At 68.0% G+C, this 57,671-nt stretch carries 47 protein-coding genes, 1 tRNA gene and 1 pseudogene (1 of these 49 running past the window's edge); 21 read left to right on the forward strand and 28 right to left on the reverse strand.

Features of this window, described 5'->3' with window-relative positions:
• Positions 1-163: 163 nt before the first annotated feature.
• From AC1DP3_RS09430 to AC1DP3_RS09455, 6 genes are all read right to left on the reverse strand, one after another.
• Complete coding sequence (locus AC1DP3_RS09430) at positions 164-1,093, reverse strand: carbohydrate ABC transporter permease (RefSeq protein WP_477292908.1); 930 nt, start codon at positions 1,091-1,093, stop codon at positions 164-166.
• A 64-nt stretch (positions 1,094-1,157) separates the two neighbouring features.
• Complete coding sequence (locus tag AC1DP3_RS09435; RefSeq protein WP_477292909.1) at positions 1,158-2,522, reverse strand: ABC transporter substrate-binding protein; 1,365 nt, start codon at positions 2,520-2,522, stop codon at positions 1,158-1,160.
• 197 nt (positions 2,523-2,719) lie between these two features.
• On the reverse strand, positions 2,720-3,733 hold the full coding sequence (locus tag AC1DP3_RS09440; protein ID WP_477292910.1) for a LacI family DNA-binding transcriptional regulator: 1,014 nt from the start codon (positions 3,731-3,733) through the stop codon (positions 2,720-2,722).
• Positions 3,734-3,829: 96 nt separating this feature from the next.
• The gene (locus tag AC1DP3_RS09445) at positions 3,830-7,681 is read right to left on the reverse strand and encodes a bifunctional proline dehydrogenase/L-glutamate gamma-semialdehyde dehydrogenase (protein WP_477292911.1); all 3,852 of its coding nucleotides are present in this window, start codon (positions 7,679-7,681) and stop codon (positions 3,830-3,832) included.
• Positions 7,682-7,815: 134 nt separating this feature from the next.
• Positions 7,816-8,328 carry a hypothetical protein gene (locus tag AC1DP3_RS09450; protein ID WP_477292912.1) on the reverse strand — a complete coding sequence of 171 codons (513 nt, stop codon included), beginning with the start codon at positions 8,326-8,328 and terminating at the stop codon, positions 7,816-7,818.
• 114 nt (positions 8,329-8,442) lie between these two features.
• A complete protein-coding gene (locus AC1DP3_RS09455) occupies positions 8,443-9,003 on the reverse strand; it encodes an acyl-CoA thioesterase (protein WP_477292913.1) in 561 nt (186 codons plus the stop codon).
• Positions 9,004-9,208: 205 nt separating this feature from the next.
• Between AC1DP3_RS09455 and AC1DP3_RS09460 the strand changes: the two genes are divergently transcribed.
• Positions 9,209-9,715: an N-acetyltransferase family protein gene (locus AC1DP3_RS09460; protein ID WP_477292914.1), complete on the forward strand. Its 507-nt coding sequence runs from the start codon at positions 9,209-9,211 to the stop codon at positions 9,713-9,715.
• Positions 9,716-9,788: 73 nt separating this feature from the next.
• On the opposite strand, the gene AC1DP3_RS09465 is transcribed toward AC1DP3_RS09460, so the two are convergent.
• The 4 genes from AC1DP3_RS09465 to AC1DP3_RS09480 all read right to left on the reverse strand — a co-directional run bounded on the left by AC1DP3_RS09465 (position 9,789) and on the right by AC1DP3_RS09480 (position 14,957).
• Complete coding sequence (locus tag AC1DP3_RS09465) at positions 9,789-10,658, reverse strand: hypothetical protein (protein WP_477292915.1); 870 nt, start codon at positions 10,656-10,658, stop codon at positions 9,789-9,791.
• Positions 10,655-11,356, reverse strand: coding sequence for a response regulator (locus AC1DP3_RS09470; RefSeq protein WP_477292916.1), 702 nt, complete (start codon positions 11,354-11,356; stop codon positions 10,655-10,657). Before AC1DP3_RS09470 ends, AC1DP3_RS09465 begins: the two co-directional genes overlap by 4 nt.
• Entirely contained in the window at positions 11,344-12,645 is a 1,302-nt protein-coding gene (locus tag AC1DP3_RS09475; RefSeq protein ID WP_477292917.1) for a sensor histidine kinase, read from the reverse strand. Before AC1DP3_RS09475 ends, AC1DP3_RS09470 begins: the two co-directional genes overlap by 13 nt.
• Positions 12,646-12,746: 101 nt before the next feature.
• Positions 12,747-14,957 (reverse strand): PEP/pyruvate-binding domain-containing protein, encoded by a 2,211-nt coding sequence (locus tag AC1DP3_RS09480; RefSeq protein WP_477292918.1) that lies wholly within the window; start codon positions 14,955-14,957, stop codon positions 12,747-12,749.
• 406 nt (positions 14,958-15,363) lie between these two features.
• Between AC1DP3_RS09480 and cofD the strand changes: the two genes are divergently transcribed.
• On the forward strand, positions 15,364-16,347 hold the full coding sequence (gene cofD, locus AC1DP3_RS09485) for a 2-phospho-L-lactate transferase (RefSeq protein ID WP_477292919.1): 984 nt from the start codon (positions 15,364-15,366) through the stop codon (positions 16,345-16,347).
• 158 nt (positions 16,348-16,505) lie between these two features.
• On the opposite strand, the gene rhaS is transcribed toward cofD, so the two are convergent.
• Genes rhaS through AC1DP3_RS09505 form a run of 4 tightly spaced genes read right to left on the reverse strand, consistent with a single transcriptional unit; the run spans position 16,506 to position 21,232 of the window.
• Positions 16,506-17,552, reverse strand: a complete 1,047-nt coding sequence (gene rhaS, locus AC1DP3_RS09490) for a rhamnose ABC transporter substrate-binding protein (RefSeq protein ID WP_477292920.1) — start codon at positions 17,550-17,552, stop codon at positions 16,506-16,508.
• A gap of 49 nt (positions 17,553-17,601) precedes the next feature.
• Positions 17,602-18,675: an ABC transporter permease gene (locus AC1DP3_RS09495; RefSeq protein WP_477292921.1), complete on the reverse strand. Its 1,074-nt coding sequence runs from the start codon at positions 18,673-18,675 to the stop codon at positions 17,602-17,604.
• On the reverse strand, positions 18,672-19,709 hold the full coding sequence (locus tag AC1DP3_RS09500) for an ABC transporter permease (protein ID WP_477292922.1): 1,038 nt from the start codon (positions 19,707-19,709) through the stop codon (positions 18,672-18,674). The genes AC1DP3_RS09495 and AC1DP3_RS09500 overlap by 4 nt, the downstream gene beginning before the upstream one ends.
• Positions 19,706-21,232, reverse strand: a complete 1,527-nt coding sequence (locus tag AC1DP3_RS09505; RefSeq protein ID WP_477292923.1) for a sugar ABC transporter ATP-binding protein — start codon at positions 21,230-21,232, stop codon at positions 19,706-19,708. Before AC1DP3_RS09505 ends, AC1DP3_RS09500 begins: the two co-directional genes overlap by 4 nt.
• Before the next feature lie 142 nt (positions 21,233-21,374).
• Here AC1DP3_RS09505 and AC1DP3_RS09510 point away from each other — a divergent pair, with 142 nt between their 5' ends.
• The gene (locus tag AC1DP3_RS09510; RefSeq protein ID WP_477292924.1) at positions 21,375-22,382 is read left to right on the forward strand and encodes a LacI family DNA-binding transcriptional regulator; all 1,008 of its coding nucleotides are present in this window, start codon (positions 21,375-21,377) and stop codon (positions 22,380-22,382) included.
• Between the two features lie 64 nt (positions 22,383-22,446).
• Positions 22,447-22,537, forward strand: a tRNA-Ser gene (locus AC1DP3_RS09515).
• 169 nt (positions 22,538-22,706) lie between these two features.
• Here AC1DP3_RS09515 and AC1DP3_RS09520 read toward each other — a convergent pair.
• Positions 22,707-22,859, reverse strand: a pseudogene (locus tag AC1DP3_RS09520) (helix-turn-helix domain-containing protein); the annotation flags it as partial.
• Between the two features lie 91 nt (positions 22,860-22,950).
• A complete protein-coding gene (locus AC1DP3_RS09525; RefSeq protein ID WP_477292925.1) occupies positions 22,951-23,862 on the reverse strand; it encodes a LacI family DNA-binding transcriptional regulator in 912 nt (303 codons plus the stop codon).
• A 186-nt stretch (positions 23,863-24,048) separates the two neighbouring features.
• Between AC1DP3_RS09525 and AC1DP3_RS09530 the strand changes: the two genes are divergently transcribed.
• Both AC1DP3_RS09530 and AC1DP3_RS09535 read left to right on the forward strand, forming a co-directional pair.
• A complete protein-coding gene (locus AC1DP3_RS09530) occupies positions 24,049-25,389 on the forward strand; it encodes an MFS transporter (protein WP_477292926.1) in 1,341 nt (446 codons plus the stop codon).
• Between the two features lie 53 nt (positions 25,390-25,442).
• Complete coding sequence (locus AC1DP3_RS09535) at positions 25,443-30,530, forward strand: family 78 glycoside hydrolase catalytic domain (protein ID WP_477292927.1); 5,088 nt, start codon at positions 25,443-25,445, stop codon at positions 30,528-30,530.
• Positions 30,531-30,892: 362 nt separating this feature from the next.
• Here AC1DP3_RS09535 and AC1DP3_RS09540 read toward each other — a convergent pair whose 3' ends face one another.
• Positions 30,893-32,110 (reverse strand): AI-2E family transporter, encoded by a 1,218-nt coding sequence (locus AC1DP3_RS09540; RefSeq protein ID WP_477292928.1) that lies wholly within the window; start codon positions 32,108-32,110, stop codon positions 30,893-30,895.
• Between the two features lie 113 nt (positions 32,111-32,223).
• Positions 32,224-32,778, reverse strand: a complete 555-nt coding sequence (locus AC1DP3_RS09545) for a TetR/AcrR family transcriptional regulator (RefSeq protein WP_477292929.1) — start codon at positions 32,776-32,778, stop codon at positions 32,224-32,226.
• An 81-nt stretch (positions 32,779-32,859) separates the two neighbouring features.
• Here AC1DP3_RS09545 and AC1DP3_RS09550 point away from each other — a divergent pair, with 81 nt between their 5' ends.
• Positions 32,860-33,693 carry an alpha/beta fold hydrolase gene (locus tag AC1DP3_RS09550; protein ID WP_477292930.1) on the forward strand — a complete coding sequence of 278 codons (834 nt, stop codon included), beginning with the start codon at positions 32,860-32,862 and terminating at the stop codon, positions 33,691-33,693.
• 123 nt (positions 33,694-33,816) lie between these two features.
• Here the strand turns inward: AC1DP3_RS09550 and AC1DP3_RS09555 are convergent, their stop codons facing one another.
• The 3 genes from AC1DP3_RS09555 to AC1DP3_RS09565 all read right to left on the reverse strand — a co-directional run bounded on the left by AC1DP3_RS09555 (position 33,817) and on the right by AC1DP3_RS09565 (position 36,320).
• Positions 33,817-34,710 carry an aminoglycoside phosphotransferase family protein gene (locus tag AC1DP3_RS09555; RefSeq protein WP_477292931.1) on the reverse strand — a complete coding sequence of 298 codons (894 nt, stop codon included), beginning with the start codon at positions 34,708-34,710 and terminating at the stop codon, positions 33,817-33,819.
• 260 nt (positions 34,711-34,970) lie between these two features.
• Positions 34,971-35,501: a hypothetical protein gene (locus tag AC1DP3_RS09560; RefSeq protein ID WP_477292932.1), complete on the reverse strand. Its 531-nt coding sequence runs from the start codon at positions 35,499-35,501 to the stop codon at positions 34,971-34,973.
• Positions 35,502-35,702: 201 nt separating this feature from the next.
• Complete coding sequence (locus AC1DP3_RS09565; RefSeq protein WP_477292933.1) at positions 35,703-36,320, reverse strand: alpha/beta fold hydrolase; 618 nt, start codon at positions 36,318-36,320, stop codon at positions 35,703-35,705.
• A gap of 178 nt (positions 36,321-36,498) precedes the next feature.
• Here AC1DP3_RS09565 and AC1DP3_RS09570 point away from each other — a divergent pair, with 178 nt between their 5' ends.
• From AC1DP3_RS09570 to AC1DP3_RS09585, 4 genes are all read left to right on the forward strand, one after another.
• Positions 36,499-36,948 carry a MarR family winged helix-turn-helix transcriptional regulator gene (locus tag AC1DP3_RS09570; RefSeq protein WP_477292934.1) on the forward strand — a complete coding sequence of 150 codons (450 nt, stop codon included), beginning with the start codon at positions 36,499-36,501 and terminating at the stop codon, positions 36,946-36,948.
• A gap of 116 nt (positions 36,949-37,064) precedes the next feature.
• A complete protein-coding gene (locus AC1DP3_RS09575) occupies positions 37,065-37,658 on the forward strand; it encodes a TetR/AcrR family transcriptional regulator (RefSeq protein WP_477292935.1) in 594 nt (197 codons plus the stop codon).
• Between the two features lie 131 nt (positions 37,659-37,789).
• A complete protein-coding gene (locus AC1DP3_RS09580; RefSeq protein WP_477292936.1) occupies positions 37,790-40,240 on the forward strand; it encodes a PEP/pyruvate-binding domain-containing protein in 2,451 nt (816 codons plus the stop codon).
• Positions 40,227-40,655, forward strand: a complete 429-nt coding sequence (locus tag AC1DP3_RS09585; protein WP_477292937.1) for a hypothetical protein — start codon at positions 40,227-40,229, stop codon at positions 40,653-40,655. The genes AC1DP3_RS09580 and AC1DP3_RS09585 overlap by 14 nt, the downstream gene beginning before the upstream one ends.
• Positions 40,656-40,674: 19 nt before the next feature.
• On the opposite strand, the gene AC1DP3_RS09590 is transcribed toward AC1DP3_RS09585, so the two are convergent.
• Positions 40,675-41,535: an LLM class F420-dependent oxidoreductase gene (locus tag AC1DP3_RS09590; protein ID WP_477292938.1), complete on the reverse strand. Its 861-nt coding sequence runs from the start codon at positions 41,533-41,535 to the stop codon at positions 40,675-40,677.
• Between the two features lie 198 nt (positions 41,536-41,733).
• On the opposite strand from AC1DP3_RS09590, the gene AC1DP3_RS09595 reads away from it, so the two are divergent.
• Both AC1DP3_RS09595 and AC1DP3_RS09600 read left to right on the forward strand, forming a co-directional pair.
• A complete protein-coding gene (locus AC1DP3_RS09595; protein ID WP_477292939.1) occupies positions 41,734-44,028 on the forward strand; it encodes a beta-galactosidase in 2,295 nt (764 codons plus the stop codon).
• 13 nt (positions 44,029-44,041) lie between these two features.
• On the forward strand, positions 44,042-44,644 hold the full coding sequence (locus tag AC1DP3_RS09600) for a DUF998 domain-containing protein (protein WP_477293263.1): 603 nt from the start codon (positions 44,042-44,044) through the stop codon (positions 44,642-44,644).
• A 42-nt stretch (positions 44,645-44,686) separates the two neighbouring features.
• Here AC1DP3_RS09600 and AC1DP3_RS09605 read toward each other — a convergent pair whose 3' ends face one another.
• A complete protein-coding gene (locus AC1DP3_RS09605) occupies positions 44,687-44,932 on the reverse strand; it encodes a hypothetical protein (RefSeq protein ID WP_477292940.1) in 246 nt (81 codons plus the stop codon).
• A 190-nt stretch (positions 44,933-45,122) separates the two neighbouring features.
• Here AC1DP3_RS09605 and AC1DP3_RS09610 point away from each other — a divergent pair, with 190 nt between their 5' ends.
• From AC1DP3_RS09610 to AC1DP3_RS09625, 4 genes are all read left to right on the forward strand, one after another.
• Complete coding sequence (locus tag AC1DP3_RS09610; RefSeq protein ID WP_477292941.1) at positions 45,123-45,437, forward strand: DUF7882 family protein; 315 nt, start codon at positions 45,123-45,125, stop codon at positions 45,435-45,437.
• 145 nt (positions 45,438-45,582) lie between these two features.
• Positions 45,583-46,425 (forward strand): polyphosphate kinase 2, encoded by an 843-nt coding sequence (gene ppk2 / locus AC1DP3_RS09615; protein WP_477292942.1) that lies wholly within the window; start codon positions 45,583-45,585, stop codon positions 46,423-46,425.
• 134 nt (positions 46,426-46,559) lie between these two features.
• Positions 46,560-47,696 carry an L-dopachrome tautomerase-related protein gene (locus AC1DP3_RS09620; RefSeq protein ID WP_477292943.1) on the forward strand — a complete coding sequence of 379 codons (1,137 nt, stop codon included), beginning with the start codon at positions 46,560-46,562 and terminating at the stop codon, positions 47,694-47,696.
• A gap of 180 nt (positions 47,697-47,876) precedes the next feature.
• Entirely contained in the window at positions 47,877-48,668 is a 792-nt protein-coding gene (locus AC1DP3_RS09625) for a DUF2382 domain-containing protein (protein WP_477292944.1), read from the forward strand.
• Positions 48,669-48,786: 118 nt separating this feature from the next.
• Here AC1DP3_RS09625 and AC1DP3_RS09630 read toward each other — a convergent pair whose 3' ends face one another.
• The gene (locus AC1DP3_RS09630) at positions 48,787-48,999 is read right to left on the reverse strand and encodes a hypothetical protein (RefSeq protein WP_477292945.1); all 213 of its coding nucleotides are present in this window, start codon (positions 48,997-48,999) and stop codon (positions 48,787-48,789) included.
• A 270-nt stretch (positions 49,000-49,269) separates the two neighbouring features.
• Between AC1DP3_RS09630 and AC1DP3_RS09635 the strand changes: the two genes are divergently transcribed.
• From AC1DP3_RS09635 to AC1DP3_RS09650, 4 genes are all read left to right on the forward strand, one after another.
• Positions 49,270-49,539 carry a hypothetical protein gene (locus AC1DP3_RS09635; RefSeq protein ID WP_477292946.1) on the forward strand — a complete coding sequence of 90 codons (270 nt, stop codon included), beginning with the start codon at positions 49,270-49,272 and terminating at the stop codon, positions 49,537-49,539.
• A 147-nt stretch (positions 49,540-49,686) separates the two neighbouring features.
• Positions 49,687-50,268 carry an NADPH-dependent FMN reductase gene (locus AC1DP3_RS09640; RefSeq protein WP_477292947.1) on the forward strand — a complete coding sequence of 194 codons (582 nt, stop codon included), beginning with the start codon at positions 49,687-49,689 and terminating at the stop codon, positions 50,266-50,268.
• Positions 50,269-50,668: 400 nt separating this feature from the next.
• Positions 50,669-53,599, forward strand: coding sequence for a helix-turn-helix transcriptional regulator (locus AC1DP3_RS09645; RefSeq protein ID WP_477292948.1), 2,931 nt, complete (start codon positions 50,669-50,671; stop codon positions 53,597-53,599).
• A 129-nt stretch (positions 53,600-53,728) separates the two neighbouring features.
• A complete protein-coding gene (locus tag AC1DP3_RS09650; RefSeq protein WP_477292949.1) occupies positions 53,729-53,857 on the forward strand; it encodes a hypothetical protein in 129 nt (42 codons plus the stop codon).
• A 40-nt stretch (positions 53,858-53,897) separates the two neighbouring features.
• Here the strand turns inward: AC1DP3_RS09650 and AC1DP3_RS09655 are convergent, their stop codons facing one another.
• The 4 genes from AC1DP3_RS09655 to AC1DP3_RS09670 form a co-directional block, all read right to left on the reverse strand.
• Positions 53,898-54,260 (reverse strand): DUF7882 family protein, encoded by a 363-nt coding sequence (locus AC1DP3_RS09655; RefSeq protein ID WP_477292950.1) that lies wholly within the window; start codon positions 54,258-54,260, stop codon positions 53,898-53,900.
• Between the two features lie 156 nt (positions 54,261-54,416).
• A complete protein-coding gene (locus AC1DP3_RS09660; protein ID WP_477292951.1) occupies positions 54,417-55,061 on the reverse strand; it encodes a response regulator in 645 nt (214 codons plus the stop codon).
• The gene (locus AC1DP3_RS09665; RefSeq protein ID WP_477292952.1) at positions 55,058-56,734 is read right to left on the reverse strand and encodes a GAF domain-containing sensor histidine kinase; all 1,677 of its coding nucleotides are present in this window, start codon (positions 56,732-56,734) and stop codon (positions 55,058-55,060) included. Before AC1DP3_RS09665 ends, AC1DP3_RS09660 begins: the two co-directional genes overlap by 4 nt.
• A gap of 510 nt (positions 56,735-57,244) precedes the next feature.
• Positions 57,245-57,671 carry the end of a helix-turn-helix transcriptional regulator gene (locus AC1DP3_RS09670; RefSeq protein ID WP_477292953.1) on the reverse strand. It continues 446 nt past the right edge of the window, so only the last 427 of its 873 coding nucleotides appear in the window; its start codon lies off the right edge, out of view; it ends in the stop codon at positions 57,245-57,247.

A 57,671-nucleotide genomic window follows, 5' to 3' on the forward strand; every position in this document is an offset into this window, starting at 1 on the left:
TCCTTCGAGGAGTTGACCAGGATCCAGTAGAAGGGGATCAGGAAGTAGACGAGCAGCGCCCCGAGCACGATATGGGTGCCGAGATGACTCTTGCGGGGTGCCTTGCGCGCTCCCTCGAGCGTGGCAGGAGCGTCCTGCCGGACCTTGGTGGTGGTGGGGGCGGTCATCCGAGGAACCCTCCGCGCTTGCGCGTCGCGAACATGAAGATGTAGACGCAGATGAAGACGACGATGCCCAGCGCGAACGAGATCGCGGACCCGTAGTTGAAGTTCGCGAGCGCGAAGGCCTGCTGATACGCGTACATGTTCGGCGTGAAGTCGGGCCCGATCGAACCGGCGGCGAGGAACTTGAGCATCGTCGGCTCGTTGAAGAACTGCAGCGTCCCGATGAGCGCGAACACGAGGATGAGCACCAGCGCACTGCTGATCATGGGCACCTTGATGCGCCACGCGATCTGCCAGCTGTTCGCGCCGTCGATGCGGGCTGCCTCATAGATGCTGGGGTCGATGCCGCGCAGGGCCGCGTACAAGATGATCATGTAGTACCCGGCCCACTGCCACGTGACGACGTTGAGGAGTCCGAAGAAGATCAGCTGCTGGCTGAGGAAGTCCGGTGCCGTAAGCCCGAACATGCCGAAGAGGTCGCCGAGCGGGCCGAAGTTCTTGCTGTACAGGAACCCCCACATGAGCGCGCCGATGACGGCGGGAATCGCGTACGGGAGGAAGACCATCAGGCGAGCGAACCGCGTGAACCAGGTCGTCACCGCATCGAGGACGAGCGCGATCCCCAGTGAGATGAGCATCTGGAGCGGGATGAGCACAATCGAGAACTTGATCACGAACCAGACGCCGCTGAGGAAGTGCTCGTCGGTGAAGGCCTTCAGGTAGTTGTCGAACCAGACGAACTGCGTGCCGCCGATGAGGGCCTTCTTGTACAGCGAGAGGTAGAAGGCGTAGGCGAGCGGCGCGATCAGGAAGATGGCGAAGACGACCCCGAACGGGGCGATGAAGAGCCAGCCGATCGCGGAGCGTCGGCGACGTGCGCGGACGACGGCGGCGCGCGGTTTCGGCGGCGCGAGTGTCGAAGTGGTCATATGCGAATCCTTGCCTGGTGCGGGCCGGGCCGACCCCCGAGGGGGTCGGCCCGGGTTCCGGTGCCTACTCGGTGACGGTGAAGCCCTGCTCGGTGGCGTAGTCGACGAGCTTCTTCTGAAGGTCGTCGGCCGCCTGCGAGCCGGTCTTCTCACCGTTGTTCATGGCAGCGAGCTCTTCCGTGAAGGAGGCGTAGTAGAACGAGCCGAATGGGCTGTAGGTGAAGCCCTCATAGGCATCCGCCGCCGGCACGTAGACCTCTTTGTTCGCCTGCTGCCCATTGAAGAAGGGGACCTCTGCGTTCACGAACTCATCCGAGGTGAGCACGTTGTTGTTGAGCGGGAAGATGATCTGGTTCTGCCAGCCGTCCGCGAGCGATGCGTCGTCGGCGTAGATGCCGAAGGCGACCTTGGCGGCGAGCTCGGGCTGGGTCGATTGCGACGTGACCGAGAACGCGGATCCGCCCCAGTTGACCGAGACCGGGTTCGCGGTGTCCCACTGGGGCAGCGGTGCGACGGCGAACTTGCCGGCATCCTCGCCCTCGCCGACGCCCGCGCCGGTGAGGTATCCCGGAGCCCACGCGGCCGACACGTAGGTGGCATAGTCGCCGCCGACGACGCCCGAGATGTACTCCGGCGTGAACTGGTCCTGGGTGCCGACGAGCCCGTTCTTCACCATGTCCGCCCAGTAGTCGAGCACCTCCTTGGAAGCGTCGTCGTTCACCTTGATGCCGATGTCCTCGGGCTTGGCCGGGTCGTAGGTGAAGGGCTGCGCGCCGTTCTGGATCGTGAGCGCCATGTAGACGGCGGGCACGTTCGCGCCCACATCGCCGAAGAGCGGTCCACCGGCGTCCTTGACGGCCTGTGCGGCGGCCTCGTACTCCGCCCAGGTGGTGGGCGGGGTCACGCCGTACTGCTCGAAGACGTCGGTGCGGTAGATCATGCCCATGGGGCCGCCGTCGACCGGGGCGCCGTAGACCGCGTCGCCGACCGAGACGTCCTTCCACGCACCGGCGCTGAAGTTGCCCTTCACGTCGTCGTAGCCGTAGTCCGAGATGTCCACGAGCGCCTGCTGCACGACGTAATTGGGGATGCGGTCGGCCTCGAGCATGATGACGTCGGGCGCCCCAGTCCCGGCCGAGATGGCGGTCTGGAACTTGTCGTACTCGTCGTTGCCCTGGCCGACGTTGGTCCAGCAGGCCTGGACGTCGTCGCTGCCTTCGTTGAAGTTGTCGACGACCTTGTCCATGTTGGGGTACCAGCCCCACACCGAGACGACGGGGAGGTCGGTCTTGGTGATGGTGTTGGTGCAGCTCGTGGTGTCGGCGGCGTCGCCAGTGGCACCGTCGTCGCCGCCGTCGGCTGAGCAGCCTGCGAGCAGGCCGGTGATCGCGAAGGCCGATGCTGCGGCCAGTGCGAGCTTCTTGTTCACTGTGGTGGGTTCCCTTCGGAGTGGGGGTAGGACATCTTTGTCGGTGCACACCCGAGGAGCGCTCGTGTCGGGAGGTGCCGGCGGCGCGCTCTGCGCCGCAGCGAATCCTCTTCGACTCGTCACCCCGGGATCCCGGCGGACTTACAACGTTGTAAAGTAAACGTTGTAGATGATCATGCCGACCGGTTCGGCCGGTGTCAAGTGGAAGGAGCGGTCGACTCCCGATCGACGATGCGGAAGTCGGCGAAGATCTCGCGCGAGGGTCCGGTGGCTCGCTGTTCCACCCGGTCGAGCAGCAGCTCGACAGCAGTGTCAGCGATCTGCTCGCGTCCGGGATCGATCGTCGTGAGGCTCGGCAGCGAGTACTGGGCCTCATCCAGATCGTCGAAGCCGACGACCGCCACGTCGGCGGGCACTCGCAGTCCGGCCTCCTGGAGCACACGCATCGCGCCGAGGGCGAGGGTGTCGTTCAGCCCGAACACGGCGTCGAAGCGCACACCGCTCGCGAGCAGCTCGCGCATGCTGGTGGCTCCGTTCGCACGGTGCCAGAGCTCGGTGTAGGCGATGAGCGCGGGATCGAACTCGATGCCGGCGGCGTCCAGGGCCTCGCGGTACCCGCGCAGCCGGAGTCCGGCCGAGCCGATGACCTCGCCGTCATGGGCGCCCACAATGGCGATTCTTCGCCGCCCCTGGGCGATGAGGTGCTCGGTCGCCGCGCGCCCCGCCTCGACGTTCTTCATGGTCACGTGGTCGGCCGGCGAACCGAAGATGCGCTCACCGAGCAGGACCAGCGGGTACTCGACCGCCGTCAGATGCACATCATCCTGACCCATGCCGAGAGGACTGAAGATGAGTCCGTCGCTGAGCTTGCGACGCGGGCTGCGGAGCACGTCGAGCTCTCGCGCGCGGTCCCCGCCGGTGTGCTCGATCGTGACGGTGTGGCCGCGCTTCTCGGCGGCCGCGATCACCGCGTCCGCGAGTTCCGCGAAGTAGCTGAGGCTGAGCTCGGGAAGGGCCAGCGCTATCGACCCCGACCGACCCGAACGCAGGTTTCGCGCCGTGAGGTTCGGCGTGTAGCCGAGCTCGGCGATCGCCTGCTCGACCTTCTCCCGCGTCGTCGGCCGGATATGCGGGTAGTCGTTGATGACGTTCGATACGGTCTTGATCGACACACCGGCGAGGCGAGCGACGTCATGCACTGTAGCCGCCATGGGCCTCCCTCTGTCCCGAAACACTCTAGCGGGGTGTACAACGTTGTAGACAGCGCGAGCCCGAACGATTCGCCCAGCAATCGAGCGATCCTCCCGTCAGATGACCTCGTCCGACCAGTCGTCGAGGTTTCCGAAGCGGTGCGCAGTGATCGTGACCGACTGCTCCCGCAGGAAGGGCAGCAGTTCCAGCCGGCCGGAGGTGGTCACATCACCGTCGTACACGGCGAGATCGGGGTCGCCGTCGATCCGTTCGGCGAGCGCGCGGTGCAGCGCGGCGACCGACTCCGTCTCGCCGACGAGCCGTGCACGCGTCGGACGAGGCGATGCCGCATCGGTCGACGTGGAGGAGTCGGTGGGACCGGAGGCCGACATCCGCTCGAGCCATTGCTCGTCGGTCTCGACGAACACCGGAACGCCCTGGTCTGCCAGCACTCGCCGCACCGGCGCGGGGAGCCCGGCGGGCGCGCTGATCGCCAGGGTCGAGCCGGAGCGCACCCCGGCGAGCGCGACCCGCAGCAGCCAATGCCATGGGGCGTCGGCCGTAGCGCGCACAGCGGTATGCGGGACGGGTCGGTAGCGGAACAGGTTTCTCTCGACGCCGAGCTTCGAGACGTCCTTGACCTGCCCGTACTCGCGGTCCCAGGCGATCGCGTCCGACAATGCCGCACGGCGCAGCCACTCGAAGGCCACGTAGTCGAGCGAGGGCTGCGCCCCCTCGATGACGTCGGCGATGCGCGAGTCCAGCCCACGCAGATGCAGGGTCGTCGAGCCCTGCACGCCTGCGCTCGGTCGCCAGGATCCGAGGCCGATGAGGTAGTTGGGGCCACCCGCCTTCGCGCCGGCGCCGACGGACGACCGCTTCCACCCTCCGAACGGCTGCCGCTGCACGATCGCTCCGGTGATGCCGCGATTGACGTAGAGGTTGCCGGCCTCGACCCTGTCGAGCCACACCGCGAGATCGTGGGGGTTCTGAGTGTGGAGCCCCGCAGTCAGGCCGTACTCCACAGCGTTCTGCAGCTCGATCGCGTGACTCAGCGAGGTCGCGTGCATGACCCCGAGGACCGGGCCGAAGAACTCCTCCCGGTGGAAGCGCGATCCGGGTCGCACGCCGGTCCGGATGCCGGGACTCCACAGCCGTCCAGCGGTCTCGGGCTCGTCATCCAGGCGCTGTGGCTGGACGAGCCATTCCTCGCCGTCGTCGAGGGTCGTCAGCGCCCACTCCAGCTTGCCGCGGGGTGCCTCGATGAGGGGTCCGACCTCCGCGAGAGGGTCGGTCGGCGGACCGATGCGCAGCGACGTCGTGGCGTCGATGAGCTGGCGCGCGAACCGCCTGGACCGGCCGGTCGATCCCACCAGGATCGCGAGCGACGCCGCCGAGCACTTCTGCCCGGCATGGCCGAAGGCGCTTCTCACCAGATCCGCCACCGCCAGGTCGAGGTCGGCGGATGGCATGACGATGATGGCGTTCTTGCCGCTCGTCTCGGCGAGCAGCGGCAGCTCTGGACGCCAGGAGCGGAAGAGCGCCGCCGTATCCCACGACCCGGTCAGAATCACTCGGTCGACGTCGGGATGCGACACGAGCTGTTCGCCGAGCGCGCCCTCGTGCACACTCACGAGGGCGAGGAGGTCGCGCGGCACCCCGGCATCCCACAGCGCCTCCGCGAGCACGGCCCCACACCGCCGGGCCTGATGCGCCGGCTTGAAGACGACACCCGAGCCCGCGGCGAGCGCGGCGAGCACTCCCCCGGCCGGGATCGCAAGCGGGAAGTTCCAGGGAGGCGTCACGACCGTGACACGCGAGGGCACGAAGACAGCTCCGCTCACCCGGTCGAGCTCGCGCGCGGTCGCCGCGTAGTAGTTCGCGAAGTCGACCGCCTCGCTCACCTCCACGTCGGCCTCGGCGAGCACCTTCCCGGTCTCCGATGCCGCGACCTCGATGAGCTCGGCGCGCCGCGCCTCGAGCTGGCGAGCGGCGGCGACGAGCACGGCGGAACGATCGGCCGCGGGCATCGCGCCCCACAGGGCGGCGGCATCCCGCACCCGTGCAATCGTCGCCCGGAGGGCATCCTCGTCGGTGATCTCGGCGGCGTGGATCGTCGCGTCGCCGGCGGTCGAGGTCTCGATACGAGACAGGATGCTGCGCGCCCACGCCCGATTGGCCGGCAGCGCCGGATCGGAATCGGGCGAATTGCGAAAGCCCGGCGCACCCGTCGCCCGCGCGCCCGACTCTCGACGTGCGAAGACGGCCGTCTCGACGAAGGACTGACCGCCGAAGAGCTGAGCCTCGGGACTGGGTTCGATCGGCTCGGTGTCTCCGCCGGTTTCGCGAGGGCCGCCGGGCGTGTCGGCAGAGCGCGAGCCGGTGGACTCGGACGCGTCGTCGGCCGCCGCGCTGCGCGCGATCCCGAGGACGACCTGCGTGAGGGCGGAGTCGACCTCGGGCGTGGCCCCGCGGAGGCTGCGGGAGCCCGCGCGCAGCGCCTGCGGGGAGGGCTCGGCCGAGCGATCCTGGGTGCGATTCGGCGCCGAGCCGAGATTCGGGTCGTCTGCACGTCGGACCGACGCCAGGAAGCGGTCGCGCTCGCGCTCGAAGGTGGGCCGATCGGTCGCGAGATCGGACGCGGCGGAGAGGAAGTTCTCCCCCGAGGCGTTCTCCTCCAGGCGCCGCACGAGGTAGCTGATCGCCACATCGAACTCGTCCGGGCGCACGACCGGCACGTACAGCAGCACGGGACCGACCTCTCGCGCGACCGCCGCCACCTGGCCCTGCGCCATGCCCAGCAGCATTTCGAACTCGAGTCGGTCGCGCACCCCGCGCTCGCCGGCGAGGAGCCACGCGTAGGCGATGTTGAAGAGGTTGTGCCCGGCGACGCCGATACGGACTGCGGCGGTCGACGCCGGGTCCAGCGCCGCATCGAGGCAGCGGAGGTAGTTCGCGTCGGCGTCCACCTTGGCGTCGTAGGTCGCGAGCGGCCAGCCGTGCATGAGGGCATCCACCCGCTCCATCGCGAGGTTGGCGCCCTTGACGAGCCGGATCTTGATGGGCGCGCCGCCGGCCTCGACGCGGTCACGCGCCCAGGACGTGAGTCGTTCGAGTGCGCCCAGCGCATCGGGGAGATACGCCTGCAGCACGATCCCCGACTCGAGCTGGTGCAGTCGAGGGTCCTCGAGGAGCCGCATGAAGACCGCGACGGTGAGATCGAGGTCGCGGTACTCCTCCATGTCGAGGTTGATGAAGGTCTGATCCGGCGCCACGGGCGCCTCCTCTGCGCCCGAATCCCCAGAAGCGCCCTCCCTTCCGAGAGCTGTGAGGTACAGCGGGAGCAGCCGCGCGACCACGCCGTCGACGACCTCGTCGAATGCCCACATCGACACGTGGCTCGCGATCGCCGACACCTTGACCGACACGTAGTCGACGTCGGGTCGCCGGATGAGGTCGTGGATTCCCTCGAGCCGCCGCTGGGCTTCCGCCTCCCCGAGAACGGCCTCACCGAGCAGGTTGAGGTTCAGCCGCGCGCCACCCTCGCGCAGCGCGGCGATCGCGGGTCCGAGCTTCTCCGGTCGGGCATCGACCACCAGATGGCCGACCATCTCGCGCAGCACCCTCCGTGCGATCGGCACGACCGGCGCAGGAAGCACCGGTGCGAGAGCCCCTCCGGCGTGCACCGCCCCGCGGAGGTACCAGGGGAGGAACTCCGGCACGCGCGGCGCGATGCGATGGAGAGCGGATGCCGCTGCCGACAGGCTCTCCGGCCGCATGACGCCATCGACGAAGCCGATCGTGAACGGAAGTCCGTCGGGATCCTTGAGCACGCTGGCAAGGCGCTGGGCCGACCGGTCCATCTCGCCGCCGTCGCTCTCGGCGATCCAGCGCTCGGCCATTGCGACCGCGCGATCGGCGAGTTCGGCAGGAAGCCCGGCGGGCGCCGGAAGCGGTGTCGACGGCATGCTTCCAGCATCCGCCATTCCTGGCCGACCAGGTCTCTTCAGGCTGACGTGTCCGGTATTCGCTCGTGGGACCGACATGCGCTCACGGGAAAGCGCCCCGGTTCCGAGGGAACCGGGGCGCTCGGCGGAAGGTCTCAGGCTTCGTCGGTCCGCACGCGGCGGGACGACGGAACGTCTGAGGTGTCCCCCTGTGCGGGATCGACACGGTCGTCGCGAGCGACGCGCGTGTCGTTGACCGGTGCGGCGCTCGCACGAGCACCGTCCTGTCCGTTGTTCCCGTAGGGGTCGAGTGCGTCCGCCTTCTGGAGGATCGCCTCCTCTTTGGCTCGATGCTGGTCGGCGTCGTCAGCATGCTCGTCGGCATAGCGGCGAGCATCGACCTCGGCTTGAGCGGCGCGCGCCTTCGCGCGTTCCGCCTCCGCGGCTGCGGTGGCCGCATCCGCCTGCTTCCGTGCGTGGTTCGCCTCGACCTCCTGGGCGGCGATGGCGGACTCGCGCGCTTGACGGCGCATGTCCTCCGCCTGCTCGTGCCTCCGCTGGTCTCGCTGACCCTGATTGCGGCGGTACACGAAGAAGCCGATCGCGACCACCGCGATGAGCGCGACGGCGATGACGACGATGATCCAGATGACTGCGGTGCTGTCCATGGACCCTCCTCTCGAGCGACAGCCGAACGGGTGGCGGCTGTGCTCATTCCAGGCAACCGGACAGGCGCGACCACGACAAACCCCTTGCGAGGGTTCAGGTCCTGCGCTACCGGCTCAGTCCCAGTGACTCGGCGCGTCCGCGCGAGTGGGCGGGAGGGCGGATGCCGCGGCCCAGTCATGAACCCACTCAGCGACGTCGGGGAGACCCTCCGGGCGCCCGAGTTCTGCGAACAGCTCTTCGTGCGGGACCGTGCCGCCCTTCCGCTTCAGCATCCGGGCGCGGATGATCGCGCGGGCGTAGATCTCGCCGTCGACGACGGCGCGGTGCTCGAGGTAGAGCGCCTTGTCGTCGTGGCCCATGAAGCGCGATTCGACGGTGAACTGCTGCCACAGCTCGAGCGACTTGCGGAAGGTGACCGTCTCGCTCGAGACGACGGCGTACCAGCCACGCCGCCGCATCGCATCGATGAGCCCCGAGCGGGTGAGCAGGTCCCATCGCCCCAGGTCGAACAGCGACAGGTACCGCCCGTTGTTCATGTGACGCAGCAGATCGATGTCGGTGGGCAGCGTGGTGAGCCTGATGCGCCCGACCTCGGACGGCGCCAGACTGCGCCCGAGCCTCATGCGCAGGCGTGCGCCGATGATCACCAGGAGGGTCCGCCACCACACGTTCACGAGGAGTGATGCTAGCCATCGCTGCAGGCCGGGTGTGATTCGGTTGTGGGGAACCGACATGGTCTCTCAGGGGGTGGCTCCCCTTTCCCGCTTCCGGTGTCGGGAAAACAACACGAAGGTAACGATTCGGCGACCAGCTGGGTTCGATTCCGCCGCCGAATCCCGCCGATTTCGCGGTACCGGAGCCCGAGCGTAGAGTCAGCCCATGGAAGCCGAAATCCAGACCGACATCGTCGTCCGTCCGGTGCGTGACGTCGACGCAGTGGCCCTCGGGCGCGTCCACGCCACCTGCTGGCACGAGACCTACGACCACCTCATCAGCAAGGCCGCCCTCGAGAAGGTGTCGCCACGACGCCTCGCCGAGCTCTGGACCCACTGGGCCGCCCAGGGACCGGAGTTCAAGATCTTCGCCGCGCTCGTCGACGGCGAGATCGTCGGGTTCGCAGGGTCCGGCCCCGCACGCGACAAGGACTCCCCGCGGTTCCGCGAGCTGTACTTCATCTATCTCCTCGACGCGTGGCACGGCACCGGCATCGGCCAGAAGCTGTTCGACGCCGTGGTCGAGCACGATGAGCCCCTCTACCTGTGGGTGGCCGACGACAGCCCCCGCGCGCACCGCTTCTACACGCGCAACGGCTTCACGCTCGACGGCGCCTCGCACACCGAGCCGTTCCTCGGCGAGACGCTCACCGAGGTGCGGTACGTGCGCTAGCACCTGAAGCACAGAGAAGGAGCCCTGCCGCCAGGCAGGGCTCCTTCTCTGTCCGCGCCCATCGACCGCGGGGTCAGTCCGCGGTGAGCACCGCCTTGCCGGCCGACACCTGCACGTTGACGCTGCTGTCGGCGCCGGGGGTCGAGCCGACCCGGTTGTCGAAGTTGCCGGCTGTGACGTCCGACACGACGTCGTACTCGCCCTCGGGCACCGTGACATCGAGCGACCCGGCGCTCACGTCGAGCTCGAGCGTGCGGGGCTGGACGCCCGACAGTGCGGCCTGCAGTGCACCGGCGCTCACCGAGAAGCTGGCCTCCCGGGCACCCTCGAGCTCGAGTTCTGCAGCGCCGGCGCTCACGTCGGCGGTGATGGAGTCGACGGATGCCGTCATCCGCGTGCGGCCGGCACCCATGTCGAGAGACACCTCGCCGAAGTCGCCGTCATCGACGATCAGCTCACCTGCCGCGAGGCTGAGATCGGCATCCGCCCCCTTGAGAGACTCCGGCAGCACCAGCGTGGCGTCGTCCGCGGCCCGCTCACCGAACGGCCACCCTCCGAACGGCCAGCCGCCGTCGAACCACCCCTGGGGCGAGGAGACGACGAGCTCGCCGTCCTCGTTTTTGAACGTCCACCGCTCGGCGCCGGCAGTGCCGGTGACCTCGAGCTCGGCATCCTGGATGTCGGCGAACTCGATCCGCAGCGTGCCGGCGGCCATGTCGACCTCGAGGTCCGTGACGTCGGTGACGTCGGCGGTGCGCGTAGTGGTGTCGACGGATGCCGAGACGATCGTCGTGACGAGCGCCGAGATGATCGCCCCGATGATCACGAAGGCGCCGAAGACGGCGATGAGGATCGCGATGACGCGTGCGGCACCGCTCGTCGGACGGTGACCCGGAGGGGGCGCATCGGTCCCCGCGGGAGGCGGGGTCATGGTGGTGGTCATCGGTTCGCTCCTGACTGCGGCGTGGGGCCGCCTTGTTCCTGCGGCCGGGGGCCGCCGTGTTCGAGGTGGGCGAGCGCGGCGAGCACCCGCCGGTTGCCGGACTGGTCCGGTTCGAGGTCGAGCTTCTGGAAGACGGCCGTCACGTGCTTCTCGACGCTGCCCTCCGAGACGTGGAGTGCCGCCGCGATGGCCTGGTTCGAGCGCCCCTCGGCGATGAGCGCGAGCACCGCGGATTCCCGATCCGTCAGCCGCAGCATCCGATCGTCCCGGGTCCTTCGGCTGAGCAGCTGGGCGACCACCTCCGGGTCGAGCACCGTGGCACCCGAGCCGATCCGCTCGATCGCCTCGAGGAAGTCCCCGACGTCGGCGACCCGATCCTTCAAGAGGTAGCCGAGCGCACCGCCCTTCGCCGAGATGAGGTCGGACGCATACCGCTCCTCGACGTACTGCGACAGGACGAGCAGAGGCAGGTCAGGCCGCACGGCGCGGATCGACAGTGCCGCACGGATGCCCTCATCCGTCCACGACGGCGGCAGCCGCACATCCAGGATGCAGAGCTCGGGCGATGACTGAGCGACCACGTCCTCGATGCGGACCGCATCGGCCACCGAGGCGACGACCACGTGTCCGGCGTCTTCGAGCACCCGCACCAGCCCTTCGCGCAGCAGCGCGGAGTCTTCGCAGATCAGGATGCGCACGGGATGCTCACCTCCACGCTCGTCGGGCCGCCCGCCGGGCTGTCGATCCGCGCTTGGCCGCCGGCCGCGACCACGCGGTTGACGATGCCGTCGAGGCCGCCGCCGGGGAGGACCCGCGCGCCGCCGATGCCGTTGTCCTCCACGCGCGCCCACAGCGTGCTGCCGTCCCGGAGCCGCACGACGACACGGCTCTCGGTGCCCCGCGAATGCTTCGCGGCATTGGTGAGCGCCTCCGCGATCGCGAAGTAGGCGGCAGCCTCGGTGTCGCGGCTGCAGCGTCCGTCGAGCCGCACGTCGAGGTGTACGGGGACGACCGATCGGGCCGCGAGCGCGGAGAGCGCAGCATCCAGTCCCCGATCGTCCAAGACGGAGGTGTGGATTCCGCGGGCCAGCTGGCGAAGTTCGGTGATCGCCGCCTTCGTCGAGGTGTGGGCCTCGTCGATCAGCGCCTTCGCGGCGGCGGGGTCTGTGTCGATCTTCTGCTGCGCGAGCCCCAGCGTCATGCCGACGGAGACGAGTCGCGGCTGGACGCCGTCGTGGAGGTCGCGCTCGATGCGGGTGCGCTCGACATCGGCCGCACGCACCGCCCCGGCGCGCTGTGCGCTGGAGGTGCGGGCCGCCTCGGCGAGCTGCGCTTCCTGGGAGGGCACGACGATGGCCCGGGCCAGGACGCCGTGCAGGATGGCGAGGCCGACGATCGCGGCGAGCGCGAGGACTGCCGAGAGGATGCCGACGGGCACGGCCCACGAGACGGGGACAGTCAGTCCTGTGCGGGCGATCCGCAGGCTGTCGCCCGTGGCGTAGAGCGGGGCGAACGCCATCGCGATCCCGGAGGAGAACACGCTGAGGAGCAGGACGACGATCCAGCCGAGGATCGTGGCCACCGCGAGACTCGCGATGCCGCGCCACACGGACGGGTCGATGGCCTGGCGCCAGAGTCCGAGCAGCCAGCCGCCGAAGCCCGGGCGTGGCCGCGGGCGCAGCCTGCGCGGCGGAAGGCCGAACCCGTACAGGCCGTCGACGCGAGCCGCCTCGGCCCACGCGACGCCGAACAGGACGTAGACGAAAGCGACGAGAAGCAGCAGTCCGATGCCGAGGACGGGCAGGAGCCCGAGTCCGAGCCCGAGGAACGTGAAGAGCACGGTGAACACGACCGGGCCGAGAACGCCCAGCGCCGCGAGATGCGCGGCAGCACCCAGGACGCGGACCGGCGAGGTCACGTTCATGGGTCGCGGCGGCGCGAGAGAGGGCGCCGGTCCCGGCGCCGAGAGGGGAGTGCCTGAAGTCATGCCTCCAAGCTAGGCCGGGGCGCTCGCGAGCGCGCCCGAGGCACCCGGAGTCATTTCTTCGGGTTATCCCCCAGGCGACACAGGCCGAGCGGTCCGGTTGGTCAGCGCCCGCCGAACTCGCGCACCTGCTTGTAGACCAGTCGGCCGTTCTCGAGGATCTTCAGCTCGAGGTCGAGCGAGCGCGGCTTGTCGGCGGCGGACGTGACGATGCGGCAGTTGCGGTAGTAGCCGCGGGTCGCGCGGCAGTACGCCCGCTCCACTCGGCGGGCGAGGTCGACGAGCTCCCGCATCCGTTCATCGGGAAGCACCCGTTCGGTGCGCTCCGGAGTCTCACGGGTCGGCTTGGCGTAGCGGGTCGTGGTGAGGCTCGTCGGCTCGTCGTCGGAGATGAAGGCGGCGACCGTCACCTCGGACCACGTTCCCGCATCCGGGTTGGTCACCAGGTTGTTCCCCGCCTGGACCGACAGCGAATAGCCGAACACGTGGTCGGTGTTGAGCACCCGCGTGACGACGACGGCGTTGGCTGCGACATCCGAATCCGAATCGTAGGCGGGCACGACGGCGAGCCCCATCGCGATCGTCGACTGGTCGATGCGGGCGAAGGAGCGCTCCTCGACGGCGCGCTTGTTCCACAGGCTCGCGTACACGCCCTTGATCGCGCAGCCGAGCGATTTCGGCTTGACCTTCTGGTTGAGCTCGCCGTCCGAGTCGTCGATCTCGACCAGGCACGGGCCGATCGGGCGATCCCGCTTGGACGTATCGGCGGCGTAGCTGTCGTGCAGGCCGGCGCCGTCGAAGTCGGGGATGTCCTCGGCGTTGGCGCTCGATCGCACTTTGACCTTCTTCACCCCCGGCAGCACCTCCTCGAGCTTCGCCCGCACGCGCTCGAGTGCACCGGGAGGGAAGGATGCCGCCATGAACCCCGCCCGGATCTCCTCCGTGCGCTCGGCGCGGTCCTTCGACGAGAGGCGCCCCGCCTGCTCGTCGGCCACGAACACCTCGACCAGGGCCTTCACGTCGCTGTTCGGGGGATGGTCGATGAAGTCGCGATACGCCTGCAGCGGCACCGCGAAGCCGTGCGGCACGAGGTCATACCCGCGCTGACCGCTGGGGCTGGCGGCATCCTTCATCCTTCCCAGCACCTCGCGATGGGCGAGGAACCCGAGGTTCGCCGCCTTCGATCCGTACCGCGACGCGAAGGCTCGAGCCTGACGCGTGGTGCCGGCGGCGAGCTCGTCGTACGAGCGCAGCTCGGTCTCGGCATCCCACTCCAGCGGCTGGAGCGGCCGGTCCATCCGCTCGGCGAGCTTGGCCGCGACGACCTCCTCGGTCGTCGGCTCGATGACGAAGTCGTCCTTGCGGATGATCAGGTGAATCGGCCGTCCCGCGAACGGGGCCAGGCGCGGATGATCCGGCCCCGCACTGCGGAGGACCGCATTGGGAGTGTTGCGCTCCTTCGACTTGAGGTTGACGTGGGAGTTGGTGTCCTGCACGGCGCGCGTGAAGACGCCCGCGACCACCGAGAGGTCGAGCGGCAGCTCCTCGAACACCGGGATGTCGGTCGCGCTCAGCTCGTCGTTGTCTTCGGGGAAGATCCGCAGGTGCCCCCACGCCTCCCCCGCATTGAGCGGCAGGTAATCGACCGCGCCCAGGATCCGATCGAGCGGCAGCACCTCGACCTCGAGACCCGCGAGATCCTCCGCGACTGTCGCCGTCGTCTGCTGCGCACCGGTCGGCACGAAGGCGAACCGCGGATTCGGGATGCCGATCTCGGCGCGCACGACCCGCAATGCCTCGATGATCAGACGCTCGCGGATGAGGTCCTGCGGATAGAACTGCAGGCCGAACACCGGCTCGCTCGCACCGTCGAGAAGGTAGGTGCGGATGCTCCCCGCGATGTAGCGCTTGTCCTCGGTGAAGTAGGTGAGGGCGTTGAACGCGTCGAGCGTTTCGCCGATGCCGAACACGGCCCGGCCGAAGTAGTAGTGGTACTTCGCGGCATCCGGAATCCGTCCGTCCTCCTCGAAGCCGCCGTTGACGAAGCGCACCGCGGGCGTGGCGGGGTTGCGACGGTCGATGAGGAACTTCGCCACTCGGCCATTGGCGACGAGGTCGCCCGCGAGCGTGGAGATGGACTGGAAGGTCTCGAGCGTGTCGATGCGGTCGAGAGCGAGCGGGAGCCGGGAGACCAGCTCGGCCAGATCCGAGAACCGGATGCCCTGGGGTGCCGGGGCGGCGGCCTGCCTTGAGATCGCGGTCGGGTCAGCCTGCGCTGACCCGAGGTCCGCCGCGCGAGGAAGGAAACCGGTCATCGTCGCACCTCTCCATGAGTCGGACCGAAAGCCGACGTTCCGATGCAAGCGGTGAAGACGCCTCCACGTCAACGTCCGGGCACCGCCGGCAGCACACCGGGCGAGCTGAGGCGGGGCCGGAGACACGTACCGAACGGCGGGGATCCTTTGCGACACGCGGGGGCCCGGCCGGCGTGTCGCCCGAAATCCCCGCAGCTGTGCACACCGGATGCCGCGCCCGGGGCTTCTTGGACGGGTGGATGCGGCGGGCCGGCCTCCCCGGAGCCTGTACGCAACGGCGGGGATCCTTTGCGACACGCGGGGGCCCGGCCGGCGTGTCGCCCGAAATCCCCGCAGCTGTGCGCACCGGATGCCGCGCCCGGCGGCAGTGGCAGGCGTGCGGCATCGCCGCCGTTAGCGTTGGACCATGCGCTATGTGGTGATCGGCGGGGGCGTCGGGTGTGCTCGATACGTGCGGGGGCTGCGCGAGCAGGAGCAGCGCTCGGGAGCGGATGCGTCGATCGACGTCATCGTCAACACCGCCGACGACTGGTGGGTCTCGGGGCTGCGGATCTCGCCCGACCACGACAGCATCCTCTACACGCTCGCCGGGCAGAACGACGACGAGCGCGGCTGGGGCCGACGGGACGAGACCGAGCGCGTCTCGGCGGAGCTCCGCATGTGGAACGCGACGCCCGATTGGTTCACGCTGGGTGACCTCGACCTCTCGACGCACATCGCCCGCACCGCGTGGCTGCGCGAGGGCCGGAGCGTCTCGGAGGTCTTCGCGCGGCTCGGCACGCGCTGGGAGCTCGGGGCGACCCTGCATCCGGCGACCGACCAGGAGATCGACACCCACGTCGTGACCACCGATGGTCAGCGCCTGCACTTCCAGGAGTGGTGGGTGCGGCACCGCGCATCGCTGCCCGTCGCCCGGTTCGAGCAGCACGACATCGCCGCCGCGCGCCCGTCCGACGGGGCACTTGCAGCCCTCGCGGCGGCCGATGTCGTGCTGCTCGCACCCTCGAATCCGGTCGTCTCGATCGGCCCGGTGCTGGCTGTCCCCGGCATGCGCGACGCCGTGCTCTCGGCCGGCAACGGCCGCGCCCCCGTCGTCGGCGTCTCGCCGATCATCGGCGGAGCAGCCGTGCGCGGAATGGCCGACGCGTGCCTCACCGCCATCGGCGTCGAGACCGATGCCGCGGCGGTCGCGCTGCACTACGGCGCGCGATCGGCCGGCGGCATGCTCGACGGGTGGCTGGTCGGCGAGGAGGACGCGGGTTCTGTGGGCACGATCGAGGGGGCGGGCATCGCCGCCCGTGCGGTTCCGCTGTGGATGAGGGATGCCGAGACCTCGGCCGCTCTCGCCGCCGACGCCCTTCGGCTCGCGGCTGAGCTCACTCACGGCTGACCTGGCGGCTGCCCGGAGCCGAGCCGACGCTCGCGGCCGAGCTCAGGGATTGCTCACCGCCAGGCTGCCCGAAGCCGTCGCGGGCGGCGGGAGCGGCATCCGGAACAGAGAAACGCCCGGCCCGCACGAAGCGGACCGGGCGTTCCCGGCTCATTGACTCAGAAGTCGAAGTCGCCGATGTTGTCTGCGTCGAAGACGTACGGCTCGCCGAGCAGGACGACGCCGTCAGCGCCGACCTCGTAGTCGCCGAGCTTGCCGGCGGCGAACGAGTCGCCCTCCTTGCCGGTGATGTCACCCGCGATCAGCGCCTGCGCGGCATACGCGGCCAGGTAGCCGAGGTCAGCCGGGTTCCACAGCGCGAACGCGGTGACGGTGCCGTCCTCGACGTACTCGCGCATCTGGTTCGGCGTGCCGAGCCCGGTCAGTGCGACCTTGCCCTTGTACTCCGACGTGGAGAGGTAGCGCGCGGCCGCCGCGATGCCGACGGTCGTGGGCGAGACGATGCCCTTCAGCTCSGGGTAGGTCTGCAGCAGCGCCGCSGTCTTGTCGAACGAGGTCTGGTCGTCGTCGTCGCCGTAGACGACCTCGACGAGCTCGATGTTCGGGTGGTCGGCGGCGAGCATCTCCTTCATCGTGTCGATCCACGCGTTCTGGTTGGTCGCGTTCGCCGAYGCGGAMAGCACSGCGATCTGACCGGCATCMCCGATCTGCTCCGCGATCAGGTCGACCTGCACCTTGGCGATGCCGTCGGCGGTGGCCTGGTTGATGAACAGGTCACGGCAGTCGGGGTTGGTGTCGGAGTCGAACGTGACGACCTTCACCCCGGCGTCCCGCGCCTCACCCAGAGCGTCGCAGAGCGCCTCGGGGTCGTTCGCCGACACGATCAGCGCACCCGCGCCCTGCTGTGCGGCGGTCTGGATGTACTGCACCTGCGAGGTCGGGCTCGCCTCCGAGGGGCCGACCTCATCGAGTGTGCCGCCGAACTCGTCGGCCGCCTCGGTCGCACCCTTCGTCGAGGTGTCGAAGTACGCGTTGCCGAGGTTCTTCGGCAGCATCGTGATCGACAGGTTCGACGAGTCGCCTCCGCCGCCGCTGCCGTCTCCCGAATCATCCGAGCCCCCTGAGCAGCCGGCGAGAGCAAGCGCGCCGACGGCGAGCACGGTGGCAGCGACCGCGAGGCGCCCCTTGCGCTGAAGTCCGAACATCATTGTTTCCTTCCTTGGTGCAGTTGCGGTGTGCAGTGACTGCGGTGGTTTATCGTGCCGACGAAGACGCTTCGAGCTGCGCTTCGCGCCGGCCTTTTCTCTTCCCGATGGCGGCGCCGCGTCGGCGCTGAAGCCATGCGAGGAGGCTGGAGGACACCACGGAGATGACGAGCAGGAGTCCCGTGATGATGTTGATGACGTCGCTGGTGATGCCGGCCAGGCGCAGGGCCGACCCGAGCACGCCGATGAGCAGTACGCCGGCGATGACGCCGTGCAGCGCTCCGCGACCGCCGAAGATCGAGACGCCGCCGAGCAGCACCGCCGCGATGATCTGCAGCTCCATGCCCATGGCGTTGTCGCCGCGGGCGTTGGAGTAGAGAAGTGTGAAGTAGACGCCCGCGAAGCCCGAGACCGTGCCACTGAGGACGAACAGCAGGAACTTCGTGCGTCCGACGTCGATGCCCGAGAAGGACGCCGCCTCCTTGTTCAGCCCGATTGCGTAGAGCGAGCGGCCGAAGGGCGTGAAGTGCAGCACGACCGCGAAGACGATCGCGAGGACGACGAACGGGATCATGATGACCGGCACCGGGGTTCCCGGAATGTTCGCCTTGGCGAGATCGGTCCACTCCTCGGGGAACTCGGTGATGGCCGTGGTGCCGAGGAGCCCGACGGCGATGCCGCGGAACAGCGCCAGCGTGCCGATCGTCACGGCGAGCGAGGGCAGCCCGACCACGGTGACGAGGAATCCATTGATGACCCCCGCGACGACTCCGGTGAGGACGGCGGCGAGCGCCGCCAGCGGGAAGGGGATGCCGGCGTGCGTCAGGATGCCCGTCATGACGCTCGAGAGGCCCACGATGCTCGCCACCGAGAGGTCGATCTCCTCGGTGATGATGATGAGGGTCATCGGAAGCGCGATCAGCAGGATGGGCGCGACATCCCGAAGCAGGTACGTGACCGTCAGCGGGCTGTCGAAGTTGCGCACCGAGGCGAGCGCCACGACGATCACGACGAGCAGGATGGCGATGATCGCGGCTTCGCGGGTGAGCAGGATGCGGCGCCAGGCGGGCTTCGCGTGAGCCTTGTAGACCCGGGTGGACGCGGTCTCGGTGACGGCGGTCATCGCGTCTCCTCCCTCTGTGCGATCAGTCGTCGGTGCTGCCGGACCGCGAGGACGCGGTCGAGCACGATGGCGCCGAGGATCAGGACGCCCACGACGGCGCGCTGCCAGAAGTCGTCGATGCCGAGGATCGGCAGCGCGCGGTTGATGGTCAGGAGGAGGAACGCGCCGATGGCGGCACCCCACACCGTGCCGACGCCGCCCGAGATGGCGACGCCTCCGATCACCGCGGCGCCGATGGCCTGCAGCTCCCAGCCGAAGCCGGCGCCTGAACTCACCGTGCCGTAGCGGGCGGCGTACAGCACTCCCGCGAGGCCGGCGAGCGCGCCGCTCACGACGAAGGCGCTGATGACGCGCTGCGTGGTGCGCAAGCCGTAGAGGTGCGCGGCGGCGGGGTCCGACCCGATCGCGTACAGCTCGCGGCCGCTGCGGAGGTTGCGCAGCCACCAGGCGGCCACGATCAGGACGATGAACGCGATGATCGTCAGGATCGGGATGCCCAGGATCTGGTCGGTGCCGAGGCCGCGGAACTCCTTCGGGAGGTCGGACGCGTTGATCCGGTCACTGCCGGTCCACGCGACGTTGATGCCCCGGTAGATGTACATCGTGCCGAGCGTGATCACCAGCGCCGGCACCTTGGCGAAGGCGACCAGCCCGCCGTTGATCGCGCCGAGCAGGCCGCCCAGCACCACGCCGCCGACGAAGACGCCGATGACCGGGATGCCGGGAATGTCGATGAACAGCCGACCGGTGAGGTACGCGGTCAGCCCCACGATCGAGCCGACCGAGAGGTCGACGTTGCGGGTGATGATGACGATCGCCGCTCCGACGGCGACCAGCAGCAGGAGCGAGGGCGTCAGCAGCAGGTCGCGGAAGCCGTCCGACGAGAAGAGGAACGTCGGGTTGCGCACTGTCGCGAACAGGATGATCGCGAGGAGGGCGATCAGGATGCCGGTCTCGCGTGCGGTGACGACATTCCGGACGATCTTGGATGCCGCGCTCGAGCCCGGCTGCACCGTTGTGGCTGTGGTGGTCATCGGGTGGCCTCCGCATCGGCGGTCGCTGCGTACATGACGGCTTCCGGCGTTGCGTCCGCGCGGGCGAACTCGCCGGTCAGGCGACCTTCGCGCATGACGAGGACGCGGTCGGCCATGCCGAGCACCTCGGGGAGCTCGGACGAGATCATGAGGATCGCCATTCCCTGCTGGGCCAGCTGGCTCATCAGGCGGTGCACCTCGGCCTTCGTGCCGACGTCGATGCCGCGCGTGGGCTCATCCACGATGAGGACCTTGGGCTCCGTGGCGAGCCACTTGCCGAGGACCACCTTCTGCTGGTTGCCACCGGACAGGGTGCCCGCCTCGGCATCCAGAGCTGCGGTCTTCACCTCCAGCTTGCTGGCCCAGATTTTCGCCGCCTCATTCTCGAGCGAGCCCCAGATGAGGCCCCACTTCGAGAGCTTGGAGCGGATGGCGAGCGTGATGTTTCGCGAGACGCCGTCGTCGAGAACCAGGCCCTGCTTGCGCCGGTCCTCCGGCACGAGGGCGATGCCCCGCGCGGTCGCCTTGCGGGGATCCCCCTTCGGGAGCGGCATCCCGCCCAGCCGGACGCTGCCGCTCTCGTAGGTGTCGACGCCGAACACTGCGCGGGCGACTTCGCTGCGGCCTGCGCCCACGAGTCCCGCCAGCCCGACGATCTCGCCGGCGCGCACGGTGAACGAGATGTCGCGGAACACGCCGGCGCGGGTGAGTCCGTCGACCTCGAGCACGACCTCGCCGACCTCGGCGGGAAGCTTCGGGAAGAGCTCGGTGACGTCGCGTCCGACCATCTGGCGCACCAGGTCATCGACAGTCGTCTCGGCGATGGCGGTCGTGTCGATGTACGAGCCGTCACGCATCACGGTCACCGTGTCGCAGAGGTCGAACACCTCGTCGAAGCGGTGCGAGATGAACAGGAGCGCACGGCCCTCGTCGCGGAGGCTTCGCGCGACGGCGAACAGCCGCTGCACCTCGACGCCCGACAGAGCCGCGGTCGGCTCGTCCATGATCAGCACCCGCGCATCGAGCGAGATGGCCTTGGCGATCTCGATGATCTGCTGGTCGGCGATCGAGAGCCCCTCGGTGACCCGGTCGGGATCGAGGGCGACGCCGAGACGCTCGAAGATCTCGACGGCCTCCGCGCGCATCGCCTTGCGATCGATCCGACCCAGGCGGCCGGTGGGCTGGCGACCCATGAAGATGTTCTCGGTGACCGACAGATCGGGAAACAGCGTCGGCTCCTGGTAGATGACCGCGATCCCCGCGCCCTTCGACTGGGCGGTGCTGGTGAAGTCGACCGACTCACCGTCCAGGTGGAAGTCGCCGGCATCGCGTCGATAGAGGCCGGCGATGATCTTGACGAGCGTGGACTTGCCCGCGCCGTTCTCGCCGATGAGGGCGTGGATCGACCCGCGGTGCAGCGTGAGGCTGCCGGAGCGAAGGGCGACCACCGGCCCGAAGGACTTCACCACCCGGCGAAGCTCCAGCGCCGCGGGGTGCGCTTGCTGTGTCTGGTCCGTTGACACGGATCCTCCTCATCGAGGTGAACATGAAAGTGACCTGAATCGATTCAGGAGGTTTCAGGCTACTCTAGGTACGCTCGTGACAGTGGTCAAGTCAGCCCAGCGCTGGTGACCGAATCGTGACCCCGACGAAGTGGAGCAGTTCGTGCCTGCAAGCATCCGAGACGTCGCAGTCCGCGCCGGAGTCTCGGTGGGCACCGTCTCGAACGTGCTGAACCGCCCGGACGAGGTGTCGCAGGAGTCGGTCGATCGCGTGACGCGCGCGATCGAGGACCTCGGCTACGTCCGCAATGACGCGGCGCGCAAGCTCCGTGCCGGAGTGAGCACGACCGTGGGCTTCGTCGTGCTCGATGGTCAGAACCCGTTCTACAACGAGGTCGTCCGCGGCGCTGAGGACGAAGCATCCCGTCACGGCATCGCGATCCTGTACGGCAACACGGACGAGGACGTCGCCAGAGAGAAGATGTACCTCGATCTGTTCGAGGAGCAGCAGGTGCGGGGGCTGCTGATCGCGCCGTACGGGGATGTCACCACACGGCTGCAGCGCCTCCGCAGCCGCGGGATCGCCGCTGTGCTCGTCGATCGCTTCAGCGGGGACGGCAAGTTCTCATCCGTCTCGGTCGACAGCGTCGTGGGCGGGACGATGGCGGTCGAGCACCTGATCGAAGGCGGCCGGCGCCGCATCGCCTTCGTCGGCGGACCGCTCGACATCCGCCAGGTCACCGACCGGCTCGCCGGCGCGCGCGTCGCGGCCGAGAACGCGACCGAGCGCGTCGCGCTCGAGGTGCTGGCGACCACCGCCATGACCGTGGAGGAAGGAGCCGCCGTCGGCGCACGGGTGCTCGCCCGGCCCGCCCGCGAACGACCGGACGCCATCTTCGCCGCCAACGATCTGCTCGCTCTCGGGCTGCTGCAATCACTCGTGGTGGGGAATCGGATGCTGGTCCCCCACGACATCGCCCTCATCGGCTTCGACGACATCTCGTTCGCCGCCGCTGCCGTCGTGCCGCTCACCTCGATCCGGCAGCCGAGCCGGATGATCGGCCGTACGGCCCTCCGGATCCTGCTCGAGGAAGCCGCCGATCCGGTGAGCCTGCCCAGGCAGACGGTGTTCCAGCCTGAGCTCATCGTCCGCGGCTCGACCGAGGCGTGAGGCCGGCTGGCGCTGTAGGGCTGCCGATTCGCGATGCCGCCCGGGGTGACGTAAACTCTTCGGCGGTGACGTGTCCGAGCGGCCGAAGGTGCAACTCTCGAAAAGTTGTGTAGGGTAACCCCCTACCGTGGGTTCAAATCCCACCGTCACCGCCATGAAAACCCCTGTTCATCAGGGGTTTTCTTGGTTAGCGGCGACAATCGCACTGTCAACTCCGTTCCCGGTCTCTTCTCGATTGTTGTCAAGCCGTCGGAGATCCGCGGAATCACGCGGCTTGCCGGCCCCCTACGGTGGGTAGCTGTCCCAAAGTAGGGGTGCCGACCTTCAGTGCGAGGCGCCGACACCGACGTCGAGCTCGCGCCAGTTGCCCGGAGTGGTTCCGCAGATCTTGGCGAACGTGTCGTGGTACGAACTGAGCGAGTGGAATCCCGCCTTCGCCGAGATCGCCGCAGAGTTCAGATCGGTGGTGATCAGGAGGCGCTGGGCCTCCCGCCGCCCTGAGAGAACCGTTCACGATGTGCTGAACCAGACACACGTTGGTTTGGGGGCCAGTCGCCGCCCGCAGTCGTCAGGTTGTTTCCCGGGCTACTAGCACGGCTTCGGATTCCGGGCCCGCCGCAGGAGCGGGCGAACCGGTTGCCGCACTGAGGGCGAGTTGGGCCATGTAGCGCCCGAGCCCCGCACTGTCGATGCGCACGCTGGAAAGAGATGGCACGAAGAGCTTCGCGAGCGGGGTGTCATCATGGCCGATGATCGCCAATGTGCTGGGCACCTGGATGCCGGCGCGGACGGCAGCGCCGGTGACAAGCGCTGCGATGTCGTCGTTGTACGCCACGATTCCGTCGACCCCGGCATCGACCCATTCGGCGATCGCTCGCGCGACGGATGCTTCGGTGACGTCTTCGTCTGCGCGCAGCGGTTCTCCGGTCAGGTCGAACGCGCTCGCTTGGGCGAGTGCGCGCCGCTGCTGCACGAGGTCGGCGATGCGGGGGTCGGTTGATCCGGCAAAGGCGAGGCGGCGCCTGCCTCGGTCGACGAGGTGGGCGACTTGCAGCCGGGGTCCGGCGGCGAACCCGAGTTGCTGTTCAGGTGTGAATTCCTCGGCGCTGATGTTGGGGATGATGTGGGGGACGCCGCTCGCACGGATCTGCTCGAGCTGCTGGCTCGAGAACGGCATCATCCCCATGACGACGTCTGGGCGAAGTGTTTCCCACAGTGGCAGAGCATGGCCCCCGGGATGAGGGGTCATGGTGACRAGCGAATGGCCGGCTTCGTCCAGCGCGAGCGACGCCTCGTCGAGGTTCGCCCGCATGCTGTAGTCCAGCGGCCAATCCGGCAGCACCAGAAGGATGATTCGGCTGTGCCCGCTCGCCAACGCGCGGGCGGCGTTGTTCGGCCGATAGCCGAGGCGCTTCGCCTCGGCCAGTACACGGTCGCGCGTAGCGGCAGAGATCGTCTGTCCCGGGGTCTCGTTGAGCACGAAACCAACGGTCGCTCGCGATATCCCCAGTGACCGGGCAACATCGGCCGCCGTCACCCGTTTGGCTGGAGTGTCCTGCAGTGTCACCGCATCCCCTTTCACTTGCGCGCGCTAGCACCAGTATGTACTATCTCACTAGCTAGCGCGTGCTAGCAACGACCGCCACCCTGACGATGGAGTCCTGCTGTGACCACCCCGAGCCGCGACGAGCCGATCGTCGTTCCGATGCCCGCGCCGATTCCCACGCCGCCTGTCGATCCGGACGTGCTCCTGGCTGAAGGCTCGCCGAACGAGGATCTCCCGCCGGTCAACGCTCGCTACATCTGGTTCATGGTGCTGGCGCAGTTCGGCGTCTTCATGGCCTTCATCACTCCGATCGCGATCTCCCTCGCCGTGCGGCTGGGGGAGCTCGCGCCCACCCATCAGGAGTACCTCGGGTACATCACCGGTGCCGGTGCCGTCTGGGTGATGCTGACCGCGCCATTCATGGGCATCTGGAGCGACCGCACCCGCACCCGCATCGGGCGGCGCCGGCCCTTCATGATCGGCGGCATGATCGTCGGCGTCATCTCGCTGATCGTCATGGCGACGGCGCCATCGGTGCTCATCCTCGGGGCGGGATGGATCCTCGCGCAGTGGGGATGGGGGACCGTCCTCGGCAACCTGCAGAACTCCACCGCTGACCGCCTCCCTGAAGCCCAGCGCGGCAAGGTCGCCGGGCTCACCGGATTCGCGACACAGGTCGCCCCGGTGATCGGCGTGATCGCGACGATGGGCCTGACAGGCAACGCGCTGCTGCTCTTCCTCGTCCCGGGTGTCGTGGGTGTCGTGCTCGTCACCCTGTTCGTGACCCTCGTGCATGAGGACGACAGCCGCGGGCTTCCGCTGGAGCGCCTCGGCGCCGCCGGGGTGCTGCGGAAATACGTCTACAACCCACGCACCTACCCCGACTTCTCGTGGAACTGGCTCGGACGGTTCCTCTTCTACTTCGGCCTGACACTCAACACGACCTTCACGGCCTTCTTCTTCGCCGACCGTCTCGGCCTCTCGATCACTGAAGTCTCCGGCGTGATCGGCACTCTGGGTGGCATCGGCGTACTCGCGACGACCGCCGGCGCGCTCGGCGGCGGATTCATGTCCGACCGCTTCCGCCGCCGCAAGATCTTCCTCGTCCTCGGGGGTGCGATCATGGCGATCGGGATGGTCACGATGGCTCTGTCGTCGAACCTGCCGTTCCTCTTCGCCGGGTCACTGACCGTCTCACTCGGCATCGGCCTGTTCGCCGCCGTGGACATGGCCCTCCTGCTGGACGTGCTGCCAGAGAAGCAGACGGATGCCGGACGCTTCATGGGTATCACCGGCTTCGCCACGTCCATCCCGCAGGCAGCCGCCCCGTTCATCGCCTCCGGCATCCTCCTCATCGGAGTCAGCGGCGCCGACAAGAACTACTCGCTGCTGTTCATCATCGCCGCCGCCTTCGTGCTCCTCGGCGGTCTCGTCATCCTCCGCATCCGCTCGGCCCGCTGACGGTCGTCTCTTTGACCACCTCGGCCTCCGACCCCGATCCCTCAAGGACCCGCATGCCTCTCGCGCTCACACCTCCCCGCTTCCAGCACCACACCGACGCGATCGGCATCGGCGATGCCACTCCCCGGCTGAGCTGGAAGATCGTGGACGCCCCGTCAGGATGGGCGCAGGCGGCGTATGAGCTCCAATCGGATGCAGAGACGATCCGGGTCGATGACTCCGAGACGGTGCTCGTTCCCTGGCCCTTCGCTGCGCTGCAGTCCCGGGAGCGGCGTGAGGTGCGGGTCCGTGTCATCGGCGAGGACGGCATCCCGTCCGAATGGTCGGACCCGTCGGTGGTCGAGGCCGGCCTGCTGAAGCCCTCGGATTGGAGCGCCCAGCTCGTCGGCCCTTCGGACGACTCGATCGCCGCGCCCCTGCTGCGCACGGATTTGCACACGACGGATGCCGCGATCACCCGAGCTCGGGTGTATGCCACCTCGCACGGGCTGTTCCAACTGGAGATCAACGGGCACCGGGTCGGCGACGATGAACTGGCTCCAGGGTGGACCGCCTACGAATCGCGGCTGCGCTATGCCACGTACGACGTCACCGAGCTGCTCGAAACGGGAGACAACGCGATCGGCGCATGGCTCGGCGACGGGTGGTGGCGCGGCCACCTCGGCTGGGGAAAGAAGAAGGCGCTCTACGGTTCGCAGCTCGGTCTGCTCGCACAGCTCGAGATCGACTACGCCGACGGCACCCGGCAGATCGTCGCCACGGGGCGGGACTGGACCGCCGCAACCGGTGCCATCACCTCCGCTGACATATACAACGGCGAAGACTTCGACGCCCGCCTGTTCCACCCCGAATGGTCCACGGTGACCGCCAGCAGCGACGGATGGGCGCCCGTTGTCGTACGGGAACTGGACCCGCAGATTCTGGTCGCCCCCGACGGGCCGCCGGTGCGAGTCACCGAGACGGTCGCCGTGCAGAACGTCCGCACCTCGCCCTCTGGCGCAACCATCCTCGACTTCGGCCAGAACGTGGTCGGCCGGCTGCGGATCACCGTCACCGGCGACGCGGGCACCGTTGTCACACTGCGCCACGCCGAGGTCCTCGAGCGCGGCGAACTCGCTGTCGAGCCGCTGCGCGACGCGAAGGCCACGGACACCTACACACTCGCCGGCGCAGGCGAAGAGTCCTGGGCTCCCCGATTCACCTTCCACGGATTCCGGTACGCCGAGATCACCGGCTGGCCGGGCGAGTTCGACCCCGCCTCCGTCGTCGCCGAGGTGATGCACTCCGACATGCAGCGGACCGGCTGGTTCAGCGCCTCCGACCCGCTGGTGGCACGCCTGCACGAGAACGTGGTCTGGGGGATGCGCGGCAACTTCGTCGACATCCCCACCGACTGCCCGCAACGGGACGAGCGGCTGGGCTGGACAGGTGACCTGCAGGTGTTCGCGCCCACGGCGACTTACCTGTATGACTGCGCGGGGTTCCTCACCTCGTGGCTGAAGGACCTGGCTGCCGAGCAGCGAGCGCTCGGCGGAACGCCGATGGTCGTCCCGGCGATCGTCACCGGCTACTCCGGCCCGACGGCCGGATGGGCGGATGCCGCGACCGTCGTCCCATGGACGCTGTACCAGGCATACGGCGACCTCGGCGTGCTCGAGACCCAGTTCGAGAGCATGGCCGCCTGGGTCGACGAGGTGACCGCCGCGGCGGGTACCGACAGGGTGTGGAGCGCCGGGTTCCAGTTCGGCGACTGGCTCGACCCCGCCGCCCCCGCAAACCGACCGGAACAGGCCCAGACCTACCCCGAGATCGTCGCGACCGCCTACTTCGCCCGCTCGGCCCGGATCGTCGCCGACAGTGCCGCGCTCCTGGGTCGCACCGGTGATGCCGCTCGGTACGGTGCACTCGCCGACGAGGTCAAGACCGCGTTCCACCGCGAGTACGTGTCCCGATCCGGTCGCGTACTCTCCGACTCGGCCACCGCCTACGCACTTGCCCTCGTCTTCGATCTGATCGATGACCCGTCGGAACGGCGGCACGCAGCCGACCGCCTCGCCCAGATCGTCGCAGGCAACGGCTACAAGATCTCCACCGGCTTCATCGGCACCCCGATCATCACCGACGCGCTCAGCGCGAACGGCCACGCCGATGTCGCCTACCGCCTGCTGCTCCAGACTGAGGCCCCATCCTGGCTGTACACCGTCCAACAGGGGGCCACAACGATCTGGGAGCGGTGGGACTCGCTGCTGCCAGACGGGACGGTCAACCCGAGCGGCATGACCTCGTTCAACCACTACGCCTTCGGCGCCGTGGCCGACTGGATGCACCGCGTCGTCGCCGGACTTGCCCCCGCCGCGCCCGGCTACCGACGTCTGCGAATCGTCCCGCAGCCTCCGCGGCGTGGCCTGACATCGGCATCCGCTGCCCTCGACACCCCGTACGGGCGCGCCGCCGCCGGATGGCAGCTCACCGATGGTCGGCTGCGCCTGCGCGTGACGGTGCCGGTCGGCGCAACCGCCGAGGTGGTTCTCCCCTCCGGCGCCACGCAGGAGGTCGTGGCCGGCTCCCACGAGTTCGCGGAGCCGTTCGAAGTGGATGCCGTCACCGCCCGGACTTTCACGATCGACTCGCGCATGGCCGACATCGTCGACGACAAGCAGGCGATGGCAGTGCTCACCGGCGTCATCACCAAGTGGATCCCGGAGGCGGCCGAGCACATGTCCGGAGGTCTGCGGGGTCAGGAGGACGTCACGCCACGGCAGATCTCCGGAATGCTGCCGGACCCGGTAGCCGTCCTCAAAGATCTCGAGCGCGGATTCGCCGCGATATCGGCCGGAGAAGACATTCCGCTCGACGTGATCACCGCCCCTGCGCCGACCGCCGAGGACGATGCACAGCTCGCTGCGAAGGCCGCCATGCTCACCGGCGCCGGCTTCTGGTGGACGAAGGAAGGTGAGGGCGTCCGCGGGATGACTCTCGTCGACGGTCCCCATGGAGTCCGACTCCAGAAGGAGGGCGCGGACCACCTCGGCATGAACGCGAGCGAACCGGCCACCTGCTTCCCCCCGGGCGCGGCGATTGCATCCAGCTGGGACCGCGACCTCATCCGTCAGGTCGGTGCCGCAATCGGCAGGGAGGCCCGGAGTCTCGGCGTGCACGTCGTCCTCGGCCCCGGCGTGAACATCAAACGGTCGCCGCTCGGCGGCCGCACGTTCGAGTACTTCTCGGAGGACCCGCGCCTCAGCGGCGAGCTCGGCTCGCACTGGGTGCAAGGGCTGCAGAGCACCGGAGTCGGGGCGTCGCTGAAGCACTTTGCGGTGAACAACCAGGAAACCGAGCGGATGCGGATCAGCGCCGAGGTCGACGCCCGCACGCTTCGCGAGATCTACCTGCCCGCATTCGAGCGGGTCGTCACCGAGGCCGACCCCGCCACAGTGATGAGCGCGTACAACGCCATCAACGGAGTGTTCGCATCCGAGAACCACTGGTTGCTCACTGAGCTGCTCCGCGAGGAATGGGGCTTCGAAGGACTCGTGGTTTCCGACTGGGGTGCGATCAAGGACCGCGTCGAGGCACTGCGCGCCGGCCTGGATCTCGAGATGCCCGGCTCCGGCGATGAGGGCACAGCTGCGATCCTCTCCGCAGTGCGCGAGGGGCGCCTGGATCGTCAAAGCGTGGAACGCAGCTTCGACCGCGTCGCGCGGCTCGCCGAGCGAACCACCTCCGGCGCGGCGGCGCCCGTCGATCTCTCAGCGCATCATTCGCTCGCACGCCGGGCCGGCGCCGAGTCGGTCGTCCTGCTGCGCAACGAGCACGACGTGCTCCCATTGCGCACAGGTACACGCGTTGCGGTACTCGGAGGTTTCGCCGTCGACCCGCAGTATCAGGGCGGTGGGAGCTCGCACGTCAACCCCACCCAGGTCGACATTCCACTGGACGAGCTCCGCAGCGTTCTCGGCGACGACAACGTCGCGTATGCCGAGGGCTATTCGAAGCACGCCACCGTCGGTGCCGCCACGCTGCTGGAAGAGGCACGGAAAGCCGCAGCATCCGCCGATGTCGCCGTCGTCTTCGCGGGCCTGTACGAGGTGGACCAGTCGGAGGGATTCGACCGGGACGACATCGACCTTCCGCCCGCCCACGTCGAACTGATCCAGGCGGTCGCGGCCGTCGCGAAGCGGACGGTGGTGGTGCTCATGAACGGCGGAGTGGTGACGCTCGAACCGTGGCACGACTCCGTGGATGCGATCGTGGAGGGCTGGGCGCTGGGGCAGGGCGTGGGTGGGGCCCTCGCCGATGTGCTGACCGGGAGCGTGAACCCGTCCGGCCGGCTCGCCGAAACCATCCCCTTCGCGGTGGCGGACAACCCGTCCTACCTGAACTTCCCGGGCGAGAACTGCACGGTCCGCTACGGCGAGGGGGTCTTCGTCGGCTACCGGTATTACACAACAGCCCAGCGGGAGACCCGGTACGCGTTCGGGCACGGTCTCAGCTACACGACCTTCTCGCACGAGGGGTTGGACGTCGTCGCCACCGGTGCCGACACTGCTCGGGCGAGGGTCTCGGTGCGCAACACCGGGCAGGTCGCCGGGGGCGATGTCGTGCAGTTCTACGTCGCACCGGCCCCGTCACGGGTGCGCCGACCGGTACGAGAACTTGCGGGCTTCGTCAAGGTGCACCTGGAACCGGGTGAGTCGACCGTCGTCGAGGTGGAGCTTGACCGTCGGGTGTTCGCGTTCTGGGATATCACTGCCGATCGGTGGCTGGTTGAGCCGGGCACCTACACGGTGCAGTTGGGACGCTCAGCCGTCGAGATCGTCGACGAGGCAGCCGTCGCCCTCGCGGGAGACACCAACCGGCCGAAACCGCTCAGCCTCGACTCGACGGTCGGGGACTGGTTCGGTCATCCTGTGGTTGGTCCGGCGCTCATGCAGGCCATGATGGCCGGAGCGTCCGAGGAGCAGCTCGCCGCAGCCGAGGACAACGGCACCATGCTCAAGATGGTCGAGTCCATGCCGATGGCCCAATTCGCCCGGTTCCCCGGCGTGGAGATCCCCGACGAAGCGCTCGACCAGCTGATCGCCCTCAGCCTCTCGGCTGCAGAGGAGCCAGTTTCAGAAACGGTCGGAGTGGGAGTCTGACGAGGCGAAGCGAGGCGTCCCGGGGCCCCGAAGGGGATAGTTTCCCCAATGACCGCAAGTGATTTCGCCTGCGATGGCCCTTAGGGGACCCGACATAAGTGGTGTCTCWGGGACGGTGTGGAGGTTTGCCAAGCGCTTCCCGCTGGGTTGAGGAGAATTTGAGAAGACGCGAGCGCTTGCGAGCCTTCGTGAGCGATGCGGTCAACCTGCGCGAACCGCGGAAAATCAACGCGAACGCACGCGATCATCGGTGAGCCAGGAGCCCGGATAAGAGTTCAAATCCCACCGTCACCGCCACCTAAAACCCCCGCAGACCCCTTGGAAACACGGGGATCGCGGGGGTTTTGCTTTGGCGGTGCAGGCTAGATCTTGGCGTCCTGCTTCTTGAAGAAGACCTGTTTGATGATCAGCAGGATGGATGCCGTGACCGGGATCGCGACGAGCGCGCCGATGAAGCCGAGCAGCGTGCCACCTATGAGCGCGCCGATCACCACGAGCGATCCGGGTATCTCGATGGCCCGGTTCATGACCTTCGGAGTCAGCACGTACGCCTCGATCTGGATGTAGATCAGATAGCAGATAGCGAAGATCAGCGCCGCTACCGGACTCGTGAACAGCGCGATCACGGTCGCGACGATCCAGTACAGCACTGGTCCGATCAGCGGGATGATCGTGATCGAGAAGGCGAGCACACCCATGAGCAGCGGGTAGGGGAGCCCCAGCACCGCGTGCAGGATGGTCGCCACCACGGAGTTGAAGAACGCCAGGATGACCATGCCCATGAGGTAGCCGCCGACGGAGTCGGTGATCTGGTCGGTCATGGCCCTCACCCCGACGCGGCGCCGAGCCGGCGCGAACTGCATGAGCGAGTCCTTGATGCCGGGGAGCGATGCGGTGAAGTACAGGGTCAGTACGACGACGATCAGTGCGCCCGAGACGGCTTCCGCGATGCCGGCGCCAACTTTGAGCAAGCCGCCGCCGATCGCCGCGACATTCTTCGGGTCGCTGAAGAACTTCTCGACCTCGTTGATGAGGTCGGTGAGACCTGTGCCGAAGATCCCCTCCAGCCACGCGTAGAAGGGGGTCTTCTCGAACTTGGCGATCGTCGACGGAAAGTCCGTGACAAAAGAAGTGATCTGGGTCACCAGCGTCGGGACGACGAGCAGCAGGAGGCCGATGGCGATGATGGCGCCGGTGAGGAAGATGATGGCGATCGCCCAGCCTCGCTTGACGCCGTGCCTGCCGAGCCATTTGATCACGGGGTCCAGGCCCAAGGCCGCGAACGCCGCGAGTCCGATGTAGACGAGGATGGTCGCGATGTTGGTCAGCGCGATTCCGAGCAGCAGGGCGACGAGCCCGCCCAGCGTCAGCAGCAGCCCCACGGTGAAAGGGTTGTCGAGACGTGCCCAGAACGGTCTGCCGACCGCGTTCTCGGCGAGGGCGACCGATGCCGCAGCTTCGGCACGCAGAACTTGGGAGGTGCCGGACATGCCGGCATCGGTTGCGCGCGCGGGATCCGCGGCAAGAGGAGTGGGGCGATCCGTGCCGTCGGCACTGGGCGAGGTTGACGCGTCGGTCATGGTCAAACTCTAGGGGTGATGGTCATTCCCGCGTGACGCCCTGAAGCCGATCCCTCTGCGCGCTCGGGTGCCGGAACACAAATTCGATGCACGCCGATGCCTCCGACCCGTTCTCACGCGAGCAGCGGCAGGATCAGCTCCTGCAACGCGATCTCGGTTTCGAACGGATCGAGCCCCCCGTCGAACCGCAGGATGCGCCAGGTCGTGGCGTCGCAGACCGCGACGATCTGGGCACTTCGCCTCGCCACCTCGCGGTCGGGCAGAGATGGCAGGATGAATGCCCGCCGGCACCAGTCCACATGGAACGCGCGCCCGCGTGCCGTGATCTCCGGGAGGCCGGGAACGAGGGGTGACTCGGAATAGGTCTTCAGGATCAGTGCGCCGTAGCGCTCGTAATGCACGACCAGATCATGGATGGTCTCGACCGCCGACACATGTGCTGCGGCTTCGCGGGCCGCAACGATACGAGCCAGTTCCCGCTCGACCGTTGCGTTCATGAGGGCGGCCTTGGTGCCGAACCGACGGATGACGGTCTGACCCGTCACGCCCGCGTCGGTGGCGACGTCTTCGATTCGGATGTGCTCATAGGGAATCGATGCCAGCCGCGCCAGCATCGCGTCGACGATCCGCTGCGCTGTGGCCTCGGCATCCTTCGCGCGCCCGCTCATGCGGTAGGGCCTCGTATTCATGTCGGTCACGCTAACAGTCGCGCTGGACATATTCGTGTTAGTTGCACTAACGTCAAAACTATGGATACCTTCACGGAACGCTCCGAGCGGATCGAGACCCGCCTCGGAAACCTCAATGCCCGCGTGTCTGGCACCGGGCGCTTCACAGTGCTCTGGTCGTCGATGTTCGTCGACAGCCACACCTGGGATCGCATCGTCCCCCTTCTCATGGACGGAAGCGCGATCCCGAGGCGCTTCGTTCTCATCGACCCTCCCGGCCTGGGACTGAGCGACGCCTTGATCCGTCCCTCCACGATCGGGGAGGCTGCGGATGCTGCCCGCGATGCTCTCGTCGCGCTGGGCGCCACTGAGCCCGTCGACTGGCTCGGCAACGCCTTCGGCGGTCATGTCGGCCTGAACCTGGCAACGGATGCGGCGACGCTTCGCAGTCTGGTGGCCATCAGCTCGCCGACCGAGCCGATAGCGCCCGACCTGCGACGAAAGATCGGTCTGCTTCACCCTCTGCTGAGGGTCGCCGGCCCCGTCGGACCGGTGCGGGACGCCATCGTCGACGCCATGCTGACCGAAGAGTCCGCGTCGACGCGCTCCACCCTCCAGGTGGTGCTGGACAGCCTGGCGCGCCCGACAAGGGCGAGTATGAGCCTTGCCCTGCGTTCGTTCATCGTCGACCGAACCGATGTCACCGACAGGCTCGCCGACATCCGTGTGCCGAGTCTCTTCGTCGCCTCGGACGACCGCGGTGACTGGAGCCCCGCGGACGCGGAACGGGCCGCATCCCTCGCGCCCGGGGCTCAGGTGGCGACGATCCCGGGAGCCCGCACGCTGATTCCGCTCGAACAGCCCGCAGCCCTCGCCGCAGCGATTATCGGCTTCTGGAATCAGCTCACCGACTGATTGGCGAGTCCCTCTGGTCGGTGTCAGTGCTGGTCGTGGTGAGGGGCCGACGGGGAGGACCCCGTAGCGGGATCCTTCAGGTGCGCCGACAGGCTGGTGATTCTGCTCGGGGCGAGGAGCTGCCTAGTGCGGCGGAATGAAGGTGTCTAGGAGTCGCCGACATCTTGGTGGGTCTTCGGTAAGGCGGTGGCTGAGCCCCCACAGAAGGTAGGACGCGGAGCGAATGATCACCCATTGCCGTGCGCGTTCTCGGGGAATGTCGGCTTCGCTGGTGAAGAGGTTGAAGAGGCGCAGGATCTCGGCGCCGTCGGTGATCTCGTCGAGTCGGCTCCAGAGGATGCGGCCGAGATCGTATTCCGGGTCGCCTCGGAGGAGCACCGGATCAACCACGATCCACGGCGCGCGAACGCCGCGCAGCACCTGCGCGAAGTGAAGGTCGCCGTCCACGGCGAGCGGAGCGGGGCGCTCCTGGCCTCGGTCCACGGCGCACCGCAACGCTTCCTCGAGCTGGCGACGCGGGATCGGAGCGCCGAGCGCCGCCCACTCTCGCTCGAACGACTCGACGTGCTCGGACGCGACCTCATCGGTTCCTCGCACGTTTGCCGCAACCGGCACGGCCAGTCTGTTCACCAGCTCCGCGAGAGCGATGATCGCCTTATCCAGGGGCTCACCGGCGAGGCTCCGACCGTGGTCGAGACGCTCCAGAAGCATCGCTCCATTGTCCACATCGACGTCAAAGAGACGGACCGTCCCGCGGCCATCCCACAACCGGAGGGCGGCGGACTCTGCCGCGACATCATCGCCGGGAGGCGCGAGCCGCAGGATCAACGGTTCGTCCCCTCGATGGACCGGCAGCACGAGCGCGTTCGACCCGTGCATCACGGGCCCGTCCACGCTCAGCCCCCAATGCCGACACTGATCTTCCACGCGCTCAGGAATCGACTCGAGCCAGTCGCGGCCCGCGGAATCGTCCCACCAGCGCGGCATGCGACGAAACGACCGCGGCACCCTGATCACCGCCTGAGCCTAGGCGAACAGGCACGTCAGTCGTCTCAGAGCGGCCCGGCTCGCGACCGCGTCAGGGAAGTCGGCGCCGGTGCTCGCCCGCCGAAGCCCGCATCCCGGCGGATGTCGGGGTGGTGCGACACCTGGCGCCCGCGATTCGACGGCTGACCATCGAAGTCCCAGCTGGTGAGCACGAGCCGCGCGCCGGGCGTGCGATGCGGGCGAGTTCGCGGGGTGGGCGAAGGTTGGCGCGGTTGCCGGCATCCCCTCGCTCAGCGTTTGCGGGGCTTCGGCTCGGGCTTCACGAGGGCGCGGATGATCAGCGTGTACGCCACCAGCGACAGGACGTACCCGAACAGGTACACCACCATCTCCAGTACCAGGAAGCGGCCGTAGTTCAGCACGCCGTCGACGATCGCCGGGGAGAGTCGACCGATGAAGTAGGCGGCCGTCTGCCCTGCGGCGAAGATCGCGAGCAGTGCGAGCGCCGCCAGGATCGCGAACCACACGCGCGTGCGCCACACCCGCCCGGTCGCGGCCATGGCAGTGGACCAGGTCCAGTCGGGCACCTCGGGATCGAGCGCGCCGTTGACCTTCGGGACCAGGATGATCGCCGCGAGGAACAGTCCATTGAGCCAAGGGCCGCCGAGAGCTGCGAGCGCCGAGCGATCCGCTCCGCCGAGCACGAACGAGGGGATCAGCAGCAGGACGAGCACGGGCAGGGTCGCCAGGACTGCGGATTGCACGGCCCGGATGAAGCGCACGAGGCCCGCGCCCGAGCTGGTTGACGGACGGGCGGGCACAGGTTGAGCGTAGTGGCGACGGGGGAGCTCCGGGGCTCCGAGGCTAGGACTGCGGCAACCCGCTCTCTGCGGTCTGGTCGGCTGGCTTGTCGGGTTGGAGGGTGTCCCAGAACTCGAGGATGACGCGGGCAAGTGCCAGGGGCTGTTCGAGTGGGACGAGGGTGCTTGCTCCCGTGACGACAGCGACTCTCGCATCAGGCGTCATCTCCGCTGCCCGTTCGGCTGACGCGGGCCCCCACTCGCCGCGCTGGTCGGATACGACATAGAGAGAGGGAACGACGATCTCACGGAGCTCGTCGCGCACGTCGGGGCGCACCAGACAAGGGAGCGTACGGAGTTCGTGAGGCTCCGGCGAGTGGGAGCGAGCAAGCCCGCTCGCCAGACGTTCCAGATAGCGGGGTCTCGCATTGATGCGGGCGTGAGCATTTTCGAGCCGACGGGCTTCAGAAGCGGCCCTCGTCCGAGGATCCACATGAGCGGGAGCATCAGCCTCGTCATCCTGATGATGTTGGGCGGATTGGCCTCCGGAGGCGCGCTGATCGCGACGAGTGAGCGCAGCACGCCCCGCTCGCGGGCGAGCTTGTAGCCGACATGACCGCCATAGGCGTTGCCGATGAAATCCACCGGACCCTCGATGCCGAGCTCGCGGATGACGTCGCGCGTCACGTCTGTGACCTCGTCGATCGAGGTGGAGCGCTCCAGCGGATCACTCTCGCCGAGTCCGGGTGGGTCGACGAGGACCAGGCGCCGAATGCCTGCGAGGTGCGGGATCAGCGGATCGAACGTATGCGTGTCGACGAACATGGAAGGAAAAAGCACGGCGGTCGGACCCTTGCCCACGATTCGAACGTGGAGGTTCCCGAGACGCGTCGCCACACGCCGGGTCGATTCCTCCAATGGGTCTGACATGTTCTGTTCTGCTGAGAGAGCCATCGTCTCGTCCGTTCCTTCGGATACCGAACTAAATGCTTCGGTGTCCGAAGTATGCTCTTGAATCGTGGCCCTTGCAAGAGATCTCCCGACCGACCGCCTGACGATCGGCCAGCTGCTCGGTCGCCTCCTGCGCGAGTTCCGCACGGAGCTCTACGAACCGGCGGCGCAGGCCGGCTATACGGACATCCGTGAATCGCATCTGCTGATCCTCGGCAACATCCCGTTTCGGGGCGTGCGACTGACCGATCTCGCTTCGCAGAGCCAACTCAGCATGGCCGCGACGTCAGAGATGGTCGACAATCTCGTCGGACTCGGCTACCTGGAGCGTCGTCCCGATCCACGCGATGGGCGTGCGAAGCTCATCGTCCCGACCCAGCGAGGCCGCRCCCTCCTGGGCGACGCGATGACTCAAGTCGTGGAGATCGAACGGAAATGGGCGGAGATCGTCGGCGACGAGCGGTTCGAGGCCGCACGTGCCACCTTGCAGGAAATCCTCACCGAGTACGGCCGTTGAGAGCGGAAGCGCAGCACTGAGACAGCCACCTCACTCGCCCTGCGGGAGGAGTTGGCCCGTTGACCGTGGCAGGAGAGACGCTTGTGGAAGTCTTCGCATAGTCATACTCTATGACAATGGTGACACAGAGTATGACAAGACGTCGAGCGCAGGCGGCAAAGGAAGCCCTCCTCGACGCTGCTCTCGAAGCCTTCGCAGAGCGGGGCATCGGTTTCACGATGCAGGACATCGCCGATCGATCGGGTGTCACCCATCGCACCGTGTACCGCTACTTCTCGTCGCGTGACGACCTGTTCGTGGCTCTGGCGGAGCGGTCGGAGGCTGACCTGGAGCGCACCCTGCAGGTCCCCGACACCATCGATGGCTTGCGCGAGGCGGTAGCCGTCCTGTTCTCACACTTCGAGAGCCACGCGGCCATCACGCACGCCCTCGCTTTGAACACCTTGATCACGGGTGACACCACGTCGGGAAGCGCGCACCGGAACGATCTCCTCGCGCGGTGGATCCGGTCGAGCTATCCGCATATCGCCGACAGCGACGTCATCGCGATGGCCGCGGTGCTGCGCAGCACCATCGGCGGAGTGGGATGGCACGTGCTGACGACGGTGAGCCGCCTCAGCGGCGCACAGGCGATCGTCGCCGGTCAGCATCTGATCGACGCTGCGATGCCGCTGCTCGAGCGGCTGGAGGAAGAGGGGAAATCTTCATGAACGCAGAGCTGATCCCGCTCTCAGATGCGGYGGGGTCCATACACCGGTGTGGCGCGAAAGCCGCGAACCTCGGGACCGCGCTCGTGGCCGGTCATCGCGTCCCGCCTGGCGTGGTGCTTACCGCCGGTGATATGACGCCCGACATCGTGGCCCGGCTGACCACCGAGGTCGGGCGGCTGGGAACCGTGGCCGTGCGGTCGTCCGGCGAGGCCGAGGACGGGGGCAGTACCTCCTTTGCGGGTCAGTACGAGACCGTGCTCGGTGTTCAGGGGATCGATGCGGTGCTCGACGCGGTGCGCGTCTGTCGGAAGTCCGCGAACGCCACGCGAGTCAGCGTGTACCGCTCAGCGACCGGTGACCCGACGACCAGCGATAGCGGAGCCGCCATCGCACCCCTCGCCTTGCTGATCCAGAGGATGGCGCCCGCTGAGGTGGCGGGTGTCGCGTTCGGGCAGGATCCCGTGACGGGTGCGGATCGCGTCATCATCGAAGCGGTGCCAGGACTCGGCGATGCACTTGTGGGCGGTTCAGCGACGCCCGAACGCTGGAGCATCGACGGCATGCTGAGTCATCCGACGATGACCGCGGCCGATGCGGGCGCCCCTGCCGCCGGCGACGGATCCGGGCTGCTCCTCGACCCCACCAGGGCGATGGAGGTGGCGCGGCTCACGCGAAGCCTCGGGCTGCTGTTCGGGTCCCCGCAGGACGTCGAGTGGGCCTTCGCGAATGATGAGCTATGGCTGCTGCAATCCCGACCGATCACGACTCACGTCTCTGCGGATGCCGCCCCTCTGGCCGGGATCACTGACGAAGCGATTCCGCCTGGCTTCTGGAGTCTGGAACTCACCCACTTCCCGCAACCACTGACTCCGTTCACCGCATCGTTGCTGCATCTGAACGGCGATGCCCTGCGTGAGGGGTTCGGGGAGCACGGCATGTTCATCGACGGGCTCGACATGCGCACGATCCGCGGCTGGGCCTATCAGCGAATCGTTCCGCTCGGCGGAGTGGACCGGCCGCCTGCCCCGCCCGTGCTGCAATGGCTCGGCATGCGATTGCTGCCGGAATTCCGCGAGCGCAGGGCCGTCGCGCGGACCGCTATCCGCGAGCGGCTCGACCAGCGCATTCTTCAGGACTGGTCCCAGACCATGCGGCCTCGTCTCATCGCGGAGGCGGAGAGCCTTGCGGAGGTGGACGCCGACCGCCTGGACGACGGAACGCTGCGTGCGCACTGGGAGCGCACCCGCGAACTGCACGCCTACGGCGTACGGTGCCACTTTCGGCTGCACGTGCCGATCGGCATCGCGCGCTTCACGCTGGCGCAGATCTGCCGCGAGCTGTTCGGCTGGGACGAGGCACGGACGTTCGAGCTGATGAGCGGACTGTCCACCGCGTCGACCGACGCCGCGGCGGCGCTCGCCGAACTCGGCGCCCGGATCGATTCCCCAGCGCTGCGAGAGCTCGTCGACCGGGCAGATGGCGCGGCTGTCGCTGGAATGAGAGCCGCTGACCCCGCCTTCGCGGAAGCCTTCGACGCCTACCAGCGTCAATACGCGACACGCGTGCTGCGTTACGACTTCGCCGAGCTGAGCATGCGCGAACGGCCGGAATTGACGCTGGCGACGCTGCGCGATCAACTGCGCCTCGGATTCGACCCCGCAGCGCGTGCGGCCTCAGCAAGGCAGGAGCGCGAGCGCACTCTCGCGGATGCGCAGCGGCAGCTTCGCGGGGCGGAGGATCGTGCTCGTTTCGAGGCCGCCCTCACCCTCGCCACCCTCGCTCATCCGATCCACGAGGAGAACGAGTTCTATGCGGTGAGCCGGCCGGCGGCACTGGTGCGCGAGGCGACGCTCGCCGTGGGGCGCCGCGCCGTCGTCGCCCGGGTGATCCGCGATGCCGATGACGTGTTCTTCCTCACCGCCGACGAGGTAGCCGGGCTCCTGACCGGGCCCGACCGAGGGGATCTGGTCATCCGCCGTCGCGCGGAGCATGAACGCGCGCGGCGGAGCACACCGGCTGCCGCCTACGGCGTCGAGCAGCCTCCGCCTCCGCTCGAGATCATTCCGGAGCCGAATCGGTGGCAACTCACTGCGGTGGCGTGGGCCGTCGCGCAGATCTTCGCGGAAAACAACGCAGGCGGGGTGGTGGGGGACGACGTGCTCACCGGCATCCCGGCGTCTCCGGGCCGCTACATCGGGACGGCGCGGGTCATTATGGACGAGTCGCAGTTCGACCGGATCCAGGCCGGTGACGTGCTGGTGTGCCCCGTCACATCTCCGGTGTGGTCGATCCTGTTCTCCCGAATCGGGGCGCTCGTGACCGACGTCGGCGGAACGCTCTCGCACCCGGCGATCATCGCCCGGGAGTTCGGGATCCCGGCGGTGGTCGCGACGCGCAACGGTACCGCCTTCGTTCGCGACGGCGATCACCTCGAGGTCGACGGGGTGTCCGGCGCGGTGCGGATCCTGTCCCGCAGTCCCGAGAGTGTGAAGGCCACCGCCACCGCTGATCATCTGGAGCGACAGAGCGAACCAGTGAGCTCATCAGTGACTTCCGGCGGAGTATCGGATGACCAGGCGTGATGGGCCGAAGGCTGCTGTGGTCGTCTTCGCCACAGCGGTTGCGTGGTGCGGGTTCTTCGTCCACAACATGGCCGAGCTTCCCGGGCAGACGATTCTGAGTCCGGAGTCGCTCTATCCGACCTTGGTCTGGATCGCCGCGCTGGTTCTCTGGCTCATTCCAGCCACACGAACGGCCGGCGCCTGGATGCTGCTCACCTGGGCCGTGATCAATCTCGTCGGCGGCGCGATCAGTGGGCTCCCGCTTCCGATCCTTCCGTATGAACCGGAACAGACCGTCGAGCACTATTCGTTCCACGCGCTCTACGCCGCGACCCAGCTGCCGCTCATCGCCGCCACCGGGATCTGGATCAGTCGTCGTGCTCGTGCTCGCGCTCGTGCCCGTGCTCGGATCAGTGCATCGCACGGAGCGCGCTAACGCCCGACGACAGCATCCGTCATCCGGTCTTCTCCATCGCGCCGGCGATCACGTCGACCACGCGTGAGGGGTCTTCGATTCCGACGGCGAAGACATACGTCGCGGTGAAGCCGAGATCGGCGAGGTCAGACACCGTCGAAGCCACCGAATCAGGAGTMGAGGCGGGGTTGATGCCGATCATCGCCGTCTTCTCGATGTCGTCGTAGTCCCGACCCACGGCGTCGCAGTGGCCGCGCAGCACGTCGAGCTTGTGCGCGGGCAGCTCGCCCATCGCCGACAGGTTGCATGCGTCCGCGTACTGGGCGACGAGCCGCAGGGTCTTGCGCTCTCCCCCACCGCCGATCATCAGATACGGATGCGGTCGCGTGATGCTCTGCGGAGAGTTCAGCGCACGCTCCAGCTGCCAGATCGCACCCTCGTAGGGCTCCTCCTCGTCAGACCACATCTGCAGGCAGATCTGGATCGTCTCCTCGAGCTGACGGAACCGCTCAGCGACCGGCGGGAACGTGAAACCGAGGCCTTTCGATTCCTGCTCGTTCCACGCCGCGCCGATTCCGAGACCGACCCGACCCCCGGACAGCACGTCCAGCGTCGTCACCTGCTTCGCGAGCAGCGCCGGCTCTCGGTAGATGACTCCGGTGACGAGCGTGTGCAGCAGCGCCTTCTCGGTGTGGGCGACGATGAAGCCGAGCGTCGCGTACGCCTCCAGCATCTCGTGCTCGACGGGACCGATTCCGGGAAGCTGCCAGAAGTGGTCCATGACGGTCATTCGCTGGATGCCGGCCGCTTCGGCGTTGCGCACGTGCCGGGCCAGGGCAGGCCCGAGGTCGCGAGCGCCGCTGCTCCATGTGAAGTCCGCGATATGAAGTCCGTAGTCCATCCGAGCAGCTCCGTCCGAATTGGCAGAGTCGGGTGCTGTCACCCGACCGCACTTGCCAGACTAGGGCGAAGCCGACGACCCAGGGCCGGTGGCAGGGGTCCCTTCACCGACATTGCCGCCACCCGATTGAATCGATTAATTTCATACGAAATGCTTCCCCGCGGGTCCCACGGCCGGCCCCCGATCGAGGAGACGACGATGAGCACCGCCACCGCGGCCAACCCGGTACGCCTGCGCCCCAGCGCTTGGCTCGGCGATGAGGTCGTTCCACGGATGAGCAACCTCGAGGACGCGCACGAGCGCTACCGGCTGACGAATCGTCGCATCGTCGTCGACGGGCGGGGGGCGGTGCCGGTCTCCGGCGAGATGCACTACTCCCGGGTTCCTCGCGACCAGTGGCTCGACAGACTCCGTCTGATGAAGTCGGGGGGCGTGACGGTCGTCGCGACCTACATCTTCTGGATCCACCACCAGCCGCAGCCGGGCGAAACGCGGTTCGACGACAACCTCGACGTCGCGGCGTTCGTCGACCTCTGCGGGCAGGTGGGCCTCGACGTCGTGCTCCGCATCGGTCCCTGGTGCCACGGCGAGGTGCGCAACGGAGGGTTCCCCGACTGGGTGCAGGCGTCCTCCGTGCGGCACCGCACCGACGACCCGGCCTACCTTGCGCTGGTCGAGGCATGGTTCTCGGAGCTGGGGAGCCGGCTGAGCACGAAGTGCGGCCCCACCTCGCACATCATCGGCATCCAACTCGAGAACGAGCTCTACGACCAGCCCGAGCACATCCGCACGCTGAAGCGGCTGGCACGGGATGCCGGGCTCAGCGCGCCGATCTGGACGGCCACCGCCTGGGGCGGCGCGGCGCTCCCCGCGGGCGAGGTGCTGCCGCTGTTCGGAGGATACGGCGACGGGTTCTGGGTCGACGCGGACGCGGACTGGGACGCCTCTTTCCGCGAGCACTACTTCTTCGGCGACGTGTGGGACGATCCCGGCATCGGAGCGGACCTGCGCGACCCCGGCGCGGACGCCGAGCGGCGAGCCTCGTCAGCCTCGCCGCTGTTCCCGCCCGCGACCTGCGAGCTCGGAGGGGGCATGGCAACCGCCTACCATCGACGCCCGCGGCTCTCCGGCGCCGATGTCGCCGCGGTGGCGCATACGAAACTCGGCAACGGCTCTGCCTGGCAGGGCTACTACATGTACGTGGGCGGCTCGAACCCGCCGGGGCCGCAGGGAACGCAGGAATCCCACGCCACCGCGTATCCCAACGACCTGCCTCGATTCGACTACGACTTCCACGCCCCGGTGGGGAGCACCGGAAGACTTGCACCCGCGCATGCCGCTCTCCGGGTGCAGCATGCCTTCCTCGAGGCCTTCGGCGAAACGCTCACCGCCATGCCGTCGAGCCTGCCCGACACCATGCCCGACGATGTGTTCGATACGTCCACACCGCGAGTGGCACTCCGCAGCGATGGAGTCGCAGGATTCGTCTTCGTCTCCTGGCACCAGCCTCACGCTCCACTGCCACAGCTGGAGGGGTTCAGCGTCTGCGTCGACGTTGCCCAGCCGGTGACCGTGCCCTCGGCTCCGATCCGTCTGCCCGCCGGCACCATCGCGACCTGGCCCGTCAACCTCGAACTCGGCGGCATTCGGCTGCGGTGGGCGACGGGCACACCGGTGACCCTTCTTCCGGGCGCCGTGCCGACGCTGGTTCTGCTGGCATCGGAGGGCATACCCGTCGAGTGGGATGCCGGACCGGCCGATGTCGAGTCGCACGAGGTGCCCATCCCAGGACGCCCGAGCGCGCGTGTCGCGCGGATCCGTGGCGAAGGCGCCGCGCTCGACATCCTGGTCCTGCCGCCCTCGTGTGCCGAGGCCGTGTGGGTGATCGGCGAGAGCCGGCGTCTTGTGCTGAGCGAAGACCCGCTGTGGGAGGAGCCGGACGGCCGGCTGGGCGGGCGGCGGAGAGCGGCGTCGCTCGAGGCTGTCGTGTTCGACACCGAGCAACGAGCGTTCGTCCGCGTCGCCTCTCAGCGCGGACAGCCGATCGAGCGCGCGCTGCAGACGACCGTCCTGTCCACCGGAGCGGGCCCCAGGGCGAGCTACGGAGAACGGGCCGGGCGGGCTTCCGCTCCGTCTGATGCCGATTTCGCAACCGGCGCAACGCGCTACCTCGTGGAGCTGCCACGGATGAGTGACTGCTCGGCGTCGGCCGAACTCGAGATCCGGTGGGCGGGAGATGTCGCGCGACTCGTGGTCGACGGCGTCGTCCGGGCCGACCGTTTCTGGGACGGCAGCACCTGGGTGATCAGCATGCATGACCAGCTCATCACCGAGCGGTCGCATGTCGTCCTCGAGATCCTCGGGATGCACCCGGGCGCCCGGATCGGGCTTGCGGGCGAAGCGGAACAGCGAGGCCGCAGCACCCCCGGCGAGCTTCTCTTCCTGGAGTCCGTGACCCTCGTGGACTGGATGACCTGGGCGGAAGCGAAATGACCGCCCGGTGGCAATGAGCGTCGAGGCCGTGGCCGCCGTCACGGCGCTCGTCTCCGGCGGGATCACCGCAGTGCTGATCGCGATCCTTCACGTCCTCGAGCCTGAGTACGACCCCTCGTGGCGGATGATCAGCGAGTACTCCCTCGGCCGACACGGCTGGGTCATGCGCCTTGCCTTCGTCACGATGGCCATCAGCCCCGCCGCGACGTGCGTCGCGCTGTGGCCGTTCGGCGGCGCCTGGACGGTCGGCCTCGCCGTCGTGGCGCTGGGCGCCCTCGGTGCCGCGTTCATCGACGCCGATCCGATCATGACTTCGCGCGCCGACGCCACCCGCGTGGGCAGGGCGCACACGATGCTCGGCGCAGTCTGTCTCGCCGGCTTTCCCCCTGCGGCGCTGCTGGCAGGGATCGGAGTGGCGCCTGCGTTCGGCTGGACGCTGGCGATCGCCTCCGTCGTCCCGTGGGCCGGCCTGGTCTGGTTCCTCATCGCCGCCTCCCCCGCGCAGGGGCAGGGCGGCTCGCCCGAGGTCCGGATCGGATGGCCGGACAGGTTCTGCCTCCTCGCCTACCTGGCGTGGGTGGTGCTCGCCGCGGTCAGCGTGCTGACCGCCGTCTGACCCGAGGAGCGCCGATCACCCGCTCCGAGCGGGGGTCGACCCCTATTCCACCTCACCGGCGAGGGGGGCGCTCCGCCGCTCCAGCCGCCAGTGAATCTCGTGGGTCGTGGGATGCCGCCACTCCCGCATGCGGTACTCGAAGCCGGGCAGCAGCACGAGCGGGATCGGGTCGGGCGACGCCGGCGCGACCGCTCCCACCACGATCTTCGCGTTCGCAGGGATGAACGGCGACTGCGCCGGGATCGGGGCAGTGACGATTTCGACGGGGTCTCCGTAAGGACGCGGCATGAACCTGAACGTAGCACTGCCGCGGTTCTATCAAGGCGATCTCGCCAAAACGCGGTCCATAACGCCGTGATAGAGTACGCAAAAGCGCACGATAGCGCGGCGGGGCCCAGAACTCCCCTTGACGCTTGTGCGAGCACCCGCGACAGCCCAACGAGTTCTCCAGCCGCTCAACCGATGGAAGAGACAGAGCATGGGCAGGTTCATCTACGACCACGCGGGCAACTCGGTGGACATCGAGGACCGCACTCTCGCGCACCTTCGCATCGTGATCATGAACAAGCTCCGCCGGTCGGAGTCGTTCATGTTCGACGTCGAGGTCGGTGATGGCAGCGGTCGTCGCAGCTTCTGGGTGAGCCCCTCCGTGCCGATCCAGTTCCACTTCTTCGGCAGTCGGCAGCCCCGCATCAACCGGGAATGGGTCGAAGAGCTGATGATGGTCGCGGGTGGAGCCAATGGATTGAGCATCGTCCCAGAACCGGAGGAGCAGACTAACGCCCCGGCGTAGTCTCCCCACCGGAGCAGCTCCGCTGCCGCCGACACGCGGCTGTCGATGACGACGAGCCGCTTCGCGATCCTGACAGCAGAAGCGCGGCCGGGGTGCGAGCATGTCGGGGCGCGATCTCCGCGCTCCGCAGAAGCAGGGAGAAGTGATGTCGAAGAAGAGCGGGAGCAAACGGTCCGTGAAGCCCGTGTCCAAGCGGGCATACAAGGCTGAGCTCGAACGGCTGCAGATCGAGCTGGTGGAGATGCAGCGGTGGGTCGCCACGACAGGCGCCCGGGTGCTGGTGATCTTCGAGGGACGTGACGCCGCGGGCAAGGGCGGAGCGATCAAGCGCGTGACCGAGTACCTGAACCCTCGGCATGCACGTGTGGTCGCACTGCCGAAGCCGTCCAAGCGGGAACGGGGCCAGTGGTACTACCAGCGCTACATCGAACGACTTCCCGGAAAGGGCGAGATCGTTCTGATGGACCGGTCCTGGTACAACAGGGCAGGGGTCGAGCGGGTCATGGGCTATTGCACCGAGGAGCAGTACCAGACCTTCCTCCGTCAGACCCCCCTCGTGGAGCAGCTGCTGATCGAGGACGGCATCATCCTGATCAAGTACTGGTTCTCGGTCTCGGACGACGAGCAGCAGGCGCGCTTCGAGTCGCGGCTGGAGGATCCGATGCGGCGCTGGAAGCTCTCGCCGACCGACCTCGAGTCGATCCTGCGGTGGGAGGAGTACTCCCGCGCGAAGGACGCCATGTTCGCCGCCACCGACACCCCTGGATCACCGTGGTGGACGGTCGAGAGCGACGACAAGCGGAGTGCTCGCCTGAACTCCATCAGCCACCTGCTGTCCAGCATCCCGTACCGGCATCTCGACCACGAGGCGATCTCCATCCCTGACCGACCCAAGGCCGACGACTACGACCGTCCCCCGATCGAGCAGTTCCGCTTCGTTCCCGACATCGCTGCTGACCTCGGAGGCAAGAACCAGGCCGCCGCCTAGCCACTGAAACACCCCAGCATCCTCGACGTGCTGTCAGGCCCGCCGACCGCGGCTCTGCAGGCTGCGTCCACTTCGTCAAGCCCCGAGCCCCAACCGCCGAGACCCATTTTGCTTACCGGCGAAGGAGGTCAGAGATGACGAACAAGTTCTTTGCCGCAGAGCAGGATCAGGTCGCAGACGCCGCGGATACGCCGCGCGGCCGACTCGAGGTGGTGCACACCTTTGATGACGGGCCGATGCCGACAGGTGTCAGCGTGTCCCACACCGGGCGCATCTTCGTCAATTTCCCCCAGTGGGGCGACGAAGTGAAGGCCACCGTCGTCGAACTGGTCGATGGTGAAGCGGTGCCCTACCCCAGCGCGGAGGTCAATCAACCGGCGAACGACGCCGACCCCCACGCACTCGTATCGGTGCAGAGCATCGTCGTCGATCCCGCGGACCGGCTCTGGATCCTCGACACGGGCAGCCCGATGTTCCAGCCCACCCAGCACGGCGGGCCGAAACTGGTCTGCGTCGATCTCGGGACAGACGAAGTGGTGCAGACCATCCTCTTCGACCCTGAGGTGGTGCTCCCCACCAGTTACGTGAACGACGTCCGCTTCGACCTGCGCCAGGGGGATGCCGGCTTCGCCTACATCACCGATTCCTCCGACCAGGGGCCGAACGGGATCATYGTGGTCGACCTGGCGAGCGGTGAGGCGTGGCGGAGGCTGCACGACCACCCCAGCACCAAAGCAGCTTCGCTCGCGGAGATGGTGCCGATGGCCGAAGGACGGGTCTTCGCGGAGCGCACCCCGGACCAGCCGCCGAAGCAGGTCAGCATGGGCTCTGACGGCATCGCGATCTCGCATGACGGCGAGCGGCTCTGGTACTCCCCGCTCATCAGCCGACGCTGGTACTCGGTGGCGACCTCGGCCCTTCGTGACCGCCGCCTGAGCGACGACGACGTCGCCTCGACGGTCACCGACGAAGGCGACAAGGGCGGCGCGGCCGACGGCCTCGAGACCGACGACCAGGGAAGGATCTACGCGACCAACTGGGAGCACAACTCGATCACGCGGCGCGGGCCGGACGGATGGATCCAGACCCTGGTCCACGACCCGCGGATGCTGTGGCCCGACACGATGTCGGTCGCGACCGACGGGCACCTCTACTTCACCGCCAACCAGCTGCACCGCCAGGACAAGTACCAGGATGGCGAGGACCTCCGCGTTCACCCGTACCACCTGTTCCGGCTCCCCATCGACGCAGGCCCGGTCCTCCTGCGCTGACCGACGGGAGGGCGGAGCGGCGTGCAGCCAGTCAGCCGCCCGCCGGGCAGCCGGGCGCGCGAGGATACGTCGCACCATCTCCCGGTGGCAACCCCGAGATGAGATCCGCAAGTTTATCTAGCCTTCTTGATCGAACCCTCGCCACCCCCTCGCATCCCACCCTCAAAGGAAAGAAGCGAAATGATCAGCGAACAGAACATCGCCCGGCTCAACGGCTCTGATCTGACTGATTCGGATGGCGACAAGATCGGGAGCATCGGGCAGATCTACGTCGACCCGGCGACCGCGCGCCCGAACTGGGCGACGGTGAGGACGGGGTTCTTCGGAATGTCGGAGTCGTTCGTCCCCCTGGACCAGGCCGATGAGGTCGATGGCGGCATCCGGGTCCCTTTCACGAAGGACATCGTGAAGAGCGCTCCGAACATCGAACCCGACCGCGAACTGTCCGAGGACGAGGAGGACCGTCTCTACGATTACTACCGCGGACAGGGGTACACGGGCTCCACGGGTGACTCGTGGACCGACCACGATGACGACGCCTACGCCCGCGCGGGTTCGGGCGCCGGCGGTTCTGCCACACGCGGTTCGGACGACGATGCCATGACCCGTTCGGAGGAGCGACTCAACGTAGGAACGGAGCGTGTCCAGACGGGGCGTGCGCGCCTGCGCAAGTACGTGGTCACGGAGGAGCAGAACGTCACCGTCCCGGTGAGCCGCGAGGAGGTTCGTCTCGAGCGGGAGCCCATCACCGAGGCGAACCAGGGCGACGCCCTCCGTGGTCCCGAGATCAGCGAGGCGGAGCACGAGGTCGTCCTCACCGAGGAGCGCCCCGTCGTCGAGAAGGAGACGGTGCCGGTCGAGCGCGTGCGCCTCGACACCGAGACGGTGACCGACCAGGAGCGCGTCAGCGGCGAAGTGCGCAAGGAGGAGATCGAACTCGAGGACGACACGTCTTCCCGCACGAACCGCTAGCCGGACCCTGACCTACGACGCCGTCACCCGTGGGGGTGGCGGCGTCGTGGTCTGCCTGGACCAGTCCACAGCCGTCGCGGTCTGCCGGCGCGCACCCGCCGGCGTGGTCTGCCCGCGGTCAGTCGATGGGCGGTCGGGGGTTGCCGCCGAGGATGACCTGCCGGACGCGCCAGGTCGGCAGACCACTGAGCTCTGCGATCAGCTCGATGTCGAAGCCGTGGCTGAGGTAGGCGGCGCGCGCGGCCCGCACGCGGGACGGGGTGTCTCCGAAGGCGAGCGCGAACTCCGTCGCGTACTCCTCCCACACGGCCATGTCGTTCGGCCAGGCCATCAGCCGCTCCCCCCGTTCATCAGGAAAGCATCCGAGCGAACGCGGATCTCCGATCGGGGGTTGCCAAGAGCGGGGCACTTGCCTTTTACTGCGACGCCTCCCCGACTCCCTGCCACGTGCGCTGCGTTGCCGTCCAGTCGACGCCTGCGCAGCCCGCGGCAGTCGACGCTCCCAGACGTATACCGCCCGGCGCTGACTTAGTAAAGGGAGGATGCGGTCGCGGCTGGAGTGCCGATTGTTACCGGATCGAGGAGTCCCGCAGGAGGTGCGATGAAGCGACGCGTCGTGATGCCGCGGGCATTGCCGTTGAGAAGCTCGACCCAGGTCATGTGGCTGATGTGGAGGCTGTGGGGCTACTCGTCACGGCCATGCTCCGCCGACGCCTGCGCTCGTGGCTGGCTCATGGTCGAGTTCTGGGTCGAGGTCGCGACCGCTGACCCCGACGTCCTCGCGTCGTACGAGTGGGAGCTGGACGAAGCGCTGCTGAGCAAGAGGGTGAACGCCCGCTTCTCGGGGACGGGATCGCGAATCGAAGGGTGAGCAGCGACCCCCCAAGTGCAGCCTTGTCCGCACGAAGTCAAGACGGAGGCGTGACGGGCGCTTGTCTGGGATGCTGTTCCCGCAGTCCGCGGGCGTGCGCACGAGTGGCAGGCCGAACCGGGCACAACCGAGTCACGAGGAGCGCAGATGTCATACAAGATCGGGTACTTCGTCGGGAGCCTGTCCTCGACCTCCATCAACCGGACCCTGGCGAAAGCGCTGATCCGCCTCGCGCCGGAAGATCTCGAGTTCACGGAGATCGGCATCCGGGATCTTCCCCTCTACAGCCCGGATTACGACGCCGACTATCCGCCGGAGGCCCTGGCGCTGAAGAAGGCGATCAGCGAAGCGGATGCTGTGCTCTTCGTCACGCCCGAGTACAACCGGTCCATCCCCGGCGCGCTGAAGAATGCCATCGACTGGGCGTCGCGGCCGTGGGGGCAGAACTCGTTCGATCACATCCCCGCAGCGGTGATCGGCGCGTCGGTCGGTGCAATCGGCACGGCGATCGCCCAGCAGAGTCTCCGCGCTGTGCTGAGCTTCTGCAACGCGCGTCAGATGACCGCGCCGGAGGCGTACATCCAGTTCTCCCCTGAGGTCTTCGGGGAGGACGGCTCAATCTCGAAGAAGGAGACCGAGGAGTTCCTGCGCAACTACATGGCGGAGTACCGCGAGCACGTCCAGCGTGTTCTGACGGTGCTGCCCCGGCAAGGAGCACTGCCGGCCTAGCCTGGCCGCGCATGCCTCAGGGTCAGTCGTACCGAGCCGGGCCGAAATAAGGCATCCTCCGGATGAAGGCGCGCCTCCTTAGCGAGCAGAGTCACTCGTGACAAAGCACCTGAGGAGGCGCCATGTACGTCAGCGAGGACAGCTTCACCCACCTTCGCCAAGCCGCCGATGAGCGGCAGCTTCGCGAACTCGAGTTCCGCCGGCGCGCGCGTGAGCGCGTTGCCGCGACCACCGCTTCCGCTCCCCGCCGGGGCCTTCGCGGGGTCTTGCTGAGGCTTCGGGTCTCGCCCCGCCCCGCGCCCCGACGGTTCTCGCACACGTGACGAGTCCCGTCGGACGAGCGGTACTCGAGGCTGCATCCATCCGTCCCGCTGTCGGCGCACCGTGGGACCATGAATACATGCGAGCCACGGTGAGCTCCTCGCTGGTCGGCCGCGAGGCCGACCTCGACGGGTTGCGTGATGCGTATGCCGAGGCGAGCGCGGGGTCGACCAGGTCGGTGCTCATCGGGGGTGAGGCGGGCATCGGCAAGACCCGTCTCGTCGGAGAGTTCCTCAGCGGGCTCCCCGCCGAGGCCCTGATCCTGCGCGGGCAGTCCGTCGACTTCGATCGGGACGCGCCCCCCTACGCTCCGATGCTGTCGGCGCTCCGGTCGCTCGCCGAACAGGTGGGCGAAGAGGCGCTCTTCCGTGCATCAGGCCCGGCGGGCGACGCGCTCGCCCTGCTCCTCCCCGAGCTCGCCCCCGGCACCTCCAACCCCGACGCACCGGTGCGGGGCGGCGCCGACCGGCTTTACGACGCCGTGGCGGAGGTCTTCGAGAACGTCGCCGCCGTGCGGCCCGTCGTGCTCGTCATCGAGGATCTCCACTGGGTCGATCCGCAGAGCCTCGGTCTGCTGCGCTTTCTGATCAGGGTCATCGACGATGCCCGATTGCTGATCGTGCTGACCTTCCGAAGCGACGAGCTCCGCCGTGGCGGTCCGCTGCGCGCACTGCTGCCCGAACTCGACCGCAATCGCCGCGTTGCGCGGCTCGAACTCGCCCGTCTCGACCGTCGTCAGGTGCGAGAGATGGCCACCTCGATCCTCGACGGGCCACCCGATGAAGACGAGCTCAGTCAGGTCTACCTGCGCACGGAGGGAGTGCCCTTCTTCGTCGAGGAGCTCGTCTGCTGCAGCGGGGTGAGCAGCATCCAGGGCTTCCCCGACTCGCTCCGCGACATCCTGCTCGCTCGCTACGACCAGCTCGCCGAATCGACTCAGCGCATACTCCGGCTGATTGCCGCGGGCGGTGTGCGCGTCGAGCATGAGCTCCTCGTCGCGGTGTGCGACGAATCGCCTGAGGCCATCGATGCTGCAGCCAGCGAGGCGATCGCCGCCAGCGTCCTGGTGATCGACGGCACCGCCTACGCATTTCGGCACGCCCTCGTGCGCGAGGCCATCCACGATCAACTGCTCCCCGGCGAGCGCGTGCGTTTCCACACCCGGTACGCGCAGTCGCTGATCCAGCAATCGGGGCGAAGCGGGCCAGACGCCACCGCCATCTCGTATCACTGGATGGCCGCCCACAACGTGCGCGAGGCCTTCATCGCATCGATCGCCGCCTTCGAGCAGGCCCGATCCTCGTTCGCCTTCGCCACCGCAGCGACGATGGGCGAGCGTGCGATCGAACTGTGGGATCAGGTGCCCGACGCCGGCGACCTCGCCGAGCGTACAAAGGTGGGGCTGCTGGGCGACACCTCGTACGTGCTCCGGAACGCGGGAGAGAGCGAACGGGCCATCGCACTGATCGACGAGGCCATCGCCCTGTGCGATCCGAGCGACGTCGCTGCCTACGCGCTTCTGCTGCGTCACAAGGCGTCGTATCTCGCGAACATCGGCCAGACCGGATCGATCGAGCTGCTCCGCCAGGCGCTCACGGTGCTCGAGGAGGAGCCGCCCAGCGTGCTTCGCGCCAACGTGCTCGGAGAGCTGGCCGCGCGCCTCATGCTCATCGCCCGGTTCGACGAAGCCATCGAGATGGCCGATGGCGCCTTCGCCGAGGCCACGGCCGTCGAGAACAGGCCGAGGATGTCGGTCGCGTCCAACATCCGCGGCTTCTCACGACTCGCCGCAGGCGACATCGAGGCGGGCCTCGCCGATCTCGCCCTGGCCCGCGAGTTCGCCGTCGGCAACGATTCGGCGCGTCTTCGGTACTGGGTCAACCAGTCGGATGCCCTGAACCTGCTGGGGCGCTACGACGAGGCGGTGCGCACCGCAGAAGAGGGTGCAGAGCGCGCGCGGCAGCGAGGTGTCGAGCGCACTTCAGGCGCAGTGCTGCTGGCGAACGTGATCAGTCCGCTCTACGCACTCGGCAAGACCGCTCGCGCCGACGAGATGCTCGATAGGGCGCTCGAACTGGATGCCCCGATCGGATTCAGCGCGCCATTGAGACTCCTCAAGGTGCAAGCGGTGCTCTGGTCGGGCGATCGTCCCCTCGCCGAGCGGCTTCTTCGCGGCTGGCATGGCTCGCTCCGCCAGCAGAGCACACTGGATGTGCAGACCGTCCTCGGCCTCGCTCTGGTGAACGGCGGCCTCGCTCTCGCTCGCGGCGAGACCCGCGAGGCGTGGAGCCAAGTCAGCGTGCTGATCGACCCGCAGCACCGCTCGTTCCCCGCGTACGACCTCCCCCTCGTCGCCCTCGCCGCGCGCGTGCTCGGCACTGCACGCCTCACCGGCATGACGCTGGACGGCGCCGACGGAGAGCCTCGCTCCCCCGACGAACTCGAAGAGAAGGTGCGGTCCGTCCTCGCCGCGGCGAGCGTGTGGCCGACAGCATCCGCGTATTCGTCGATCGTCGACGCCGAGCTGGGAGGCCCCCGCGGCACGGGCACCGACCCCGCGCTCTGGCAGCGGGCGGTTGATGCGACACGCAGCGATGTCGCCCCCGCCCAGTCGGCGCCGTATGCCGCGTTCCGCCTCGCCGAAGCGCTCGCCAACGCGGGCGATCGCGCCGGGGCACGGGTCGCTGCGCACACGGCGCGTGAATCCGCAGAGGCCATCGGCATGGGGCTCATCATCGACAGCGTGACCGAACTCGAACGTCGCGTGGGCGCCGTCGGCGGCGAACACCGCGACTCCCCCGCCGATGCCGCGTCCCTCGAGGCGCTGCTCACCGAGCGCGAGCGGCAGGTGCTCGATCTCGTCGCCCGCGGGCTGAGCAACGGTCAGATCGCCGAGCAGCTGTTCATCAGCACCAAGACCGCGAGCGTCCACGTCTCGAACATCCTCCGCAAGACYGGCGCCGCCACCCGCACCGAAGCGGCGTACCTCTCGGCCCACTCAGCGCGCTGACACCCGCTGCCCGCTTCTCAGAGGTGCTGGCACGGACCGCCAGGAACATAGGGCTGATGCCTCATGCGCGGTCCCTACCTCAGCGACGAGCCTGAAGACAGTCGAAGAATCCGGTATCGGAGGTCTGTCATGGCAATCATCGTGCTCATCCTGATCGGCGCTTTCGCGCTCGTCGCCATCGTCGTCACCGCCATGCAGGTCGCCCGGGACGGCTATCGCCCCGTGCCGACCCAGCCCGAACGGCTGCGGCAGCTCTAGACGCCCGCTCGACCTCTCTTCGGCGCCTCCGCGACGGCGGTCACACGCGGGGCGCGCTCAACGCCGGAGTTGTGGTCGATTGTGTCGCAGGCGCCGGAGCGGCGGCGAAGTGCTCGGCGGCGAGCATGATCCCACCCGAGGAGTTGGCGGCGTTGACGAGCTCTTCCATCCATTCTCGCGAGAGCTCTGCCGGCTCCGGATCCTCGAAGACGAATCGGAGCGGAATGGATGCCGCCAGCCAGATGGTGCTGCGGCTGCCGGCCTGATCCTCGGGGTGCTGCCACGACAGGGTGAAGCTCTCGTGGCGTCGCAGCTTCGTGGAGATGACCACCTTGAGGTGGGCGAGGGCACGGTCGTCGATGTGGATGGGGGTGGCGGAGCCGCCGTAGTAGATGGTTCCCATGCAGCAGCCCTTCGCGTCCTGAACGTCGGGCGTTCCGCGTCGTCGGTCGGAAACGGCGACGGGGCGGTTCGCACACGTCGCGCTATCCGTTGGAAGAGTTTCGGCGGGTCTGCTCCCTTCGCATAGGTCGAAGGTCCCGTCGCGGCGGTCGCCGGGTCAATCCGGCTGATGCTTGCGCTCAGCGCCATACACGGCGGCCTGAGTGCGTCGCTCCATTCCGAGCTTTGCCAAGAGCCCGCTCACGTAGTTCTTCACCGTCTTCTCGGCGAGTCCGAGCCGATCGCCGATCTCGCGATTGGTCAGCCCGTCCGCGATCAGTGAGAGGACCTGGTTCTCTCGCAGAGACAGGTCGGGGATGAGCGATTCGCGTGCCAGGTCCGGCTCAGTGCGCAGTGCTTTCGCGGCATGCAGCATCACGTCGGCGGCTTGGATGGTGGCACCGGTCGCGGCGCGCCGGATCGCCTCGACCAGCGAGCGACTGCGGACGTCCTTGAGCACGTACCCGCTGGCACCGGCGAGCACCGCCGAGCGGAGTGCCTCGTCATCGTCGTACGCGGTCAGGATGAGGCAGAACACCCCGGGATTCGCTGAACGGATGTCGCGACACAGGTCTATGCCGTTCCCATCGGGAAGGCGCACATCGAGCACCGCGACGTCCGGTCGCGTGGCGAGAATCCGTCGCGTCGCTTCGTGCACCGTAGCGGCTTCCCCGACCACCTCGAGATCCGCTGCGGCATCGACGAGCTGAGCGATCCCCCGTCGGACGATCTCGTGGTCATCGACGAGGAAGACGCGGATCATGGGCTGTCCCCTTCCTCTGAAGCGGCCGGGACGCTCCACTGGATGCGGGTTCCTGCTCCAGCTCGGGAGTCGATGAGGCAGCTTCCCGCCCGCAGCGAGGCCCGCTCGACGACGTTCGCAAGGCCACGACGAGGCGCGGATACGGGTATGCCCTCTCCGTCGTCCACCACGACCAACTGGACCGTGTCGTCGAGGATCGCCACTTCGATCTCGACGGCTTGTGCACGAGCGTGCTTGAGGACGTTGGTCAGCAGCTCCCTGAGAACTGCGACCAGATCGTCGGCCAGTTCGACCGACACGACACTGTCGAGTGGCCCCGTGAAGGAGATCCGCGGCTGCGAGGCCCATGTCCCTGCAACCTCCGCTACGACATCCAGCAGCCGGTCGCGCAGTCGCTTCACACCACGGCGCTCCGCGCTGCTCAGGGCGAAAATGACTGTGCGGATGTCCTGGATCGCCGCGTCAATCGCGTCGATCTGGACTTCGATCGCAGACGAACTCCCCTGGTCGAGGGTGGCCGAGACGGCCTGCAGAGCAAGTCCCGCTCCGAAGAGTCGCTGGATCACGTGGTCATGCAGATCTCGGGCGATGCGGGCTCGGTCGCGGGCGGTCTCCAGCCGGTGGCGATCTTCACGGGCACGCACGACCTCGAGTGCGATGCTCGCCTGTGCGGCGAAGGAGAACGCCATCTCCACGTCGGCGTCAGTGAACGCCGCCCCGCCGGTCAGTCGCGAGATGCTCAGCACGCCGAGCGGCTCTTCGCCCGCATAGAGGGGAATCGCCAGCGCGGGTCCGGCGTCGGGGCGCCAGTCCAGCCGGGTGGGGTGCGACGCGTCGTCGAGGCTCACCGCCTGACGAGCGGCAAGGGCACGGGCCGAGAGCGTCCCGGCAGCCGGATAGACGCGGTCACGCAGCTGATCCGAGCCTGAGCCGTACACCGCCGTCAGCACGAGTTCGCCCTCACCGCGCGGGACGGCGACCGCTACGAGATCGGTGTCGATGAGCGCCGCCACTCGCTCCGCGATGACATCGAGGACGTTCTCGCCGCGCACGTCCAGCATCGCGGCCATCACCTCGGCGATGGTGGCATTCCAGATCTCACGGGTGCGTGCGATGTCGTACAGCCGGGCGTTCTCGATTGCGATGCCCGCGGTGGCAGCGAGCGCGACGATCAGCTCCTCATCGTCGGCGCTGAAGGATCTGCTCTCGCTGTCGGCCAGGTACAGATTGCCGTAGACGTGGGCACCGACCCGCACCGGTACACCGAGAAAGGACTTCATCTCGGGATGGTGGTCGGGAAACCCCACCGACCGGGGGTCGTCGGCGAGATGGTCGAGCCGGATCGGCTCCGCACTTGCGATCACCGCGCCCAGGACGCCGCGACCGGATGGGTGAGGACCGATGCGCTCCGTCGTCGCGGAGTCGATTCCGACATGGATGAATCGCTCCAGCCCTCCATCGGGCCTCAGCACACCGAGGGCCCCGTACCGTGCACCGACGAGGCTCATGCTCGCCTCGACGATGCGGCGGAGCACGACCTCGAGCTCGAGCCTCTCGACCACCGACGTCGTCGCCCGAAGCAGGTCGCGCAGTCGGTCCGGCGAGCGGTGGAGGCCGGGGTCCTCGGCCGGGTCGCCGGCCCACTGGCCTGTTGATGCCGCATCCTCGGTCATAGCCGGCTCCCGTCGACGCGATTCTAGCCAGGCCCCTTGCCGATGGCGATGGCTGCTCGAGCGCGACGGGACCTTCGCCCCTGGCCGGAAGCTCTCGGCACCTGTGTACTGAGGCGAAGGAAAGGGCAGAACAATGGACAGTCATCTCGGCTTCGCCGGCCAGACCGTTCTCCTCAGCGATACCCGCGCGACCGGGCCGGCCTACGTCGTGCGAATTTTCGCGGGGGACGAGCCGATGGGGGCAGTGAGCACGTCTCTGCGGAATCGCGCAGAGCGCCCTTCACCGATTCCGCACTACGCACCCGTGCCGACCGGAGGCATCTCGCTGCCTCGCACGACGGCTTAGTCGCCGCTCCCGCAACATCCGGACCGGCCAGGGGATGTCGAGGTCAGGTCCACTCGTCGTCAGCTGACGCGGCGTAGCGATCCGGCTCGGGCTGGCGCTTGAAGCGGCGACCCGAGATGGAGAACGGCGAGATCTGCACCCACCGGTACCACCCCTCGTGAGGATCAGAGAGATGCAGCGACGGGATGCTGGGCGCCCCACGATGCGAGCAGCCTGAGGCGCTCTGCCGAGGATGAACCGGGCTCGGCGGTGTAGACCATGAGCACCTGGCCGGGCTCGGCGGTGATCGCCAGCTCCTCATACGCGAGCGTGAGATCGCCCACGACGGGGTGGTGGAACTGCTTGGTGCCGGCTCCGTGCGTGCGCACGTCGTGCGCGCCCCACAGGCGCCGGAAGGTGTCGCTGCGGGTCGAGAGCTCGCCGACGAGATCCTGCAGTCCCTTGTCGTGGGGGTCGCGGCCGGCCTCGCTGCGCATGATCGCGACGCACATCTGCGCCATGACGTCCCAGTCCGGGTAGAACTCGCGCGCTTGAGGGTCGAGGAACTGGAACCGCGCGAAGTTCGGCGTGCGGCCGCCGTCTCCGATGAGC

The sequence above is a fragment of the Microbacterium sp. P5_B6 genome (assembly GCF_056400345.1).

Excerpts from the sequence above, each read along its gene's own strand:
- AC1DP3_RS09545 (WP_477292929.1), bottom strand. The coding sequence starts at position 32,778 with ATGAGCGGGCGCGCGAAGGATGCCGAGGCCACAGCGCAGCGGATCGTC.
- AC1DP3_RS09440 (WP_477292910.1), bottom strand. The coding sequence starts at position 3,733 with ATGGCGGCTACAGTGCATGACGTCGCTCGCCTCGCCGGTGTGTCGATC.
- AC1DP3_RS09535 (WP_477292927.1), top strand. The coding sequence starts at position 25,443 with ATGCCTCTCGCGCTCACACCTCCCCGCTTCCAGCACCACACCGACGCG.
- AC1DP3_RS09480 (WP_477292918.1), bottom strand. The coding sequence starts at position 14,957 with ATGACCGGTTTCCTTCCTCGCGCGGCGGACCTCGGGTCAGCGCAGGCT.
- AC1DP3_RS09635 (WP_477292946.1), top strand. The coding sequence starts at position 49,270 with ATGAAGCGACGCGTCGTGATGCCGCGGGCATTGCCGTTGAGAAGCTCG.
- AC1DP3_RS09595 (WP_477292939.1), top strand. The coding sequence starts at position 41,734 with ATGAGCACCGCCACCGCGGCCAACCCGGTACGCCTGCGCCCCAGCGCT.
- AC1DP3_RS09660 (WP_477292951.1), bottom strand. The coding sequence starts at position 55,061 with ATGATCCGCGTCTTCCTCGTCGATGACCACGAGATCGTCCGACGGGGG.
- AC1DP3_RS09665 (WP_477292952.1), bottom strand. The coding sequence starts at position 56,734 with ATGACCGAGGATGCGGCATCAACAGGCCAGTGGGCCGGCGACCCGGCC.
- AC1DP3_RS09610 (WP_477292941.1), top strand. The coding sequence starts at position 45,123 with ATGGGCAGGTTCATCTACGACCACGCGGGCAACTCGGTGGACATCGAG.
- AC1DP3_RS09655 (WP_477292950.1), bottom strand. The coding sequence starts at position 54,260 with ATGGGAACCATCTACTACGGCGGCTCCGCCACCCCCATCCACATCGAC.
- cofD (WP_477292919.1), top strand. The coding sequence starts at position 15,364 with ATGCGCTATGTGGTGATCGGCGGGGGCGTCGGGTGTGCTCGATACGTG.
- AC1DP3_RS09450 (WP_477292912.1), bottom strand. The coding sequence starts at position 8,328 with ATGGACAGCACCGCAGTCATCTGGATCATCGTCGTCATCGCCGTCGCG.
- AC1DP3_RS09605 (WP_477292940.1), bottom strand. The coding sequence starts at position 44,932 with ATGCCGCGTCCTTACGGAGACCCCGTCGAAATCGTCACTGCCCCGATC.
- AC1DP3_RS09550 (WP_477292930.1), top strand. The coding sequence starts at position 32,860 with ATGGATACCTTCACGGAACGCTCCGAGCGGATCGAGACCCGCCTCGGA.
- AC1DP3_RS09460 (WP_477292914.1), top strand. The coding sequence starts at position 9,209 with ATGGAAGCCGAAATCCAGACCGACATCGTCGTCCGTCCGGTGCGTGAC.
- AC1DP3_RS09630 (WP_477292945.1), bottom strand. The coding sequence starts at position 48,999 with ATGGCCTGGCCGAACGACATGGCCGTGTGGGAGGAGTACGCGACGGAG.
- AC1DP3_RS09650 (WP_477292949.1), top strand. The coding sequence starts at position 53,729 with ATGGCAATCATCGTGCTCATCCTGATCGGCGCTTTCGCGCTCGTCGCC.
- AC1DP3_RS09625 (WP_477292944.1), top strand. The coding sequence starts at position 47,877 with ATGATCAGCGAACAGAACATCGCCCGGCTCAACGGCTCTGATCTGACT.
- AC1DP3_RS09475 (WP_477292917.1), bottom strand. The coding sequence starts at position 12,645 with ATGACTTCAGGCACTCCCCTCTCGGCGCCGGGACCGGCGCCCTCTCTC.
- AC1DP3_RS09580 (WP_477292936.1), top strand. The coding sequence starts at position 37,790 with ATGACGCCCGACATCGTGGCCCGGCTGACCACCGAGGTCGGGCGGCTG.
- AC1DP3_RS09430 (WP_477292908.1), bottom strand. The coding sequence starts at position 1,093 with ATGACCACTTCGACACTCGCGCCGCCGAAACCGCGCGCCGCCGTCGTC.
- AC1DP3_RS09575 (WP_477292935.1), top strand. The coding sequence starts at position 37,065 with ATGGTGACACAGAGTATGACAAGACGTCGAGCGCAGGCGGCAAAGGAA.
- AC1DP3_RS09465 (WP_477292915.1), bottom strand. The coding sequence starts at position 10,658 with ATGACCACCACCATGACCCCGCCTCCCGCGGGGACCGATGCGCCCCCT.
- AC1DP3_RS09500 (WP_477292922.1), bottom strand. The coding sequence starts at position 19,709 with ATGACCACCACAGCCACAACGGTGCAGCCGGGCTCGAGCGCGGCATCC.
- AC1DP3_RS09495 (WP_477292921.1), bottom strand. The coding sequence starts at position 18,675 with ATGACCGCCGTCACCGAGACCGCGTCCACCCGGGTCTACAAGGCTCAC.
- ppk2 (WP_477292942.1), top strand. The coding sequence starts at position 45,583 with ATGTCGAAGAAGAGCGGGAGCAAACGGTCCGTGAAGCCCGTGTCCAAG.
- AC1DP3_RS09540 (WP_477292928.1), bottom strand. The coding sequence starts at position 32,110 with ATGACCGACGCGTCAACCTCGCCCAGTGCCGACGGCACGGATCGCCCC.
- AC1DP3_RS09600 (WP_477293263.1), top strand. The coding sequence starts at position 44,042 with ATGAGCGTCGAGGCCGTGGCCGCCGTCACGGCGCTCGTCTCCGGCGGG.
- AC1DP3_RS09640 (WP_477292947.1), top strand. The coding sequence starts at position 49,687 with ATGTCATACAAGATCGGGTACTTCGTCGGGAGCCTGTCCTCGACCTCC.
- AC1DP3_RS09445 (WP_477292911.1), bottom strand. The coding sequence starts at position 7,681 with ATGCCGTCGACACCGCTTCCGGCGCCCGCCGGGCTTCCTGCCGAACTC.
- AC1DP3_RS09585 (WP_477292937.1), top strand. The coding sequence starts at position 40,227 with ATGACCAGGCGTGATGGGCCGAAGGCTGCTGTGGTCGTCTTCGCCACA.